Below are 54,329 nucleotides of genomic sequence, written 5' to 3' on the forward strand. Positions count from 1 at the left end.
CTCACCCTGACGCGCGGCATGATCGTGTCCGCCGTGGCCGTGACCACGGTGCATGAACAGGTGCATCAGCGGACAAGCCGCCAGCAGCAGGAAGGGGAGATAGCCGGCAACATGTGCCGTGTGCTCCTTGAGCAGGAAATACGCGGCGACAGCGGCGATGATGAGGAACGCCACGCCGTAGCGCGATCGCCAGAACCGGGGACGATCGCTGGGGGTCTGTGTGTGCTGATGCTGCATGGCATATCTCCACGGAAAAGAGTTGATGGATGGTCAGAGATGCGACTGATAGACCGTGCTACTACCGTTTTTCCCGATCAGCAGCACGTCGTAGGCGTCCTTGCGTCCACCATAGGCCGGACCATCCATGCCGGGCGAACCGACCGGCATGCCCGGCGCCGCGAGGCCGATGGCCTGCGGGGCTTCGCGCAGCAAGCGTTGAATGTCCGAGGCAGGCACATGACCCTCGATGGCATAGCCGCCGATCTGCGCCGTGTGGCACGAACCGTACTTCTGCGGGATGCCCAGCCGCGTGCGCGCTGCCGTGTTCCCGGTGTCAAGAACCTGCACATCGAAGCCTGCGCCTTGCAGGTGTGAGACCCAGTCCTTGCAGCAACCGCAGCTCGGGTCCTTCCACACCTTGGCGATCGGTCGGCTCTGCGCCAGGCTCGGTCCTGCGAGTGCCATCACCAACAAGCCAGCGATCAATGCTTGGCGTCTCGGCACTTTGCCCTGGCTTCTGTCGTAGTGCATGTTCATAGATTGCCTCTCATCAGATGATCAAACCCACAAGGTTCTAGAACCAGAATCGCACGCCAGCCACCCAGCGCGTCTGCTGCGCGCGGCCACCTTCGGCACGCACATAGTCCGCTGTGCGTCCGAAGCTGCCCGCCCGTTCCACGCCGATGTAGGGGGCGAACTGGCGACTGAATTCATAGCGCAGGCGCAAGCCAGCAGACGCTTCGGCCAAGCCCTTGCCGATACCGCGTTCCGGGTCGTCCTTGCCATAGAACTGCAATTCGGCACGAGGCTCCAGAATCAGTCGCTGGGTCAGCAGCAGCTCGTAGCTGCCTTCGACACGCAGCGCCGTACGTCCGCCACTTCCCACGTAGCCCGTCGCCTTCAGCTCGAACCAGTAGGGGGCGAGGCCCTGGATGCCGAAAGCCAACCATTGACGGCTCGGGCCTTTTCCGTTATCCACCCGAACGCCGAGCTGGGTGTCCCAGTACGGTGCGACGGCGTGCCCCCAGAGAAGCTCGGTACGCGATTTTTCGAGCTTTCCTTTGGCGATATCGCCTTCGGCCTTCACGACGGCCTTGTTGTAGGTCGTCCCATACCAAGCCTGGAGGTTGTAGGCCGTGGAATCGTCCCCTTTGCGCGTGAAGCGGCGTTCCAGGGTTTCGCCGCGCAACGAGAAGAACCTGTGTTCGTCGGCCAGCATCAGCCGCGGCACACCGGGTACGGCGTAGTCGCCCGATCCCAATGTCAGGCCATTGGAGTAGCCATGCGGATCGCGGGCGTCAGGAGGCGCCGACCCGCCCTGCATCTGCATGTTGCCGTGATCCATGGCCGGGGCCGCGGTCGAGCCGCTCGCCGACGTCGCGTGACCCGCGTGCGGGTCGGCGGCAGGAGCCACGGTCTGAGTGGATGGCGCGGCCGTTTGAGCGTCGGCCTGGCCGTGCGCTGCATGGTCGTTCTGTGCTTGTGCCTGGGCGGCGACGCTTACCAGGGCCAGAAGCGTCGTGGCCAGTGCGCGAGTGGGGAGTGCTTTGGACATTCTTGGTCTTCCTTGTGCGCTGGGTTCAAGACACCACGACTTCGCGGAACATGCCGGCATCCATGTGGAACATCAGGTGGCAGTGCCACGCCCAGCGGCCGAGCGCGTCGGCTGTCACCAGGAAGCTGATGCGTTGTGCCGGCTGCACCGGCAGGGTGTGGCGGCGCGCAAGGAAGCGACCGTCGGGGCTTTCCAGCTCGCTCCACATGCCGTGCAGGTGCATGGGATGGGTCATCATGGTGTCGTTGTGCAGAATGACCCGCAGCCGCTCGCCGTGTTTGAAGTGCACCGGCGTGGACTTTCCGAACTCCAGCCCGTCCAGGGACCATGCGTAGCGTTCCATGTTGCCCGTGAGGTGCAGTTCGACCTCCCGGCCAGGGCCTCTCTTGTCCAGCGGCCCCGACGGGGTATGCAGATCCGCGAGGGTCAACACTCGCCGACCGTTGTTGCGCAGTCCGATGCCGGGGTCATCGAGGTTGGTGCGCGCCATGTCAACGCGCATGTCCGTGCTGGCACCATACTCGGTGCGAGCGTGGCGAGCAGTAGTGCTGGGCACGGCCAGTCCCCCCGCCGCCGCGGCGTGTTGGCTGTGATCCATCGCCATGCCACCGTGGTTCATGGCGCCGTGATTCATGCCAGCCATCGCCCCATGATCCATCCCGGACATCGAACCCGAGCCCATCCCGGTCATCCCGGTCATGCCCGTCATGCCCGTCATGCCCGTCATCTCCATGGCTTGGCCGGACCCGCCGTGGTCCATGCCCCCCATCATGCTGCCCATCATGTCGTTCATGGTCAGCCATTCGACCGGATCGAGGGCAGGCACGGGAGCTTGAAGACCTTCACGCACGGCCAGCGTGGCCCGCGCGTAGCCTGTCCGGTCCATCGCCTGGGCGAAGATCGTGTAAGCGTCATCCCGTGGCTGGACGATCACATCGACGGTTTCGCCCGGACCGAATCGGAACTCATCGACCGTCACCGGCTCCACGTCAACACCATCGACGTGCACCACCGTGAGTTTCAGTCCGGGAATGCGTACGTCGTAGAAGGTGTTGCCCGCACCGTTGACCATGCGCAGCCGCACGCGCTCACCCGGTCGGAACAGCGCCGTCCAATTGCCGGCGGGGGTGACGCCGTTGGCCAGATAGGTCAGCGTGGCGGCAGACAGATCGGCGAGATCCGTCGGATTCATCCGCATCTCGTTCCACATCTTGCGCTTGTCGATCGCAGCGGCCATGCCGTCGCGCGAGGCGTCCCGGAAGAAGTCGAAGACGGTAGGTTGGTTGTAGTTGTAGTAGCCGCTTTGGGACTTGAGCTTGGTGAACACCCGCATCGGGTCTTCGTCGGTCCAATCCGAGAACAGCAGCACGTGGTCACGGTCGGCGCGGATGGTCTCGGCACCAGCGGGGTCGATGATGATCGCCCCGTACATGCCCGTGAGTTCCTGGAAGCCGGAGTGCGAGTGGTACCAGTAGGAGCCGCTTTGCTGAACCTTGAAGCGGTACGTGAAGGTCTCGCCGGGAGCGATGCCATTGAAGCTGATGCCCGGCACGCCATCCATCTGATACGGCAGGATGATCCCGTGCCAGTGGATGGATGTGGCTTCACGCAGCTTGTTGGTCACACGGATTGTGACGGTGTCACCCTCACGCCAACGCAATGTCGGTGCCGGCAGCGAGCCGTTGATGGTCGTAGCCACGCCTGGCTTGCCCGTGAAGTTCACGGGCGATTCGGCGATCACCAAGTCGAACTCGGTGCCCTTCAGCACAGGGGCGGCACCGCGCGTCGCGGAGCCTTGTTGGGCAAATGCCCTGAGCGCCGGGGTGGACAGCCCGGCCAGGACGCCGCCAGCGGCCAGCCCCTGAACAAAACGCCGACGAGACAGGCCCAGTGGGGGCGCGATTACAAAGGGCGAACGAGGCGGCATGGCCTGAAATCCTCCATAGATAACTTGAAAGTCGTCTTTAGAGCCGCCTTTGGTCTTGGGCGGCACGGTTCGACGCATGGAGGTCATGCTATGGAGTGACCACTTTCGGATGAATGACCCTTGGATTACATTCATGTAATGGTCGCGTCATCTTCGTGGCAGGAAGCGACTATTACATTGCCCCTAAGAAGCAAATGAATGGGGCATCGTGGGCGGCAAAATTCCTTACGCCGCAGCGATTTCATGGGGCATGCGATGAAGCTGTTGGTCGTTGAAGACGAGAACAAGACGGCGGATTACGTCCGCCAAGGTCTCATGGAGGCAGGGTTCGTCGTGGATCTGGCGCGTAACGGATTGGACGGACACCACTTGGCCATGAGCGAGACCTACGATTTGGTGGTCTTGGATGTCATGCTGCCGGATGTCGATGGCTGGCGCATCGTGCGTTCGCTGCGAGATGCTGGCAAACAAGTCCCTGTGCTATTTCTAACCGCACGTGGCAGCGTAGATGACCGCGTCAAGGGGTTGGAACTGGGGGCAGACGACTATCTCGTCAAGCCGTTCGCGTTCTCGGAATTGCTGGCGCGGGTGCGGACGCTGCTGCGACGCGGAAGCGCTCCGAGCCAGCCTGATCGCATCCAAGTTGCCGATTTGGTGCTGGACTTGCCGCGCCGACGTGCAACGCGCGCTGGTCAGCGCATCAATCTCACCAGCAAGGAGTTCGCGTTGCTCGAACTGCTGGCACGCCGACAGGGTGAAGTTCTGCCGCGTTCGTTGATTGCGTCTCAGGTATGGGACATGAATTTCGACAGCGACAGCAACGTCATTGATGTGGCCATCCGTCGTCTGCGCGCAAAGATCGACGATGCGTTCAATCCAAAGCTCATCCACACTGTACGTGGCATGGGATACACGCTCGATGCGCCTGATGATGACCTCGCGCCATAAGCCACGGCGAAGCCGTCCCGCGTCGCTTGCATTGAGGGTCACGGCCCTGGTTGGCATTGCCACTACCTTGGTATTTCTAGCGTTCAACTGGGTTGTCGTTAGATCCCTGGAGCACCACTTTGCCCAACAGGACGCCCATGAACTGGACGCAGTGGTCACGGCCTTGGCAGAGCCGTTGCGACAGATCGCTAATGACATGGACAAAGATGAGTTGCGGCAGCATTTAGCCAATGCAGTGGCAGGACATCATGGGATGACCTATGGTGTCTATGATCGGCCGGGCAATACCATCTATGCCACGCCGGGTCCTGACCTGTCGAAACTTGCCAGCAGCAAAAAGTTGGTCAACCGCATCACCGCCGACGATTTGACGGTGTGGCAAGAGAATCAGAGGTCTTATCGAGGTGTGGCGCTACAACTGCCTGCCGACGATTCGGCGGCACCTGGCTACCGCATCGTCGCTGCCATGGACATCGGCTTTCATCTCGATTTCTTGGCAGAGTTCAAGCGCATGCTCTGGTGGGCGACCTGCCTTGTTCTCTGCATTGCGCTCGGGGTGGCTTGGCTGGCCGTGCAATGGGGCCACCTTCCAATCCGCAAGGTCAACGAGGAGATTCGCACGATCCGCTCTTCAAAGCTAGATGTGAGACTTGATCCTCTGGACGTACCTATAGAACTGGCTGAACTTGTGGTCGCCTTCAACGACATGCTGGCCAGAATCGAGGAAGGGTTTGTCCGCCTGTCGCACTTTTCCGCCGACATTGCGCACGAGTTGCGTACACCCGTTACCAACCTGATTACGCAGTCCCATGTGGCGCTCGGGCAACCCCGCAGTGCAGAGGAATATCGGGAGATCCTCTACTCCAACTTGGAGGAGTTTGATCGCATGAGTCGCATGATCGGCGACATGTTGTTTCTAGCTCAAACGGAAAATGACCCTCGAAATCTCCGCCTCGGCGAAATCGACTTGGCTGAGTTGATCCGAGGTTTGTTTGACTACTTCGAGGCATTAGCTGAAGACCGCAACATCACACTTTACGCAAAGGGTGCTGCCGAACCAATACGGGCGGATCGTGAGATGTTGCTGCGGGCGCTCAACAATCTTCTTTCCAACGCAATCCGTCATACTCCCTATGGGTCGCGTATTACAGTCGCTTTGGCGCAAGATGAGCGATGGACAACGATAAGTGTCGAAAATCCGGGCGAGCGAATTTCGGAGGCTGATCTGCCGAAGTTATTCGATCGCTTTTTCCGAGTAGATCCTGCCCGCCAACGAAAGAACGCAGGTGCAGGGCTAGGGCTGGCCATCGTCAAATCAATTGCCGAAGCTCATGGTGGACATGTGCAGGCAACGTCCAGCGATACAGCGACTAAATTTGATCTAACGCTGCCTCGCATCGCTTAGTTGGCCTCTCGCCATTGCGGGAGAATGCAGATCGTGGATGGGCGCAGTTTCGACTCGTCGGAAGCAGGTTGCTCGTCAGATGATGGACATGCCTTTCTGCCGTCCAATCTCCCATGACACACCACCGCCGCGTACAGTGGCAGCAAGTTGCTGACCTAGCCGTTGCTCGATCACTGGTTTCCACGGCACTAGGCTGAATCCCATGCCGTCATCGAGCATCGCGTAGCGCCCGCTGGCGAGCATGACGCTGCGCCGGTAGATGCCAGCTACCCGTTGCCCGTCGGCCACGGGCCGATGCTCCAGGCCAGTTTCGGCGGATATATCCTTCGCGGCCTGCGCCAGTTCCTGATTGCGCAGCGTGCCCAACAGGTTGCGCGCGAAGATTACGCGCTGCCCACGCCGCTCGGCCAGTCCCTGTTCGGCCAGGAAGTCGGCGCGCTGCTGCATCGCCTGCTTGGCCTCCGCTCCAAAGCCCAGGTCGCACAGACCCGAGCCGCCGCCGATCAACTGCTGGTCGAGCCAGGTAGCCCCGATCGCGCGCGCCTGCCGCTCGATGGACAGGTGCGATTTCACTTCCACGGCCACGCCGCCCAGGCGCTGCGCGTCGTATTGGCGGCCACGCTCGGGCAGATCGTCCGGCACCTTCCATAGCCCGTCGGCCACCCGTTCCACGATACCGGCACGGCGCAGGGCTTCCAGGCGGCGGATGTGGGCCGCCACGACTTCCTGCGGATCTCGGCCGGGCACGGCCTGACCTTGTGCAATGGCGAGGTGATGATCGGCGCGGTAGAGGCCACCGCTCGCCAGCGCGGCGATGTTCTTGTCGGCCGCGCGCACGTCGGCCGCCCCCTTCACCTCCACCACGGCGCCGGTCGGATAGTTCGCCAGCTCGTCGCGAGCATTGAGCGCGACATAGTGAGCCTTGCCGTCCACACCGTCGATGACCAGATAGCCGCGGTCGCGCAGCTCGTCGGCCAGCCCCTTCGCGGCCACGCGGCCGACGATCGTGCGGCCGTCATCACCCGGCTCGAACACCGACAGTTCGCGCGGCGCGCCGCTCATGGCCCGCTGTAGGGTGCGGATGATGTCGCCACGCTCGCCCAGGGCACGCAAGGTCTTCTCCGCATCGGCATGAATGCCCCAGGTGCCGGGCTGCACCTCGTCGGCCAGGCCCAGGCGCTGCAAACGCTGCAGGCGGCCGATCAGCAGCAGGCGCTGGCGTTGCAGCCGCGGTTCGTTGAAGCGTTCGATCTGCACTTGGCCATCGTCGCCGACCTCGCGCTTGAGCGTGCGATCCAGGCTCGTCCACCGTTCCTGCTCCACCTCGCGCCGCAAGGCCTGCTGGATCTCCAGCTCGGTGCGTGGCCCCAGCCATTCGGTCGCCAGCTCGGCCGCGCGATACCGAAAGCCATCGGCGATGTAGTCGCCCGCGATGATGAGGTGTTTGCCGGTGTCGTCGCGCCCGCGCACGATCAGGTGGGTGTGCGGGTTGTCGGTGTTCCAGTGATCGACAGCCACCCATTCCAGCCGCGTGCCCAGGTCGGCTTCCATGCGCCCCATCAGATGCCGCGTGTAGGTGCGCAGGTCTTCGAGCTCGGCGCCATCCTCGGGGGAAACGATGAAGCGGAAATGGTGCCGGTCGTCGGCGCAGCGTTCCTTGAAGGCATCAAGATCGGCTTCATCGGTCTGCGGCCCGTAGGCCCGGCCTGGCTCACCGTCCCGGCCCACGCCATCGCGCTCGATGTAGCGCAGGTGCTTGGCGAGCGACTGCGGGCTGGCCTGGCGCTGGTTGACCAGCAGCGTCTTGATGGTCACGCGCCGCGACATGGGCGTGAGCTTCGCCCCCGCGAAGCGCGCCGCCGTGTGGCCGCGCCCCAGGCGCGAACCGGGCCGCTGGCCGGTGCCCCTCCCGGTGCCGCCAGCCGTCCCAGGACGGCGCACCGAGGACTTGCCGCCGCTGGCCTTGCCTGCCTGCTTGAGCACCTTGGAGACAAAGCCCTGGCCGCGATTCTTCGGGGCGCTGGGGCGGATGCGGAAATCGTCGTCGCGGCGGTCGGTCATGGCTGCGCTCCCTGCAAGCTCCGGCGTGTCCGGTCGTGCAAAGCACGCGGACATGTCTGTATCGGCGCGGGCCACGCGCCCCCAGCGGCACGGCGGCGAAGCCGCGCCGTGCCGCGCCACCCCCACGTGCAGACTGGCTTTGCGGGCCGACAGGTGCCGCCCCCTTTTGTCTTGCCTTCCGCCTTTGCCCCTCGCTGTCGCTCCGGGCGTCGGCGGCCCGGCGGCGCTGCGCTGCTTGCAGCCAGCCCGCCGGCGAACGCGCCAATGGCCGCAGGCCGGGCGCGTTCGAGGCAAGACACCTGCACGCTGGACGGCTGCGCCGGATGTTGCGCGAGGCGCGGCGCGAATGCGCCCGCGCTGCACGCGCGACGACACGGCGGCAGCCACTGGAACGACATGCTCGATGGCACGACGAGAGGCACGGCAACGTGCAGCGAATCGACGGCCATCATGGGCGTGTCTCCAGCCAGACCGGGTGCGCGACGCCGATCACGGCGGATGCGCTGACCGGGCCGAAATAGCGGCTGTCGAACGATGCCGGATTGGTCACGCTCAACAGGAACAGCTCGCCCGGTTCGAGGCGGCGGCAAAGCTGCAAGGATGGCAGCGGCCGGCCCAGCCGGTCGGCAGGCAGCGAGGCGGCCGCAGGCACGCCGTCGATGCGTACCTGCCCGGCGACCATGCAAACGTGTTGCGGCGCGACCGCGCCCACACGTTTGAGCAGCGGAACGCGGGTCGGCAGGTAGCCGCGCTGCGCAGCCAGCATGGCGGCCCTGTCGGGCAGCGGCACCAGCACGATGCTGTCCACGGACAACGGACGTGGCAGCGAGGCGGTGCGCGGGTCGAACGGTTCGATGCGATACCAGCCGACCGCCACGCTGTCGGACGGGTTGTAGGTCAGACGCGGCAGCGGCGACACGAAAGCCGCCCAGGCCAGCGCAGCGAGGCCGACGGCAGCGAAGCCCGCCAGCACGATGCGAACGCGCAGGCGCGAGCGAGGATGCGGCGCGGCTTCGTGCGTGCATGTGGTGTTGGATTGGGTCGTCATGGCAGCGCCTTTCCGGCCAGCCAGGCGGCGTGCCGCTCGGCGGTGTATTCGGGCAGCGCCAGGCGGGCCGCCAGACGGTTGCCCAGCGTGCGCCAGTACGCGGGCGACACGTCGATGGCGGCGATGCCTTGCCCTTCGATGCCGTCGATGCGTTCCAGCACGGCAGGCACCGCGTTTTCGCCTTCGGCGTGCAGCAGCAGGCGTGCGCCCGGCCGCACGCCGGGGATGCGCTGCATGTCGTCCAGCGGCGTGGCGGCTTGCATCACCATGAGTTGCCAGCGGATCGTGCCGTAGTCGTTTGCTTCCCAGCGCACGCGGCAGAACATTGCACGCGGCAGGAACACCGCGCAGCGCCGCCAGCGGTCGAGCCGCAGCGTGCGCGCCGGCTCGCCGAAGCGCAGGTAGAGCTTGAAGCGCGGTTCGATGTAGGCGAGCGATACGCGAGTCAGCGGCACGCTGCCAGCTTGGTCGGCGAGCGTCGAAAGCGAAGGCGGCGGCGCAGCAGCCGGTGCAGCCGTCGCCGCATGAGCGGCAGGCAAGGCGGATCCGTTCATGGCAGGTTCTCCGGGCGCTTGTCGGGAAACTCCCGCTCCAGCAGGCCGCGCAGCAGTTCGGCCACGGTCACGCCCTGGCCGAAGGCGGCGATCTTGATGCGCGCGCGCAGCGCAGGCGTCACGTCGAGCGTCAGGCGTGCGGTGTAGAGGTCGCCTTTGTTGAGTGCATCGGCATCGCCCTGGCGAATCCACGCCTCGGCGTGCGGATTCGCGGGCGGACGTGCGCCGATGCCGACGCGCTTGCTGCGCGGGCTGCTCATGTCGGCCACCGCAGCAGTTCATCGGTGAGCACGGCAATCTCGCGTGCGGCGGCGCTGTCGGGCGCGGTTTCGCGGGCGAGCCGGCCAGCGGCCACGCTGTCGGCGAAGACGATGCGCTGGCGCACTTCGCTGTGCAGCGCCGGCAGCGGCTGTTCGGCCAGCGATTGCCGTGCTTCCCTGCCGATGATGGTGGTACTGACGCGCCGATTGATGACGAAGGCCGCGCGCAGCGCAGGCCGGAACACCTGTGCCTCGCGGATCAGCGCCACCATCTCGGCGCTGGCCCAAAGGTCATACGGGCTGGGCTGCACGGGAATCAGCACGCGCTCGGCCGCCAGCAGCGCGGAACGCGCCAGGGCGGCGATGCGCGGCGGGCCGTCGATGATGATGTGATCGGCGCGGCGGGCCAGCTCCGGCGCTTCCTGATGCAGCGTTTCGCGGGCGAGGCCCACGGCGCTGAACAGCCGTGGCAAGCCCTGCTGGCTTCTGCGCTGCGTCCAGTCCAGCGAAGAACCCTGCGGGTCGGCGTCCAGCAGGATGACGTGCAGCCCGCGCATCGCCAGCTCGCCCGCGATGTGGGTAGCGAGTGTGGTCTTGCCGACGCCGCCTTTCTGGTTGAGAAACGCGAAGATCATGGCGCGGCCCTCCCTGCTGGAAAGCCGGCCTGGCCGTGCCGTTTCGTGGTTGTCCACCGAAACGACGCGTTTCTACTAAAAGTTAGAGATTTATAGTTAGGTAAGTTAGAGGGGTCGCAAACCCGCGCCGTTACTGGCTTTGCGGCGTTTTCGTACTCCTGATAGCACGATAGGCGTACTCCCGATAGCACGATACCCGGCACTCCTGATAGCACGAGGCCGTCCACAGCTTTTCCCGCAGTTATCCCCGTGCCGTGAACGGCACGGGCCGGAAGGTCAGCAGTTCCAGCTTCTCGTCCGGCATCGACTCGATGCCCAGGACGTAGCCGGGCAGCGACTGCCGCGCGACCAGCACGCGCAGGTCGTAGGCGAAGTCCGAGAAGCGCGCCGCGCTGCCGGACTTGCGGTGCAGATGCCGGAAGTCGAATTGCCAGCCGTGTTCCTGCCGCCCGCCGTGCTTGCGCACCAGGCGATACAGCCAGCGTTCGATGCCACCTTTCAAGCGGAAATAGGCCGGGTCGATGGTCAACACCAGGGCGGCATCGAGCACGCCGGCATAGAACCAGTCCGGCAGGATCAGCTCGATGCCCAGCGGCGTGCCGCTGGCGTCGGCCAGCTCGCGCCATTCGTTCACCCACGAAAAGCGGTGCAAGCGCCTCCCGGTGGTTTCGCGGATGGAAGTCGCCACGCTGGTCGATTGCAGCCGGTCGAGCGCGGCTTTCAGGCGCTGGTAGTCGTTCAAGGACGTGCCGCGCCCGATGAAGCGCAGGATTTCGTAGGGCGTGGCGTGTATCCAGCGCGACGGGCGAATGCCTGCGTCGCGCGCCTCCACGATCTGCGAGGCCGCCCAAATCAACACGTCGGCATCCCATATCGTGGCGATGCCGTGCTCGGCCGTGCCTTCCACGCGGATGGTGATGTTCCCGCTGCGGAAGTCGATCGGCGCCGTGCGCCGCGACTTCGCCAGCGAGAAGAACGGAAAGGCCATCAAGTCCTGGCTGTCGCGCGGCGCCATGCCGTCGCCCGGCAGCGCGCGGAACAGGTCGAGCTGTTCCCGCTGCTGCGATCGCTGCCCCGACGGCAGCGATGGGCTGGACATGACGATGGCCACCGGCGAGCCGACGATCAGCGGCCATCACGGTAGTCGCCCGCGTGACGCTCGGCATATTCCGGGTCGGACGTGGCCTCGTAGCTGCGCTGGTCGGCCCAGGCATCGAGGTCGGCCACCGCGTACATGACGCGGCGGCCGAACTTGCGGAACTTCGGGCCGCCGCCGATCACGCGCTGTTTCTCCAGCGTGCGCGGCGACAGACGCAGGTATTCGGCGGCTTCGTCGTTGGTCAGGTAGCGTTGGGGCTGCACGGGCGCAGCGACAGCAGCGGCGGCAGGCCGCAAGGGAGCGGGTCGCATGGGATGTACCTCCATCAAGCCCGGCCACACCACGCGGCCGGATAGAGGCACTTTCAAGAAAGCAAGGCTTCCTGCTCAGGGACGTTTTGCAGGGGATGCAGCGCGTCCCTGTGCAACGGGCGGAAGCTGTGCCAGGCGGCGATAGCCGCCGCGCATCAGCGCATCGCCCCGGTGCACCAGTCGCCGCACGCGGGCGCGCAAGGCGCTATCGGCGTACCAGTCGGCGGCGACAGCATCGACGCCGAACAGCCCTTCGGCCACGTCGCGCAGGGACGCGCCCGCGAGGGTGCCGTCGAGCGCCTGGAGCGTGTTCAACTCCAGCAGCGCAGCGGGTGCCGGCCGCGACCGTGCCGTTCCCGCTGGCGCTGCATCGCCAGCGGCGGCCAGCTTGTCCAGTTCGGCCGCCAGCGCCTGATAGCGTCCGCAGGATGCGGCGCAGGCGCGAATGGCATAGGCGTAAGCCATGCCGTCGGCCAGGCCGGGAGCGATCACCAGCCGCAGGCAGCAGCCCAGCCAGCGTGTCAGCAGCACCAGGCGCTTGCCGTCGTGGATCAGGTGCTTCTGGCCGGGAAGGCACCAGAACGCGAAAGCCACCGCGTCGGGCGGCGGGTCGGCGTCCGGGTAGAGCTGCACTACCGCATCGTGATCGGGGAACCAGGCCGGGTGCGCGTCGCGCGCATCCAGGGCGGGATCTTCCAGCAGGCGCAGTCCCCAGCGCGCGGCGGCCTCTGGCCGGCGGCGGCGGCGCAGCCAGTCGCGGCGGTAGTCGGGGTGGCGACGCAGGTATTCCCACGCCAGCGCGGGGCCGTCGAGGTGCAGCATGTAGAGATACGCGGCGGTCGGATACCAGTGTTCGGCGCTCGGGTCAGCCATGACGCAGCCTCCTGTCATTCAGCAGGAACGTCGCCACGGATTCCGCTGTGCGGGAGCTATCGAGTCGCCATCAAGTCGTCATCGAAATCGGGGTACTCTGTAACTGCGGTGTCAAGACCGATTGGCTCCAGGGCATTGCGGAAATCGTCTGAATGCGACGGTTGCGCGCCACAAAAATGGTGCGCAGCATGGAGCACCGTGCAGCAGCCCGCGCCATAGATCATGACTGTTTGCATCAGAAGCGCACCGCTTCGGTGCAAGAGTGCGGATTCAGACCAATCAGGTCTTGGGTAAGACTGAAATAGTCAGAATGCGCCGTCGTTGGCTGGGACTGCTCAGTCGGTGATCGAACCGTTTTCCTCGGCCAGCCGCAGGTACTCCGACAGCCGCCGCACGGGCTGGAAGTAGCGATCGCGCATCACAGGTTGCTTGTGCGGCCCGACGATGGACGCCAGATCGGACAGCTTCACATGGCCCAGGCCGGGCATGCCTATTCCCAGGTCGATCAGCCCCCATGCCGTATCGCCATCGGCCGGGTCGAGCGCGGCCAGCAGCCAGGTGGCGTGCGCGTCGGGGGTGAACAGTCGCACCGCCGGCATTGGGTCGATGCTTCGGCCAGCGGCGCGTGCCGCGCCGACGGCGAGCAGTTGCGCCCGCTGTTCAGCGGTGACGAGCGGCTGGGTCATGGCCCGAATCCCCACGCATCCGAGGATGCACGGATACGATTTTCCACCGAAGCGCGGAACCGCCGAAGCGGATGCGTGCTTTGGCGGGAAAGCACGAAGGCGCAAGCCATCGAATCCGTACATGCACGGAAACGCGGAAGCGGAATTGCGCAGGCCAGGAAAGACACAGATGCGGTTCCCAGATTCTGTCGGAATCCGCCCACGCGGATTTCTGCAAAGGCACGAATACGGAAATCAACGACACCAAATGCGCACTATAGTTTGTAGCCCTATAGTGCGCAATCGGCTGTCATCTTGGTTTTCTAAGGAAAACCATAGGTGGCGGCGAAAGACTCATTGGCGACAGCAATACGGACGGTCAGGAAAGCGCGCGGCTTGAGCCAGGAAGCGTTCTCCGACGTGTCCAGCCGTACCTACCTGAGTTTGCTGGAGCGCGACCTGAAGAGCCCGACCATGCACAAGCTGACCGAGCTGTGCGAGGTCATGGACGTGCATCCGCTCACGTTGCTGACGCTGGCCTATGCCGGCGACAGCACGCGCAGGGCCGATCAGCTTCTGGCGCAGGTGCGCCAGGAGCTGGAGGCGGTGTTGAAGGAACGCGACACGCCGTAGGCGCGTGCGTGACGTGCTGCGCCAGCAGCACGGCGCCCCGCCGCAATGGACGGGGCGCGGTGGGCGGCCGTCAGGCTGCCTTGGGCTTGCTGCGCGACCAGATCAGGTCGTGCGTGCCGTCCTCGTTCTCGATCAGGCGGGCATAGACCGTCGCCGGGAACGAAGGGTCGTCGATGCTCACGGACAGGTACTCGCGCCCGGCCTCACTGGTCTTCTTCCACGCCGCGCCGATCTCGTGGCCGGCCGCCTGAAGGTGGAAGTCGGGGGCGTTCTCGCTGTCGCCCTTGTCGTTGGGAACCAGCTTGACCTTGACGTTCAGGGTCAGGGTGCGGAGCTGGCCGGTGAAGCCGTCTTTCTCTGCGGTGAAGGTGCCGATGTTAGCCATGATGTTTCTCCTTTCGGGTTGAACAAGGTCGCGCCAGTGCGTCCTTGTTGTGATCCGGCCGGCGGGGGATGGGCTGGCCGCACCGCGCAGCGGTCGCAACACCGTGGAGAACCTGGAAGCGAAAAGAATTTGCCGCGCGAGGAAGCCGCGCAGCGGCGGGGAAATTGTTTTCGCTGGAAGGTTGCGGCCATGAAGCCCAAGGCGTAGCCGTTCCCTCGCCAGGATTCACGACAAGCCAAGGACGCACGGGCCGCCCGCCCCCGAAAGGAGACATGGCCGACTCGGCATCCCCGCGTGACGGCTGCACCGGCTTGCGCCCTGACGCGAACCAGGTCAAAGCCCCGACGACAAGGCCAGAGCGCCCCTGCCGCAGCGCGCGACCACATGCTTGAGGCGTGGTGTGGATGCTCCATAGCGAGGCCGGGTGGCGTGTCGGTGAATCGCCCTTCGTGACGTACAGGCGCGAATCGCCAGCGTCGGGGACGGCACGCTATCGCACAACCTGCCGCAGCAAGCCGGGGCGTAGCCCTACAAGCCCCGCCCATTGCGGCGGGGCGCCATCGAAACCTTGCCCGCGCCAGCGGGCACCGATGGACGTGTCGCGTGCAAGGCACTTGCACGTCCGCCCCGTTGCCGCCTGGACGAAGGCGGCAACGGGGCGATTTTGACTTCGACGTTGGAACCGGGCGCGGCCACCGACGCCCCGGATTTTTGACCACCGGCCCCAAGGCGGAACGGCTTGGGGCCGGTGCTGCTCGTTATTCCTTGGTTTCGACAATCCACCACGCGGCACGCGGCAAGGTGTGGCCGGTAATGGGATGTAGGTCGGTCAGGTCGGCGCGGGCCGTCCAGCCACGCGGCGGACGGTAGCCGCGCACGTCGCCATCGCCGTGCCAGCGGCGGGCGCGTACCGTACCGGGGGCATAGATCGCCGCCATGCGCGGGCGGTCCGTGGTGTTGCGGCTCATGATAGGAATCCTTGGCGTGAAGCGCCCCGGCCGGAACCGGGGCGCTATCTGCGGTGCAGGATCACGCGGCCAGTGCCTCGGCCTGCGGCAGCTCATCCGCCACGGCGGCGACTTCCTCCGGCGCTTCGGCGCCCGCATCCACTGCCACGGCCTGCGCGTCCTGTTGCGGGCTTTCGGTGCGGAAGATGGCGGGCATCCAGCCCGTACCATCGGCCAGCCGTTCCGCTTCGCTGGCAATGTCGGCCTTCTTCAACTTCGCCAGCCGTGCAGCGTGCGACGGTGCGAACTCGCCCACGGCTTCCAGAATCGCGGCCTTCGGCACATGCTGGAAATACCCGTCTGCGGTGGGCTGCCACCATGCGGCCATGTCCAGCCCCACAGCCTGCGCCAGTTCCGCGCCCGGCTGGTGCGCAGTGGCGCGAGGCGTCACCACGTCCACGGTCGCCGCTACGCATACCGCCAGCAGCCGCACCAGTTCGCCTTGCTCCATCGCCAGCAGCGCGACGAACAGTTCGGCGCTGTCCTGCGGCAGCGCTTCGCCCGCGACCTGCTGCAACTCGCGCTGGGCGACGGCGGCGGGCGACTCGGGCCAGTCGGGGGCCATGCCTTCCAGCCGGTCTTGCACTTTCAGGCTCACGCCCAGCGGCAAGTCGTGGCCGTAGTGGTTGTCCTGCAAGACGCTCTGCACCATGCCATGCACCAGCGCGGCCAGCGCGACTTGCGGATGCCGGGCGACTTCGATTTGCAGCGCGGCGGTGCGGTGCGCGCTCAACCGCTGCGCCAGCCGGTCGGACAGGCTCGCGGCCTTGGGCTGCTCGGTGTCCTCGCCTTCGTCGTCGTTCCCGGCCTCGCCTTCCGCGCTGCCGAAACCCTGCCGCAAGCGTTCCAGCGTGCGCAGCGCCTTGGCTTCTGCCTCGCGCAGCAGCCCGCGATGAATCACGGCTTCGCCGCTGCGGTCGAGGGTGACGATGGCGCCGGCCACGGCGCGCACATCCGGGGCGTAGCCCTGCAAGGCTTCCTCCACGGCTTGCAGTTCCCCGGCAACCTGTTCGCGGCGCGGTTCCAGCGCTTCGGTCTTGTCCTCGTCCTCGGCGTCGTAGGCTTCTTCCAGTTCGGTGTCGATCTTGTCGAGGCGGGTTTGCAGCGAGGCGATGCGGCGGGCTTCGCGGGCGCTCGGTTCGCGGCGCTGGCGCGGTGCGTTCTGGAACGCCTGCCGCTCGGCGTAGCTCATGTGCGGCACGGCTTCGACCCACGCCCAACCCTCGGCGCGCACGTCCCCAGCCAGCGCATCCAGCTTGCCGCGCACCAGCGTTTCCAGCAGCGTGGCGTCGGTCAGGTAGGTTCCGGCATCGCCTTCCGCGAACAGGTCGCGGCGGATGCCGCCGCCCGCCGCCGTGTAGGCGTCCAGCCCGGCGAAGCGCACCAGCGGATGCGTGGCGTCGATTTCGCGTTCGGTCAGGCGTTCGCGCAGCGCGGACGCGCCACGCTGCCATTCTGGCGCACCGTAGAACGCGCTTTCCTGCGCGGCGTGGTCGTCGGTGATGGTCAGGGCCATCAACTGTTCCAGGGTGACGGCTCCGGCGCGGTAGTCGGCCAGCAGGCGCGGCGAGACGTTGGCGAGTTTGAGACGGCGCTGCACCACCAGCGGGGTCACGCCGAAGTCGGCGGCAATGTCTTCGATGGGGCGGCCTTCCTTGACCAGTGCGGCGAACGCCTCGAACTGGTCGGCCGGGTGCATCTGCTCGCGCAGCAGGTTTTCCGCGAGGCTGACGGTACGGGCCGAAGCATCGGGCACCAGCAGGCACGCCACTTCGTAGTCGGCAGGGATGCGCTTCTTCTTCGCCAGCAGCTTCAACGCGGTCAGTCGGCGGTCGCCGGCCACCACTTCGTACTGCTCGCCATCGGCGGCGAGGATGACGACGAGATTTTGCAGCAGGCCGATGCGGGCGATGCTCGCGGCCAGTTCGGGAATGGACAGGCGCGGGGTCTTGCGTGCGTTGCGCTTGGAGCGGCGCGGCAGCAACTGCGAGAGTGGAACCAAAATCAGGTTCTTGCTCGGGTCGGCCACTTCCAGCGGCGCGGCAGTTTCGATGGCGCGGGTTTCGGTTTGGGTAACGGCGTTCATGGTGATAACTCCTTGCGGTTAGGGATGCAGCAGCGAGAGAAGCGGCAAGGGCTGCTGCCTGCCCCTGCCGCGTGGGGGTTCAGGCTTTCAACTGGCGCATGCCATCGGCCAGCAGCCAAAGCGCACGGTTGAGGCGGATGTTCTGGTCGATGCCCTGTACCGGGCGGGTTTGCTGGCGGCGTCCGTTGGCGCTGCGCCCGCGCAGGCCGCCTTGGGTCAGGTTCTCTTGCGTGCGGTTGAACACGCTCCACAAGTCCGGGCGGCGGTCATCAAAGCGGCGCGGCATCAGGATTTGCGATTCCGTGATGGGCGCGGGCTTGTCGGGGTCGTCGTACTTGAGGGCCAGCGCGGCGCGGGCGAACACTTCGGATTCGCCATCGTTCAAGGTGATGGCGCGCATGGAATCGCGGGATTCCTGCACGCGGTCGAAGCCGCGCAAGACTTCGTAAGCGCCTTCGATGACGGAACCGGCCACGTCGCCTTTGTGGGGCACGCGCACGTCCGCCACCGTGTCGCCGCAGACAAGGCCATTGCTGCACACGAACCGGAACATTCCGGCCAGCATCTGATAGCTGCTCGTGCCGTCATGCGAGTTCAGCAGCACGATTTCGTTAGCCTCCGCGCCGTTGATCTGGCTGGCGTGGCGCAGGCGCAGCATGTGTTTGGTGTAGTCGCGGCGGTCGTCGTGGCGCACGCGGGTTTGCGCTGCCATGAAGGGTTCAAACCCTTCCTTGCGTAGTTCCGCCAGCACGGCGGCGGTGGGGATATAGGCGTACCGTTCGGAACGGCTTTCGTGCGGCGCGTCCGCGAAGATGGACGGGGCCACACGGCGGATTTGGTCATCGGACAGCGGGTAATCGCTGCGCAGCGACGGGGAACGGGAAGCGAATCGGGATGCGAGTTGCATTGCATTTCTCCTGACGAAAAGGGTTTGCTGTTCAAACCGCACACCGGATTCCTAGATTCGGAGCCCAGCCTTTCGGCTGTTCGGTGCGGTCGGCACGAGGAACCCGGTTGGCCCTGTTGCCACCGTCTTTCCTGAGTTCATCGCCCGCGGCCAAAGGAGCGCGCGGACGGGGGCCGTCAAGGAGACAAGCGCAGGGTTGGTGCGGCCCGCAGGCGCAGCCGAGGACACGGCCCTGCGCGCCTTGACGGCACACGGGAGCGGGCTACGGTCGCGGGTAAGGTGATGAAGTCAGGGGAGACGGCTGGACAAGGCAACGGCCATCCCTTTGTGCTGACCGCACGCAAGCGAAGCGCGCAGGCCCGAAGCTGGAAGCCGGGCCGGAGGCGTCAGGGATGTGGAAGGGGTCGTCTCAGAAAACGGAAAATAAAGCACGCTAAGCGTGCGTGGAGGCTGGCACCCAGCGGTACAGCGTCGGAATGGACACGCCGAGGTTCTTGGCCACGTCCTTGGGCGGCACCCCGCTGGCCAGCAGCTTCTTGGCCGACTCGATCTTGCTGTCGGTCATCTTCGGCTTGCGGCCGCCTTTGCGGCCGAGCTGCTTGGCGACTTCCAGCCCGGCGCGGGTGCGCTCGACGGTCAGCTCGCGCTCCATTTCGGCAAGGCTCGCCATGACGTGGAAGAAGAACCGCCCGGATGGTGTGCCGGTGTCGATGGAGTCGGTGAGGCTCCTGAACTGGACACCGTGCTTGTGCAGATCGCCGACCAGATCGACCAGTTGCTTGACCGACCGGCCCAGCCGGTCGAGCTTCCAGACGACCAAAGTATCGCCTTCGCGCAGCATTTCGAGCGTCTTGGCCAAGCCAGGCCGGTCTGCCCGCGTGCCACTCACCTTGTCCTCGAAGACCTTTTTACATCCGGCCTTGCTCAAGGCTTCGCGTTGCAGCTCCAGGTTCTGATCCTGCGTCGAGACGCGCGCATAGCCAATCAACATGGCTTGTCTCGCGCCCGGTCGATGCGTTCCTGCATCGCCTGCATCACTTCTTCGTGGGTGTACGATCTGGCGTTGGCGTCGGTGGCTTGCCGCAGGGCTTCCTCAACCTCGCGCGTCATCCGCTCGTAATCCTCCGGCCACAGCGCTTGCTCCATGCGCAGCGACGCCTGACCCAGCAGGTGCAGCAGGCTGAACAGCCGCATGTCGTTGGTGGCGACGATGCGCTCCCGAATCTGCTCCTGAATAGCTTCGCTAGCCCGATGCGCTTGTGGTGTGGCAGTCCCCTCGTAGTCAGCGGGGAATTCCGCTTCCTCGGCAATCCTTGCCCAGGCGCTGGCCAGCGCCTCGATGGTTGACGTGCTCATTTCCGCCGCTCCTGTGCTCTTTGGCGAATCAACCGGCCAAGGGGCCTCGACGCGAAAACCAGCAGCATCACGCCTATCGGATACCAGGTCGAGAAGACCACCAAGGCATCGAAGGCTGGCCGTCCGGTGTTGGTAGGCAGTACGGCGGTCACAGCCATCAACCCGCCGACCGTCCAGATGATGCGCCACACGTAGGGCATCACGCGGGGCACGTAGCCGTCATCGAAAGCGGTCTGGTAGTAGCGGCGCAGGCCGCGCTCGGCAAGCGCCTGGCGCTGCCGCTCCGACAGCGCATCCGTCCGGCCATACCAGCGCCGGAATGGTGGACAGCGCAGCAGCAAAGGGGTGAAGAGGATCATCACCGCCACGATCGCGACACCCCACGCCATGACGGCGCCGGCATCGGGCCGCTTGGCGTTCTCGATCACGGGCGCGAAGACGCCCGGAGCACCGATCATCCAGAACAGCGCAATGTGCTGATGGAAGGAGAGCTTCATTTGCTCATCCACTTGCGCAGCAGGCGCTTTTTCAGGGAGGCGCGTTCTTGCGGGTTGCGTCCCTTGTGATTGGCGATGCGATCCGCCGTGGCGGCCTGGCGCTTGACGGGCCAGTAGGAGCGGCCATCCTTGCCCATCGATCAGACGCTGCTGGCCTGGTTTTCCAGCAGGGGCAGATGGGCGCTCAGGGCTTCGGGCGACGCGCTGGTCAGCGCCGTGCGCTCACGGGTGCGCCAGCGCTGATGCCAGAGCTTCTTGTCCTCGCGCTCGCTGCCGCAGGTCGTGTGCCCGACGATGGGTGTTTTGCGGCGGCTGCGGCTCATAACGTAGTGGTCTCCAAGAACATTCAGGACTGATCCCAGGCGTCGATGGTCAAGACCTGATCGGCAGGACAGGCGGCTACGCGGTCGGGAACTGGATGGTGTTCAGTCTCATGCCGACCCCATTCGATTGATCGCGTCGCTTGCGGCACGCTGCGACGCAAGGAGGTTTGCGACCTGGTTTAGCAGCCGTGTCCGCTGCATGTCTGTTACCTATCTCCCCGACCGCTCATTGGACCAACTCCAGAGATTGGGCTCTATCGCTCAGCCAATACGAAACCGGCATTGGCTGATGCCACAACCGAGACGAACACAAATGGCTCGGTACCTGTATTTCGCGCCCCGTGCACTTGGCCCGGTCTTGCCACGGCTATCTCACCTTCCCTGAGGGCACGAACAATCCCATTGCCCTGAAAGTAATCAGCCATTCCCGACAAAACAGTCCACGTGTCTTGGCCGTGAGGATGAATGTGAGCCGCAATTTCCTGCCCGGGATGGACATGCCAAACCACGATAATTGAGTCTCGGGTTTCAAGCACAACGGAACGAATAGGCTCGCCTTCGGACGGCTGAACATACTCGGCTACAGAAAATATTCTCGATTCAACAGTCATCGGAGATCCCTCTTTCACAGTGCCCCCAGACAGGCTGGATATGAGTTCTAACTCGAATTTGAACGGGAGGCTGGTCGTGCGGTCGTGCAGTTGCCGATGAGCGTGTCGGCTGCTGCCTCCTTGCCCACCAGCGAACTCACGTCCGTTGCGGCCATCCAGAAGGTCTTGCCCGAGCGCGGCTCATAGGTCGCGGGATCGAACACGCCAGAGGGGCCGAACATCGGCGGCTTGATTGGTCATGGCTCCATGCCTTTGTCGTTACGGTCTTCATCGTCGGCATCCTGACGCACGGCGGGCAATTGCTGGAGCAACGCCGGCAGCCATTCCTGTACCGTCTCCCACACCACATCGAGGTTGATGTCGAAATAGCCGTGAGCCATGCGATTACGCATATTGCGCATGCTGCGCCACGGCACGTCGGCATGCGCCTGGGTGAACTCGACGTAGCCATCCATCACCTTTGTGGCCGCCTCGCCGATGACGATCAGGCTCATGATGACGGCCTGCTGGGTGCGCTTGTCGGCCAAGAAGTCGTCCTTGGCCATCCCTTCCACGAAGCTGCGCGCATCGGTTGCGGCCTGCTGAATGTGGTCGAGGTAATCGGGCAGGCGGTTCTCGCTCATATCGGTTGCGCCTCCGCGAGCACCTTGGCCCGGAACTTCGGCGGCAGGTCGCCGGGAGTCAGCAGATCGACGTCAACGCCGAGCAGCGATTTCAGTTCTTCTTCCAAATCGCCCAAGTCCAACAACGTGGCACCGGGCAGCGCATCGACCAACAGGTCGAGGTCGCTGCCATCCCGGTCGGTGCCATGCAGCACCGAGCCGAAGACGCGCGGGTTCGCGGCGCGAAAGCGGCCTACCGCTTCACGCACTGCGCTTCGCTTCATGTCAAGCACAACAGACGGTCGCATGGGCATCCTTTCTTATCGAAACTCGTTGAGATGATATGCAATCAAGAATAGAATTTCAAGAACTATTTTCGAGAATCGCAATGCCTTGATTCCCGTGCCGCGCCGGTTGCCTTGGCGGGCTTGTCACAAACCTACGTTTTCAAGAAGAAGGAAACCGCATGCCCCGCCGTTCGATCCTCTCCGCCGCCGAGCGCGAAAGCCTGCTGGCGTTGCCGGACACCAAGGATGAGTTGATCCGTCACTACACGTTCAGCGAAAGCGACCTCTCCATCATCCGGCAGCGGCGCGGCCCGGCCAATCGGCTGGGCTTCGCGGTGCAGCTCTGCTACCTGCGCTTTCCCGGCGTCATCCTTGGCGCTGATGAGCCACCGTTCCCGCCATTGCTGAGACTGGTCGCCAACCAGCTCAAGGTCGGCATCGAAAGCTGGGACGAGTACGGGCAGCGTGAGCAGACCCGACGCGAGCACCTGGTCGAGCTGCAAACGGTGTTCGGCTTCCAGCCGTTCACGATTGGCCACTACCGGCAGGCTGTCCAGTTGCTGACCGAGCTGGCCATGCAAACCGACAAGGGCATCGTGCTGGCCAGAGCCTTGATGGGGACGATAGAGAAAACGGAAAAAATCGTACGTTAAGCGTACGGCCTGTCAGGTTGAGGCCCTAGAGGTTGCCGGCGAGGCGTCAGAAAATGCTGGAATCGGCCCTATCCTGACGCGGCCCAAGGTTCCGGCCTGACGCCTAGTTAGGGCGTACCGATACGGTACAATTAATTTTTGAAATGGCGACAAACGGCTATTTTCTGGCGGTCGTATCACAGACCAATTCGATGCTATATTTACAATTTAACTGGGGGCGCTGGTAAGCGTAATGCAATACTACGCTAAGCGAGGCGAGACGATGATGCACAAGCATGGGATGGGCAGATAGGTTTTTTGAGGCTGTAAAAAAGTTAACACACTCACATGAAGGGGGTGAAATGGATACACGATTATTTGCATTCGTCGGCGGAGACAGCGGTCTTTGGCGGATCGTTGGAACCGAAACCATAGTTGGCAAGTCACTGCCTGAAGCCAAAAGGCTCAACGTAATATCTGCCTCAGAGTTGCAGCCCGAAACCAATGCACCCTGGGTACTTCGCGGAATAACAAGCAATGAACGGTATGTCATGCGCGAAGAGAAGAACGAAATTGTGGTGAAGCAGCAAGGGCTAGCGCGCCCAGAAGCAACTTGCGCTGCGTTGATACCGATCCGAAAAAACGCAGCTTGGTGGGAATTCACGCAAGACGAGCGCCGGAGCGTTTTCGAAAAGTCAAAGCACATCCAAATCGGGCTCAACTACTTGCCTGCAGTAGCGCGCAAGCTCCACCACTGCCGCGACCTCTCTGAAAATGAACCGTTCGATTTTCTCAATTGGTTCGAGTTCGCGCCAACCCATGAGGCTGAGTTCAACGCATTGCTTTCCGAACTGCGTGCAACAGAGGAATGGAAGTACGTTGACAGAGAAGTCGATATCCGTCTCGTGCGAGAGGCGGCGTAGGTCAATCCCCGTCTGACCGCTCAGAGGCGTTAGCGGGCAGCCGGCACTGCATCTATTGATTTTGGATAGCTTGGAACCCGGCATTTCACTTGCAATTAATTCGAGCACGCCGCCATGAAATGCGAGCCGCCGCCGTCGATTGCAAGCTCGTTTGCAGATAGCGTGAGCATCAGCGCGCCGTCAGTTGCAGTTAATTCGAGCCGAAAGCGGCGTCGAATGCGAGCACGCCCGTTTTCAAACGCGAGCCGCTACAACTACCTGGTGCCGCCCGCGAAATTCGCCAGCCTCAAGCAGGCCAGCGAATTGCCGCTGGCCGTGGCCACCGATTGCGACCAGTACCTGCATGACCGGCTGACGCTGCTGGAAACGCAGCTCGCCACCGTCAACCGCATGGCGCTGGCCAACGAGCTGCCGGACGCCATCATCACGGAGTCGGGCCTGAAGATCACGCCGCTCGATGCGGCGGTGCCCGATACCGCACAGGCCCTGATCGACCAGACGGCGATGATCCTACCGCACGTCAAGATCACCGAATTGCTGCTGGAGGTAGACGAATGGACGGGCTTCACCCGGCACTTCGCCCACCTGAAGTCAGGCGACCTGGCCAAGGACAAAAACCTGTTGCTGACCACGATCCTCGCCGACGCGATCAACCTGGGCCTGACCAAGATGGCGGAATCGTGCCCCGGCACGACCTACGCCAAGCTGGCCTGGCTGCAAGCCTGGCACATCCGCGACGAAACCTACGGGGCGGCACTGGCCGAGCTGGTCAACGCGCAGTTCCGACATCCCTTCGCCGAGCATTGGGGCGACGGCACCACGTCATCGTCGGACGGCCAGAACTTCCGCACCGGCAGCAAGGCCGAGAGCACCGGCCACATCAATCCGAAATACGGCAGCAGCCCAGGGCGGACGTTCTACACCCATATCTCCGACCAGTACGCGCCGTTCCACACCAAGGTCGTGAACGTCGGCGTGCGCGACTCGACCTACGTGCTCGACGGCCTGCTGTATCACGAATCCGACCTGCGGATCGAGGAGCACTACACCGACACGGCAGGGTTCACGGACCACGTCTTCGCGTTGATGCACCTGCTGGGCTTCCGCTTCGCCCCGCGCATTCGTGACCTGGGCGACACCAAGCTCTACATCCCGAAGGGCGATGCCACCTACGAGGCGTTGAAACCGATGATCGGCGGCACGCTCAACATCAAGCACGTCCGCGCCCATTGGGATGAAATCCTGCGGATGGCCACCTCGATCAAGCAGGGCACGGCGACGGCCTCGCTGATGCTCAGGAAGCTTGGCAGCTACCCGCGCCAGAACGGCCTGGCCGTCGCCCTGCGTGAGCTGGGACGCATCGAGCGCACACTGTTCATCCTGGACTGGCTGCAAAGCGTCGAGCTGCGCCGCCGCGTGCATGCCGGGCTGAACAAAGGCGAGGCGCGCAACGCGCTGGCCCGCGCCGTGTTCTTCAACCGCCTGGGGGAAATCCGCGACCGCAGCTTCGAGCAGCAGCGCTACCGGGCCAGCGGCCTCAACCTGGTGACGGCGGCCATCGTGCTATGGAACACGGTCTATCTGGAGCGGGCCGCGAACGCCTTGCGTGGCCACGGTCAAGCCGTCGATGACGGCCTGTTGCAGTACCTGTCGCCGCTCGGCTGGGAGCACATCAACCTGACCGGCGATTACCTCTGGCGCAGCAGCGCCAAGATCGGCGCGGGCAAGTTCAGGCCGCTACGGCCGCTGCAACCGGCTTAGCGTGCTTTATTTTCCGTTTTCTGAGACGACCCCTGGAAGGCTGGCGAATGCCAGTCCCGTCAGGGATGAGCGAATAGCGAACCTGGAGCAGCGCGGTCCGCGAAGCGGAGACGCAGGCGCACACTTTCAGCTATCATTTGTAAGGAAATTTACAAGAAAGTATTTCAAGCCAGCGATTAATTACGACTTCAGTTAAATAACTATCGCAATCCTCAATTCGAGATTTGCTTCATCGAAGCACCAACGACAAATGGAGATAAGTCATGGCGAATAAATGCTTTCTGAGCTTTCACTATAAACAGGATAGTTGGCGCGTGTCGCAAGTTCGGCAAATCGGAGCTATCGAAAAACAGCCTCTACTGGATTCGAACAAATGGGAAGAAATCAAGAAAGCAGGCGATGATGCCATCAAAAAATGGATCGCCGACAACATGAAAGGCAAAGAATGCCTTGTCGTACTTGTGGGCGAGAAGACTGCCAGCCGCCGCTGGGTCAAACACGAGATAAAGAAAGCCTGGAAGGACGGGCTGGGTGTACTCGCCATCCATGTCCACAATCTGAAAGACTCAGACGGAAATCAGTCGTCGAAAGGATCTAATCCGTTTACAGGCCTCACCGTTGATGGAGAAGCTGTCACGGGTAAAGTCTACGATCCGCCATACACCACCAGCACCAATGTGTATGACTACATCAAGTCGAATATTGAAACTTGGGTCAGCGACGCTATAAAGGCACGATGAACCGGCAATATCTGAATTGCATCCTGCGAGGTGTCGTTTGCTGTGGAGGATGCGGGTCACCTACATCCAAATTTGCCTGGGTTTAGTGTAATAGATGGAGTCAAAATGCCACGCAGAACATTCTTTTCTTTTCACTATGAGCCTGATGTATGGCGCGCCTGGAATGTCCGCAACAGTTGGGTTGTGAAGGAATCCGATGAGGAAAGCCGGGGCTTCTTTGACAGCAGCGTGTTTGAGGCATCGAAAAAAGAGAGTGACGATGCACTAAAGACTTTTCTCCGCAAGGGGTTGGAGAATACTTCGGTAACTTGTGTCCTTGCTGGAACCCATACATGGTCACGGCGATGGGTGCGCTACGAAATTGCTCGCAGTGTTATCAAGGGAAACGGCTTGCTAACCGTTTTCATTCACGGTGTCCAGAATAAAGACAAAGCGACATCTACAAAGGGTGCTGATCCATTGGCGCAGATGGGACTTTATAGAACCGATCGCGGCATATATCTCGCCGAGTGGAAGGACGGAAAGTGGGTGGCCTACGCAGATTACACGCTTGCGATTCCTGAGGGTGATCTGTGGTTCACAGCACCAAAAACGAATAGCGTAGTCCAACTGTCAAATCACTGCCTGAGTTACGATTTCATAGGCCAGGATGGCAGGAAAAATATTGGCGGATGGATTGAAACTGCTGCGGGAATGGCTGGCCGATGAGCGAGAACTCAAGCATGAGATCACCCTACCAGCTTATCCTGCTGGGTGCGGTCCATGGGCATGACACTCGCCTCCGCCGTAGCGTTGATCTGGCGCTTCAGGGGCTCGGGATTCCGAGCAACGCAATTACGTTTCTCAGCGATGCCAACGCCTCTAACCGCAGCTTAAAATCGCCGGTGATGGCAGTATTTTTCGGCTCGTCGGAAAGCACTGCCGATACCGCACTTGTGACGGAGTTGATTGATGACTCGATCGTTATCGCTCCGGTCGTTTCGGATTTGTCCCAGGTTCATGCAGAAATTCCGCCGCAGCTCAGACATGTCAATGCTATTGTATTGGGCACCAACGATGAAGGCATCACCCGCCTCGTTACGCTAGTCCTTGAGACATTTAGGCTGTTGCGACGTGAGCGACGACTTTTCATCAGTTACAAACGAACAGGGTCTCAGCCGCTGGCCGATCGGTTGTACGATGCGCTCGATGCTCGTGGCTTTGACGTTTTCATCGACGTGAGGTCAGTGCCTCCAGCCGCAGATTTCCAATCACAACTCTGGCACAGGATGTCGGATTCCGATGTCGTGGTGCTGATCGACACACCTGGCTTCAGAGAAGGTCGTTGGACGGCTGAAGAATTGGCGCGCGCAAACGCGACCAATGTGCAAATCTTGCACCTACTATGGCCGGGGCAAAAGGAAGACCCTGCATCGTCCTTCAGCCACTTCATGAAGCTTAGGCGTCGGGACTTCTTTGGATTTATTCCAATGCGGGGGCGTTGGGCCACGAAGGGATTGGTGACGAGAATTTGCGACGAGGTCGAACGGCTACGCGCACCAGCAATTGCCGCCCGCCACCGATATTTGGTCGATAACTTTTGCGACGCCGCCCGCGACGAGGGACTTGATCCAAGTGTTCAGATTGAAGGCTGGATTTCTCTCAAAACCGAGTCCAATCGAACGCTGGCGATCGTACCGGCAGTGGGAATACCAACCGCTGATCGCATCAACGAAGTGTTCGAAGCCATTACCAACCCCACTGTTGAGACGAGAGAAATATGGGTGATTTACGACAATAGAGGTGTACTGAGAACGTGGCTCTCTCACCTAGATTGGCTTGACTCGTATTTGCCGATCCGGGCCGTGCAAATGTCGAAGGCGCCACAACTTCTGAAGGAGCTCACCGCATGATAGATATATTTCTATCTGCCAGCGTGCCTTTGCCTGATCGCAATCGGGTATTTTTCGACACCGCCGATGTTCTTGCTATACGGGAAGCAATCAAGGCTTTGGTTGAAGTAGTGTTGCCGATTGGACGAATCACGTGCGGCGGCCATCCGGCGATAACGCCGCTATTGGCTCTCTTTTCCCGCGAGGCAAACCTTGACCGCAACAGGGTGGCGATTTACCAAAGTAAGCTTTTTGAGGGTCGATTGCCTCCTGAGCTAGCGGAGTTCGTCGACGTGCATATGGTGCCAGCGGTTGATGGCAACAGAGAAGCCAGTTTGACGGCCATGAGGCAAGCAATGATCGAAAGCCGCCGTTTCAGCGCAGCGGTGTTCGTCGGCGGCATGGAGGGGATCTATGAGGAGCATAAATTGTTCGTCGAACACCATCCCAAAGCTACAGTGCTCCCGCTTTCAACAACAGGGGCCGCCGCCAAAATAATTTATCAACAGGGAGAATATGATCCAATTTTTTCACGCGACCGAACCTATTCCAGCTTATTTCGTCGAAAGCTTCTGCCTGTGGATTAGCCGGGAAATTTTGCAGTAACTGCGTTCAGTAAGCTTGATGGAGCGAATAAAAAAATGGGGCCGCCTGTGCAGCCCCCTCGGTTCACAATAGCCCTCGCTCTGCAAATGAAGTTGTTTCCTGCCCGGCCACAACGACGTGATCCAGTGTGCGCACCTCCACCAGCGTCAGAGCCTCTTTCAGTCGCTGCATCAGTGAAAACCTGGCGAGTTGGATAGAAGGGGCGGTATCCGCTCGCTAAAATGCTGGAGCAATTCGTCAGAACAGCGATCCAGTCTTCATTGGATGTCCATACAGTTCAGAGATTTGCCCTTGAAACTGCGTCTGTCCGCCATAGCTCGGATGCCTCACGCAGATAACAGGCACGCTATCCGTGATTCGATGAGCGGCTGCGGCAGCATCGTTGCCGATGGCGACGATGCGCGAGGGACGAAGCAGAACGATGAGCTGTTGTAGTAGCTCTTCGCCGGCTCGCCTTTCACGGGCGTTGTGTTGCCGGTTGGTGAACGGATCCCCTGATTCATGAGGGTGAAGTGGGAAAACATTCCAGAGAAAGATGCGAGCATCAATGTGCTCTAGCATTCCCCATATAACCGCAGCGGTTCGCTCGGCTACGGCATTGCCGACTGTGGGCCGTTCTGGAGCCAGATCGACATTCCAACGTTTGGCATGTTGGCTCATGTGAACATCGTCAGTCAGGGCCAACCCAGTTCGGCGGCCTCCGCGATACCCCAAATCTCGACCGATCCAAATCGCATCTACAGGCTCCTCTGAAGCGCGACGCAATAATGCGGAAAGTGCGGCGGCGCGGCGGCGGGGCGCGTCTCGACGATCATGAACTTCACAGCGATCAGAATAAGGATTGAAGCAGTCCTCAAATTGCAGCGAGGAAACTGATTCAACAAAGGGGTGGATTTTCATTCTTAAGACTCAAGCGGCATATATTGTAGGGTGCGTTCTTTTCGGTTGCCGATGATCCAGCCGCCTTGATTTTTCTTGATTTGACGGAATACGGAATATCCGTCCATGATGGCTTTTTCCCAAAGCTTTAGCGGGCACTTCTCAACCTCATAGCCACTCACAAACTCTTCAATGGTTTTGAGAATCCCAAGGGAAACCTTTTCTTGATTCTCAAAATAGTTTAATTCCTTGGCTCTAGAGAAAATCCATGCCGTAAGCCCTTCCTCAACGACGATTGCCCGGCCGCTGTCTTGCTCTTCATCATATTTGGACTGGCTCTTTCGCTTGTGCTTGATCAATGCCCGTATTACAGGTGACCAATGCAAGATGGCTGCATATGCAAAATGGAAAACATCATGAAATCGGTAGCCATCTCGGTCAGCGATGTTGTCGGTCAGGGGATCACCTATGAATACGCCATTCCATTGGAGATAGCTTTTGCCGCTACCGCGTTGATTGACTCGGATCTTGAACTCTCTAGGGAGCTGCTCTTCTATTCCAAACTCGCTATCGAAATCAAGGCCAATCAGGTCAACCGCCTGTGGCTCCAAGAATGCACCCCTAGCTTTCCGGAGGTTCCCCCGCGCTACGTCCGAGAACGCCAACTCTGCGGCATGGATTGCATCGAGATAGGCTCGCGCGAAGGTGACCACGTCATTGCGCGCAGGCCCACTTCCCAGCAGAGCTGCGGCCGCCTGCCCCAAGCGTACCAAGGTAATGTCCAACGACGCAGGGGCCGCCACAGGCATGGCGATGTAAGCGAATGCACCTTCGGCTATGTCGCTTGCTGCCCCTATGTTCTTGAAGTTCCCGTGATTCGCCGCCTCGGCAAAGATATCTTCAAGTGGAGCTTGCATGCGCCGGCAGATCGCAGCCAAATACCAAAGCGTATCACCGAATTCTTCTTCCGCCGCCCTTCTGAAACCAGGGTACGCAGATTTTTCCCGGACATGTTTTTTGGCAGTAGACATTATTCCACCGACTTCCCCATAAAGCCCTTGAAGGACAGGATTGAAATCGGTTGGACTGAGTACATCCGTAGCTGCAATTTCCGAAGCGTAGTCCGAAAGCAGCAGAGAACCTTCCTTGTGCATCGGTTACCTCCGAAGCGTCAGCCATTCGAATGGAGCGCCCTGATATCCATTCAGCCCAAAGCTACGAACCCATTGCTCTAGGTTCGCAATCAGTTTTGGATCGTCAAAAGTAGTTAGACCTATTCCTGTTTTGCATAGAGACCGGCCTTGCTGGTCTTTTAGCTCTTCCGGGAACTCCGGCCCCTCTCCTCCGAAGTACACGAAGTCATTGCTGATGAGAACCCTGTTTACACCCGTGTCGCGAGTGACGTGATCAGGATTAAGTGAACCATCGGGGCGAGAGTGAAAGGAATCTCGTTGCTGCCAGACGGCCGCTGGTGCGGCTCTGAAGTAGATATTGTCCCCGCAACTTTGCTTCCGACTACCGTTGCGATAGGGCTTTTTAGATTCAAACCGTGGATCTGCCCCATATTCATCAAATGTCATCGTTTCGGTGACTTGCATCGCATAAACCAGATACCCGCCTCGCCGAACACTTCGATCATTGCTGCCACTGCCTACCACCCAATCACCGATGTCAGCGCCCTTGCGGATATTTGGCTTGCAGGTTGCAAGCGTGCAGTATTCGTAAAAGGGATTGGGTGCGAAACCACTGTCGTACCGCACCACGTAGGAGTGGACACGTGCCATCAGCAGGGATGCCTTTTCAGAGGAACCGGATCACAGGCGCCACCGTCGGGTTTTTCCCATGTATCTTTTCCGTTGATCGCATCAATGATTGAGTCACCATTCCAGCCGACCAAGGCATCGGCGTATTCTTTCAGTGCCTCAGGAATGTCGCATTCCTTCTCACCATGCTCCCAGATGCCAACAATACGTTTGCCTTGCTTGGCTGCATATTCGATTTCCCAGGTCACCCAGTCGCTATCTTTCGTCTGGGGTGAGACGTAGCAAATAAATACGCCCGCCCAGTTTATCGCTGGGGCCAGAATCTGCGTCTTGATGTAATGCTCATCCGTGGCGTTGTTGAACTTTCCTGTATGGATGGAGGAGTCCCTTACATCCATCCCTTTCGGAGCCAGCAGATCTTTGAGCTTTTGGAGCCCATGATCGTCCTTATGGACATGGCTGATAAACACGTTCCTTTTCTCTGCCATCTGTCACCTCCATCGACGTTTTGATAGCGTAAAAGATCGTAACTGAAATTAGGTGGTTATGGCAGAAAACGCAGATCAATCAAAGGATCGCCCGGAGCCCCTTGTCGGCGATGATGTTGAGCAGCTTCAGCGCCGGGCCAGCGGGTCGGGTTTCACCTTGCTCCCACTTGCGCACGGTCGAGGCCGAGGTGTGCAGGTGATGCGCGAACACCGGCTGGCTGAATTTCAGCGTCTCCCGTAGGCGCCTAATGTCCTCGGCGCCAAACTCCCGCACTGGCGGCGGGCAGATCGCGTCGAACTCGCGCATCGTCACCTTGCTGATCGCACCCACTTCATGAAGCGTGGCCAGGTCGTCACGCAGGGATTCAATGATCTTGCTCACAATGCACCTCCAATAACACGCCCGACTGCAACGCCTTCGATAACGTTTCCCCGGACAGTTGCAAGAACGCTTTGCCGGCGAATTGCAGCGCCTTCTTCTCGTCCTGCGTGATGTTCGCCTTGTCGTTCTTCGGGAACCCATGCAGGAACACGTAGCGGCTGCCGATCCTGGCCGATACCAGTGTGCGGTAGCCGCCGCTTTTACCACCACCGGGGCGGGCCACCCGCTTCTTGTAGAGGGAGCCGCCCAAGTCCGCGTCGATCAGACCGCTTTCCATCTCCTGAACCGCCTTGCACAACGCGGCATCGGACAGCTTCTCGCCCGACTGCCAGCGTGCAAAGTCCTTGCGCTTGAGGATGACCGTCATTTCGACCTCCAAACTATACCCGAAACGGGCATACTTTTCCAGTCTCCGGTGTAGCACCTAGATAGAAGGGATGGCCCGCCCGATTGTCGTGACGCCGGCACGACAATCGGAGCCGACTGGACGGGATGCCGGCCACCGATCCGCGGGCATCCTTGACCGAAATCAGCAGCGCATAGGCCGACCACGGCAGCGTGAAGACCTTGGCCAGCTCGGCGAGGCCGAATTTCCCAGACACTGTCTCGGAAATTGCGGAACGGGGATAGTCGGCCGCCAAGGCAGCGGGGGGCGCCACCGAAAGCGTCCTCTTGCTCATGCCGTGGCCTCCGCAGGGCGCCGCGCGCCCGTGATGGCCTGCCGCCGACTCGCCACCAGTTCGGCAGCATCCCGCACCGGCTTGTCCTCGGTGTGGACGTAGTGCATGAACATCGCCACGGTCTTGTGGCCCGTCAGCTTCATGCCTACCTTGGTCGGCACTCCCGAATTGGCAATGTCGGTCGTGGAGCGGTGGCGGATGCCGTGCGTGCCGACGTGTGGGACGCCGGCTGCCTTGAGCACCCGGCACCATCCGCCATAGTGCTCGCCAAAGGTCAGGTGCTTGGTCGGGTCGTTGGGCGAAGGCAGGACGTAGGGGCAACCTTCTCGGCGCGGTGCCGTCGAGAACAGTCGATAGGCTTCCGCGCTCATGGGCTTGGAGAGGCCGCCGGTCTTGCTGTCGGGCCAGACCACGCGCCGGTTCTCCAGATCGACCCAATCCCATTCAAGCATGCAGATTTCGGAGCGGCGGCCGGCGAACTCGAATTGCAGGCGAATCGCCAGCGGGATGACGTAGTTCTCCAGTCCTTCCGCCTCCAGCTTCTCCAACTGGCGGAAGATCAGCGCCAGTTCGTCGTCCACGATGAGCCGGGTTTCCTCGCCGGGCGGGTACATCGGGACGTGGCGGCACGGGTTCGTGCCGTCCGGGCGGTAGCCCCACACTTCGGCCAGGTTGAACATCTTGCGCAGCACGCCGAAGGCGTTGTTCGCCTCGGCGGGCTTGTAGGCCAGTTTCTCCATCAGCCCGGCAATGTCGGGCCGCTTCACGTCCTGCACCTTCTTGCGGCCGATCAGCGGGACGATGCAGCGGTCGATGACGGCCTGATAGCCGCGCTGCGTGCTCGGCTTGTTGCGCTTCTTGGAGTAGTCCTCCATGAACTTCTTGCACAGCGCTTCGACCGTGGGCGCCTTGCGCGCCTCGGCCTTGGCGCCGCCGGGGTCGCCGCCTCGGCGAACCTCGGCCAGCCAGTCCTGCGCCATGACGCGGGCCTGCTCCACGGTCAGTTCCCCGAACAGGCCCAGCGAGGGCTTGCGGGGCTGCCCGGAGTTCGTGCGGTACTGGAGCATGAACACCCGACGGCCCTTCGGGGTAATCTTGCAGAGGAAACCCGGCACCACGGTATCCCGTAGTTCGATGTCCTTGGCCTGGGGTTGCGCCGACTCTACGGCGGTCTTGGTGAGCTTGATCTTCGCCATGATGACTCCTTGGAACGACCCGAATTCCAAGAGCCAGATAGGAGCGGCGCGAGGGAAAACCGGGTCAAGTTTCAGAAAGCACCGGCATATGATGGACGCGCGTAAGTCCTTGATAAACCTGCTTCATCGAGCTACGGCGCAGTCCAGCGAAGTACCGGGCTGGAGTCATCGTCAAACAAAAAACCCTTCGGCAAGCCGAAGGGTTTTTTAATGAGCTGACGCTCAGGGCGCGATCAGACCGAGAACGACGAACCGCAACCGCAAGTCGTGCTGGCGTTGGGATTGCGGATGACGAACTGCGAGCCCTCGATGTCTTCCTTGTAGTCGATCTCGGCGCCGACCAGATACTGGAAGCTCATCGGGTCGACCAGCAGCTGCACGCCAGCCTTGTCGAGCACGGTGTCATCTTCGTTGACGACTTCATCGAAGGTGAAGCCGTACTGGAAACCCGAACAGCCGCCGCCTTGCACGAAGACGCGCAGCTTCAGCTCGGGGTTGCCTTCTTCGGCCAGCAGGTCCTTGACCTTGGCGGCCGCCGAGTCGGTAAAGACCAGGGGAGCAGGCGGCGGGGCCTGCAGGTCGACGGTTTCGGTCACTGCATTCATGGTTCACTCCTGGCCGTTGAGGCCGAATTTCGGTGAGCGGCGTCGCCACTCGTATGCTGTCACTATAGCGCAGCCCCGGGCCGGACTCAAAGTTCGAGCTTGACGCTGCGGGTCGCGCGCACCGTATCGCCTTCGAGCACGGTGATGGTCACGCTTTCGGGGACAAAACCCTCGGGCAAGGCCAGCATGCCCTGGCTGCGTTGATACTGGTCGAACTGCAAGGCCAGTCCGGCGGCGACACCATCGGGCGCCGGCGTCGTTTCCGACTTGACCTGCATGGGCGCGAGCTCGACGGTCACGGTCTCGCCCTTGAGCGTGCCGACCGCCTGGAAGCGCAACGCGCCCGAAAACGGTGCGCCACCATTGCGACCACTGCGCATCAGCAGCACCTTGTAGCGCAGGCCCTGCCCGGCGCGCTCGACCTGCGCGCCGCGTATATCGACCGAGCCTTCCGGCCCGGGCGGCAGCAGCTGCTCATAGAACGCCAGTTGGTCGCGCACGCGGCCGACCTCGGCCTGGGCGGCGCGCAACTGCGTTTCCAGCTCCTGCCGCGCGGCCCGCTCGATCACCAGTTCGCCATCGGCCGCGTCCAGCTGACCCTGGGTGAAACGCAGCTGCGTGCGCTGCTGGCGCATCGCCTCTTCCTGCGCGCTGCTCGGCAGGGGATCCGAAGCAGCCGCCGCCACGCTCGCGCGCGCCTGGTGGCGGACGTAGAGACTGGTCCCCGCGACGCCCAGCGCGACGCCTAACGCGAGCGCGATGCCGACGCGCGCCAGTCCGCGAGGACGGCGCGATTGCGAAGCGATGGGAGAATCGTTGGACATGGCACTCGAAAGGGCGGCCAGCCGCCCTTCCGGCAATGCATCAGGGCAGGATCGCGACCTGGTCCAGGCCGGTGGATTCCGCGAAGCCGAACATCAGGTTCATGTTCTGCACGGCCTGGCCGGCGGCGCCCTTGACCAGGTTGTCCTGCACCACCATCACGATCAGCTGGTCGCCATTGCCCGGGCGCGACAGCGCGATGCGCAGGTTGTTGGACGCGCGCACCGAGCGGGTTTCCGGCAGGCTGCCGGCCGGCATCACGTCGACAAAGGCCTCGTCGGCATAACGCTGCTCGAACAGGGCCTGGAAGTCCGTGTCGCGCGCCTCGGGCAGGATGCGGGCGTAGAGGGTGGAGTACATGCCGCGAATCATGGGCACCAGGTGCGGCACGAAGGTCAGGCCGACCTTGCCGCCAGCGATCTTCTCCAGCTGCGAAACGATTTCCGGATGATGGCGGTGGCCCGCCACGCCATAGGCCTTGAAGTTGTCGGAGGCCTCGGAGAACAGCGAGCCCACCTCCGCCTTGCGGCCCGCGCCGGACACGCCCGACTTGCAGTCCGCGATCAGGGTCTGCGCGTCGATCAGCTTCTTGCCGCCTTCCAGCAGCGGAGCCAGGCCCAGCAGCACCGTGGTCGGATAGCAGCCCGGATTGCCGATCACGCGGGCCTTGGAGATGGCTTCACGGTTCAGCTCGACCAGGCCGTACTGGGACTCGGCCAGCACTTCCGGGCAGGTATGGGGAATCTTGTACCAGCGCTCGAACGTGGGGATGTCCTGCAGGCGGAAATCGGCGGCCAGGTCGATCACGCGGGTGCCGGCGGCGATCAGCTCGGGCGCCTGCGCCATGGCCACGCCATGGGGCGTGGCGAAGAACACCACGTCGCAATCGGTCAGCGAGGCCTTTTCGGGCGCGGAGAAAGCGATCTTCACGCGGCCGCGCAGGTTCGGGTACATATCGGCCACCGGCAGCCCGTCTTCCTTGCGGGACGTGATGGCGGTCAATTCCACATTCGGGTGCTGCGACAGCAGGCGCAGCAGCTCGACGCCGGTGTAGCCGGTGCCGCCGACGATGCCAACCTTGATACGGGTGTTCGATGCTTGGGCCATGATGGATATGAACTCTACGTGGAACGAAACGTGATTGTATCGCCCGACAATCGCGGGCAGGCGGAGCGGCGGCCCCAAATGAAAAAAGCCCGCCGTAGCGGGCTTTTTTCTGCAGGCATCAGCGCTTGCTGAACTGCTTGCGACGACGGGCCTTGCGGAAGCCGACCTTCTTGCGTTCGACTTCGCGGGCATCGCGGGTCACGAAACCAGCTTGCGACAGCGCGGGCTTCAGGGTCGCGTCGTAGTCGATCAGGGCACGCGTGATGCCGTGACGGACTGCGCCGGCCTGGCCGGTTTCACCGCCGCCGTGCACGTTGACCTTGATGTCGAACGATTCCAGGTGGCCGGTCAGTTCCAGCGGCTGGCGCACGACCATGCGGCCGGTTTCACGAGCGAAGAACTCGTCGACGGGCTTGCCGTTGACGACGATCTTGCCGGTGCCCTTCTTGATGAAAACGCGAGCCACCGAGGTTTTGCGACGGCCGGTTCCGTAGTTCCAGTTACCGATCATGGCGTTTCCTTAGATATCCAGCGTCTTGGGCTGCTGGGCGGTGTGCGGGTGCTCGGCACCGGCGTACACCTTCAGTTTCTTGATCATCGCGTAGCCCAGCGGACCCTTGGGCAGCATGCCCTTGACAGCCTTCTGGATGGCGCGGCCGGGAAAACGCTCTTGCATTTTCTCGAAGTTCGTTTCGCGGATACCGCCCGGGTACGTGGTGTGGCGGAAGTACTTCTTGTCCTTCGCCTTCGTGCCGGTAACGACGATATCGGAAGCGTTGATGATGACGATGTAATCGCCAGTATCAACGTGCGGCGTGAATTCAGGTTTGTGCTTGCCACGCAGACGACGTGCGACTTCGCTGGCCACACGACCGAGGACTTTGCCCTTGGCGTCGATCACAAACCAGTCACGTTGGACTTCATGCGGCTTGGCCACAAAGGTCTTCATGATGGTTCCTAAGAAGAAAAATGATTCCGCCGGCGGGCGTATCCCTGCCAGCGCTTCCTTCCCCCGACTAGGCCGTGATTCCCGAGAAAACCCTGGAATTTCAAGCCTCTATCAGCGTCCCGCCTAAGCGTTATTACCCGCCCGTGCAATAGCCAAAATGAGGGAAAGCCTGTGATTCTAACACAGCTGCTCAAAAAATGGGCAAGCCAGGAGGCGACGGCCTCCCGCATCCGCCCCCGTCCTCACCGGGACGGCTCGCGGGGGCAGCCAGACGAAAGGGCCTCATATAAAAGGGACAACCTTCGCTGGACGAAATGCCTGCCTGGCGGCGCCTGCCCTGACAGGCGGCAGACGTCCCGCCAGACAGCGGCCGGCGCGCGCAACCTGAACCGCGCGCGCCCCGGCAAGATCCGGTCAGGCGCCCAGATAGGCTTCCAGCACCCGAGGATGGCCCAGCAGCTCGCGGCCGGTGCCGCTCAGCGCCATGGCGCCGTTTTCCAGCACATAGCCGTGCTGGGCGATCTTCAGCGCCTGGCGCACGTTCTGCTCGACCAGGAACAGGGTCAGGCCGTCGGCGTTGATGGCGCGCAGCGAACGGAATATCTCCTGCACCACGATGGGAGCCAGGCCCATCGACGGCTCGTCCAGCAGCAACAGGCGCGGCTTGGCCATCAACGCGCGGCCGATGGCCAGCATCTGCTGCTCGCCGCCGGACAGGTTGCCGGCCATGCCGTTGATCCGCTCCTTCAGGCGCGGGAACAGATTGAAGACATACTCCAGATCCGAGCCCACGTTCTTCAGGCCGCGGCGGTAGGCGCCCAGCTCCAGGTTTTCCAGCACCGTCATGGTGGTGAGGATGGCCCGGCCTTCCGGCACCTGCACGATGCCGCGCGCGACCAGCTGGTGCGGCGGCAGGTTGGTGATGTCCTCGCCCTCGAAGCTGATGCGGCCGCTCGCCTTGGGCAGCAGCCCGGACAGCGCCAGCAGCGTGGTGGACTTGCCGGCGCCGTTGGCGCCGACCAGGGCGGTGATTTCCTTGGCGTTCAGGTCCAGGTCGATGCCGCGGACGGCTTCGATATGGCCGTAGTTGACCTCGAGTCCGCGGACTTCCAGCATTGCGCTCATTTTGCGGCCTCCGCGTGTTCGGCGTCTTCATCGTCTTCGCGGCCCAGGTAGGCCTCGATGACCTGCTCGTTGTTGCGGATCTCTTCAGGCCCGCCGCAGGCGATGATCTTGCCGAAGTTCAGCACCGCGATCTGTTCGCACAGGCCCATGACGAAGCGCATGTCGTGCTCGATCATGAGAATGGTGTAGCCGCGTTCGCGGATCGCCAGGATCTCGCGCATGAGCTCGGCGCGCTCGCCGGTGTTCATGCCCGCGACCGGCTCGTCCAGCAACAGCAGCTTGGGCTCGGTGGCCAGCGCGCGCGCCAGCTCCAGCCGGCGCTGTTCGCCGTAGGACAGATTGTCGGCCAGGTCATTGGCCTTGTGGTCCAGGCGCATCCAGGTCAGCAGCTCGTGGGCGCGTTCGCGGGCCCGCTTCTCGTGCTCGCGGAATCCCGGCAGGCCCAGCAGCAGGCTGGGGAAGCCGTAGTTCATGTGGCGGTAGGCGCCGACCACCACGTTTTCCAGCAGCGTCATCTCCTTGAACAGGCGGATGTTCTGGAACGTGCGGGCGATGCCCATGCGCGTGATCTGGTGCGGCGCGCGCCGCAGCAGGCTGTCGCCGTTGAACGTGATGGCGCCGCCGCTGGGCGGCAGCAGGCCGGTGATCAGGTTGAACACCGTGGTCTTGCCGGCGCCGTTCGGGCCGATCAGGCCGTAGATGCTGCCCTGGGGCACGGACAGATTGACGTCATGCAGCACATGCAGGCCGCCGAAGCTCTTGGAGACGGAGGAAAGCTCAAGCATGGCGCTTGCCTCCCTGACGCATCCAGCGCTTGAAACGCGCCGGATCCCAGATGCCTTGCGGCAGGAACAACACGATCACAACCAGGATCACTCCATTGACGACCAGGCGGAAATCCGCGAAGCCGCGCAGCATCTCGGGCAGCACCGTGATGATGAAGCTGCCCAGCACCGGGCCCGCCAGGCCGCCGATGCCGCCCAGAATCGCCATGGTCAGGATTTCCACGCCACGGTCGAAGCCGTATTCGTTGGGTCCGATGAAAAAGGTCAGGTGAGCGTTCAGCGCGCCCGCCAGGCCGGCGATCATGGCGCCCGCCACGAATGCCAGCATCTTGTTGGCGCGCACGTCGATGCCCATCAGGCCGGCGGCGGTTTCGTCGCCGCGGATGGCGTCGAAGGCGCGGCCGATCTTGGACACGCGCACGCGCCACAGCACGAACAGCACGATGACGACCGCCAGGATCACGTGCCACCACTGGGTCAGCTGCGGGATGCCGTTAAGGCCCAGCGCGCCGCCGGTGATGGACTCGGTGTTCAGCACGGTCACGCGCACCACCTCGCCGAAACCCAGCGTCGCCATGGCCAGGTAGACCCCGGACAAGCGCAGCGTGGGCAGGCCGATCAGCGCCGCCACCAGGGCCGGCGCCAGCATGCCGCCGGCCAGCGCCACGGGGAAGGAGGCGTCGTAGTTCATGGTGAGCAAGGCGGCGGCGTAGGCGCCGATGCCCATGAAGGCCGCATTGGCCATGGCAAGCATGCCGCAGGCCAGCGTCAGCCAGATGGACAGGGCCAGCAGAGCATTGGTGCCCAGCGTCAGCACCAGGTTGCCATAAATGGCCCAGAAATTTTCGAATCCGCTCATCACACTTACGCCTTGCGTTGAACCACTTTGCCGAACAGGCCCTGCGGACGCACCAGCAGGATCAGGAACAGCAGGCCGAATGCCACCGCATCGCGCATGGTGGAGCCGATATAGGCCACCGACAGCACCTCGGCGAAGCCCAGGAACAGGCCGCCCAGCATGGCGCCGCGGATGTCGCCCATGCCGCCCAGGATGATGACCGCGATGCCCTTGTGCAGCATGGGCTGGCCCATGAGCGGGAAGAGCGCGTTCGAGTACAGCCCGATCAGCACGCCGGCCACGCCGCCCAGCGCCGCGGCGGCGAACGAAGTGGTGATGAACAGTTTTTCAACATTGATGCCCAGCAGCCAGGCGGCCTTGGGCGATTCGGCGATGGCGCGCAGCGCGCGGCCGAACTGCGTGCGGCGCATGACGAACATCAGCACGGCCATCAGCGCGAAGGACATGAAGATGATGCCCAGCTCGATCACGGTCAGGTGCAGACCGGCGACCTCGATCACTTCCTCGGGCACGGTGCCGTGCGGGAAGCGCAGGTTGCTGGCGCCGAAAATGCCCTGCGCGGCGTTGTTCAGGATGATGCCCACGCCGATGGTGGCGATCATGGGAATCAGGTGAGGCGCGTTGCGCTTGCGCAGCGGCTTGAGCACCAGGTAGTCGATGATGACGCCGGTCAGGCCCGCGACGACGAAGGCCGCCACCAGTCCCGCCCACAGCGGCAGGGCCAGGTTCTGCACCACGGTCAGCGCCGCGTAGGCCCCCACCATGAAAACCGCGCCATGCGCCAGATTGATGACCCCGAGCACGCCGAAGACCAGCGTGAAGCCCAGCGCGAACAGGGCGTAGACGCAGCCCAGCGACAAGGCGTTGACGAATTGTTGTTCCAACATGATTGGACGTTCCAGATAAAACCGAAAGGACCGCCGCGCCGCGCTGATGGCGCGGGCCTGCGCCCCGCGGATGCGCTTCTGCTTGAAGCGCTCCCGCGACAAGGAAATGCTCCCGCGCCGCTTGCGCCGCGCGGGCCTGCTGCCCCCGGGGGATGTTCTTGTCTTGGGGCGGCCCTGCTATGAAAAGCGCCTGGCGCACGCCCCGTCCAGGCCGCGCGCCAGGCGCATCCCCCATCAGGGGGACGCGTGCCGATTACTTCTCGATGACGTACTTGCCGTCCTTGGTCACGCTGACGATCGGCGCCTGGTCGGCGTCGTAGCCGGCGGGCTTGCCGGCGCGGTCGTTGGCCTGGCGGAACTTGAAGGCGCCGGTGGCGCCGGTCCACTGCACCGACGGCAGCGCGTCGCGCAGTGCCGTGCGGTCCTTGGGCAGGTCGCCGCTGATCTTGGTGTTCTTCAGGGCCTGGGCGACGATGTACATGGCGTCGTACGACTGGGCCGCGAACTGGTCGGGCGCGCCGTTGAACTTGGCCTTGTAGGCGTCGATGAACTTCACGTTCTCGGCCGACTTGTTCTCGATGGACCAGGGGCTGCCGATCCACAGGTTGTTCGACGCGCCGCCGGGAGCCAGGTCGAAGATCTTGACCGAGTTCATGCCGTTGCCGCCGATGACCGGCAGGTTGATGCCGAGCTGGCGGGCCTGCACCATGATCGGGGCGCCTTCGGCCAGCAGGGCCGACAGCACGATGGCGTCGGGGTTGGTGCCCTTGATCTTGGTCAGCTGGGCCTTGAAGTCCACGTCGCCCTTGGCGAAGGTCTCGGTCGTGGTGACCGGGATCTTCTGGTCTTCCAGGGCCTTCTTGAAGTTGTCGTAGCCGCTCTTGGTGAAGACGTCGTCGTTGCCGTAGAGCACCGCCACGTTCTTCAGGCCGGTCTTGGCCTTGACGGTGGAGATGGTGGCCGGCAGCACGTCGGCTTCGGTGACCGAGTTGCGGAACACGTAGTTGCCGATGGAGGTGATGCCGTCGGCGGTGTTGGAGGTGCCGAAGACGACCGTCTTGGCGGCCTGGGCGATTGGGTCGGCGGCCTGGGCCGAATTCGACAGCGTCGGGCCGAAGACCATCAGGACGTTGTCCTTGAAGATCAGCTTCTTGAAGACGTTGATGGCTTCTTCCTTCTTGCCCTGTTCGTCCTCGATCACCAGCACGACCTTGTTGCCGTTGATGCCGCCGGCGGCGTTGATTTCATCGGCAGCCAGCTGGAAGCCGTTGCGGATCGACGCGCCGTACTGGGCGGCGCCGCCCGACAGGGCCTCGGCCACGCCCAGCTTGAGGTCGGCCGCGTGGGCAGCCGGAACGACACCGGCCGCGATCAGCGCGGCCAGCAGCTTCTTGGTCTTCGATTGCATGGTTGATACCACCCTAAAGTCTGTCTCGGAATGTTTGGTAATCCGGGTCGGCCAGGCCTGCCGGATTGACGGCGGTTGCCGCTCGAAGGCGGCGCGTTCGCGCGTCAAGACCCGGCATATTACTCCTTTTGTATCAGGCCGAAACTTGAATGCCGTTCAACAAAAGGCGCCAAACCGCCCGATTTCTAGTCAAAAACCAGGGGAAATCAGTGAAAACCCCACTCCTTGCCGAATGCCATTCGGCATCGGCCTCCTGCTCAGCTCCTGGCCGACAGCGCCACGCCCAGGTACTGGCCGTAGGCGCCCTCGGTCAGGCGGAACCAGGGCATCTCGCTGTCGCGAAAACCCATATAGCTGCTGTGCAGCGCCTTGAAGGCCGGGTCCTTGTCGCCCAGTTCCTTGTAGAGCTGCTGCGTGGCCTCGAAGGCCGCGTCCATGATCGAGCGGGAAAAGGCGCGCAACTGCGCGCCATTGGCCGTCAACTGCGCCAGGGCGCCGGGATTGCGCGCGTCATAGCGGGCCGAGGCGGCGGCGTGCGCGGCACGGGCGGCGGCCTCGACCACCGATTGGTAGTTCTTGGGCAGCTTGCTCCAGGCCTCGTCATTGATATAGAGCGACAGCTGGCCGCTGCCCGCCCACCAGCCCGGCCCGTAATAGAACTTGGCGAACTTGTTCAGCCCTAGCTTGCTGTCATCGTAGGCGCCCGAGCCGGCCACGGCCTCCAGGCCGTCCTTCTCGGCCGCCTGCGCCAGCTCGGCCAGCGCCGCCTGTTGCGGCGCCACGCCCAGGCGGGCCAGCACGTCGGCGGCCAGGCCGTCCACGCGCATCTTCAGGCCCTTCAGGTCGCCCACGCGCTTGACCTCTTTCCTGAACCAGCCGCCCATCTGGCCGCCGGTATTGCCCAGCGGGAAGTTGACGGCCTTCAGGGGCTTGAACAGCTCGCGGGTCAGGCGCAGGCCCTCGCCTTCCATCATCCAGGCGTCCATCTGGCGCGCGGTCAGGCCGAAAGGCATGCCGGCATCGAAGCAAAAGGCGGGATTGCGCGCGTGCAGCAGCGCGGAAGAGGCGTGGGCGCATTCGACCTTGCCGGCGCCGACCGCGTCGACCAGCTCGGCCGCGGGCGCGACCTCGCCCTCGGGCAGGTGGCGGATGCTGAACTTGCCGCCGGTGGATTCGGAAACGAACTTGCAGAAGGTCTCGCCCGCGCCGAAGCGCAGGTCCAGGGCGCTGGGGAAACCGGAGGCCAGGCGCCACTTCAACGACGGCGAATCCTGGGCATATGCCGGCGCGGCGATGGCCGCGCCCGTTGCCACGGCGCCGAGCCCCGCCTGTTTCAAGAATGAACGTCGTTGCATCTCTTGCTCCTTCTTTACAGCAACACCAGGGACTTCCAGCAATACCCGCCGGATATTACACGCTGGCGGGGTCAGGGATTGCTAGAGGAATTCCCGAGCAGGTAAGGGATTGCAAAGGCGGGATTGCAAAGACGCGACGGCGCGGGCGGCCGGGCAAGGCGGCGTTGGCCGGGGCCGCGCCCCGGCCAACGGGATCAGACGCCGGCGATGGCCATCTGCTCGATCAGGATCGAGCCCGTGGTCTTGGTGCCGCGCGAGATGACGTCGGCGCCCACCGCCACGATCTGGCGGAACATGTCGTTCAGGTTGCCGGCGATGGTCACTTCCTGCACGGCGTGCTGGATCTTGCCGTTCTCGACCCAATAGCCGAACGCGCCGCGCGAATAGTCGCCGGAGACGTAGTTCACGCCCTGCCCGATCAGCTCGGTGACCAGGAAGCCCGTGCCCATCTTGCGCAGCATGGCTTCGAAATCGTCGCCGGCCTGGGTCTGGGTGGAACTGAAGGTCAGGTTGTGCGAGCCGCCGGCGTTGCCGGTGGTGGTCATGCCGAGCTTGCGGGCGGTGTACGAGGACAGGAAATAGCCTTCCAGCACGCCGGCCGTCACCACGCTGCGCTTGCGCGTGCGCACGCCTTCGTCGTCGAACGGCGAGCTGCCCATGGCGCCACGCACGTGCGGATCCTCGGTCAGGTTGATGTGCGACGGGAAGATCGGCTTGCCCAGGGCGTCGAGCAGGAAGCTGGCCTTGCGGTACAGCGCGCCACCGTTGGCCGCCTGCGTCAGGGCGCCGACCAGGCCCAGGGCCAGCGGCGCCTCGAACAGCACCGGGAACTTGCCGGTGCGGATGCGGCGCGCCGACAGGCGCGACAGCGTGCGCTCGGCGGCATAGCGACCCACGGCCTCGGGCGAGGCCAGGCTGGCCGGATCGCGCTCGGACGTGTACCAGTAATCGCGCTGCATGCCGTTGCCGCGGCCGGCGATCGGCGCCACCGACAGGCTGTGGCGCGAATAGGCGTAGCCACCCAGGAAGCCACGGGTATTGCCCATGACGAACTGGCCTTCGTAGGTGCCCACCGAGGCGCCATCGGTATTGGTGATGCGGGAATCGACCTCGCGGGCGGCGCGCTCGGCGCGCAGGGCCAGCTCGGCCGCCTCTTCGGTGGACACCGGCCAGGCGTGGTGCAGGTCCAGGTCGGGGAATTCGGTGGCCAGCTGATCGGCGTCGGGCAGGCCGGCCGCCGGGTCGGCGGCGGTATGGCGGGCAATGTGCCAGGCCGCTTCCACGGTCTGGCGCAGCGCCGCCTCGGAAAAATCGGAGGTCGAGGCCGAGCCTCGGCTCTGGCCGGCGTAGACCGTCAGGTCCAGCGAGCGGTCGCGGGTCTGCTCGACGGTTTCGATATCGTTCTTGCGCACGGAGACCGACAGCCCCAGGCTCTCGGAGACTTCAGCCGCCGCGTCCGAGGCGCCGATCTGGCGCGCGTAGGCGAGGGTTTGCTCGACGAGTTCGGAAAAACGCGCGTGATTTGCCGCCAGCGGCAGGGATGAGGAGGGTTTGACCATTGCTGTCCAATTTGCAGAGACGGTTATCATAGCCAAGTCTGTCATTGCGCAGTTTTCCATGAATTCCCATCCCGAAGAAGAATCCGTCGACGAAGGCTACGACGAGAACGGCTACGACCGTCCCAGCAAATCCCAGGTCAAGCGCGAGATGCACGCGCTGCTGGACCTGGGCAAGCAGCTGATCGCCCTGTCGCCCGAACGCCTGAAACAGCTGCCGCTGGCGGAACGCCTGTACGAAGCCATCCGCATGGCCCAGCGCACCACCAGCCGCGAGGGCCTGCGCCGCCAGACCCATTTCGTGGGCAAATTGATGCGCGACGCCCCCGCCGAGGAAATCCGCGCCCAGCTCGACGTCTGGGAAAACGGCTCGCGCGAGGAAACCGCCGCCATGCACCGGCTGGAGACCCTGCGCGACCGCCTGCTCGACGACGACGAGGCCCTAACCCGCCTGCTGGAGAACAATCCGCAGGCCGACGTGCAGCACCTGCGCGCCGTGATCCGGGCCGCGCGCAAGGAAAAACAGGCCAACGCCGCCCTGCTGCAAGGCCAGGAGCCGCAAAAGAAGCAGTACCGGGCGCTGTTCCAGGCGCTCAAGGCCCTCATTCACTGATTCCATCCATGACCGCCACGACCGACCTGCTCGACTGCATCGAGATCGAAACCGCCCCCAATCCCACGCACGCCGTGATCTGGCTGCACGGGCTGGGCGCCGACGGCAACGACTTCGCGCCCATCGTGCCGGAGCTGGACCTGCCGGCGGGCAGCAAGGTGCGCTTCGTGTTCCCGAACGCGCCGGTGCAGCCGGTGACCATCAACAATGGCATGGCCATGCGTTCCTGGTACGACATCCTGGTGATGGACCTGGTGCGCGTCGAGGACGGCGCCGGCATCCGCCGCTCGGAAGCCGAGATCCACAAGCTGATCGCGCGCGAGAACGCCCGCGGCATCCCCACGTCCAACATCGTGCTGGCCGGCTTCTCGCAAGGCTGCGCCATGACGCTGCACACCGGCCTGCGCCTGCCCGAGAAGCTGGCCGGCATGATGGGCCTGTCGGGCTACCTGCCGCTGCTGGACACGGCCGAGGCCGAGCGCCACGGCGCCAATGCGCGCACTCCGATCTTCCTGGCCCACGGCACTTTCGATCCGGTCGTGCCGCTGGCGCGCGCCAAGGCCACGCTGGCCGAGCTGCAGCGCCTGGGCTGCGACGTGCGCTGGCACACCTATGGCATGCCGCATTCCGTGTGCGCCGAGGAAGTGGCCGACATCTCGCGCTTCCTGCGCGAAGTGCTGAGCTGAGCAAGTCAACGACCGCCCCCCCGGATACGCCACCTGCAGCATAAATAGCAGGCGCTACCCCATCGGGGCCGCACGGAGCCGGCTTCGCCGGTCCGTAGCGGCGCCCCCGTGGGGGGGAAGCGCGCAGCGCTTCGGGGGGGACTAAACCTCTAGCCAGACCCGCCGCATGGTCGGGTCTTCCGGGTCGGGATCATTGGTGAAACCCAGGCTGGTCATCAGCGCCAGCATGGGCCGGTTGGTCGACAGCACCAGCCCGTCGATGTATTCCAGCCCCTGCTCGCGCGCCGCGTCGATCAGCGCCGACATCAGCTGACGCCCCAGGCCGCGGCGCTGCCAGTCGTCGCCGATCACCAGCGCGTACTCGGCGCCGCGCCCGTCCGGGTTGCGCAGATAGTGCGCGAAGCCCACCAGCACCTCTCTCGGATGGCCGCGATTGGCGGGATTGGGCACCAGCGTGGCGGCGACCAGCGCCAGCTCGCGGTGATAGTCCACCTGGGTATAGCGCGACACCATGCGCGGCGTCAGCTCGCGCATCATCGACACGAAACGCATGTAGCGCGAGCGCTCGGACAGGCCACGGATGAACTCCTGCAACGACTCGGCGTCCTCGGGACGGATCGGCCGCAGCACCCACGGGATGCCGTCGTTGAAGCGTCGCACCTGCACCAGCCGCGCCGGATACGGGTGGATCGCCATGTGCGGGTAGCCGGCGGTCTGCGGCATGGCGCAGCCGGGCGTCTCGGTCAGCGTCATGCGCAGTCCGCCCGCGCGCAGCTGGGTTTCGCCCGCGTAGAGCGGATCGATGTCGAGCGATTCGATGTCCGGCAATTCCGAGACCAGTTCGGACACCTGCACCAGCGCCTGCTGCAGCGCCTCGGCCGCCAGATGGCCGACGCGCGGCGCCAGCACGCGGCGCCATAGCCGGCTGCGCTCGATCAGCTGGCGCGCCAGGAAGCCGTTGAGCGGCGGCAGGTCCATGCCACGATCGGACTGCGACAGGAAGGCGTCCGGGCCGCCCGCGCCAAAGCGGATCACGGGGCCGAATTGCGGATCGCGACGCACGCGCACCGCCATGGGACGCGACTCGGGTTCGGCCGAGGCCACCTCCAGCGGCGCATCGCGCAAGGGCACGTAGAACAGCGCCAGCAGGGAGCGGATCTCGGACGTGTTCAGCTCGCGCCGGCATTCGGCGCGCACCCGCGCCAGCAGGTCCCGGGCCGCGACCAGGTCGGGAACATGGCTGGCGGGCTCGGGCGGCTGGGTCTGCAACAGCAGCTGCTGGTTGTAGTGATGCGTGGCCAGCACGCCGAAGGCGTCAGCGGCGGATTCTGGCGTGCGAAACGCCGAAGTGCCGGCATCGTCCAGCATGCGCCGCAGCGGCCGCATGCCGGCGTCGCCCATGAAACAGGTCACCACGGGCTTCCTGGCCCTGGGCGCGACCTGGGCCAGCTCGCGCGCCACGGCCGGCATGTCGGCCAGCGCGTCTGGCGCCAGCAGCACCAGCACGCCGTCCACGCCGGCATCGTCCAGCACGGCGTCGAGGATCGCGCGGATGCGCTCGGGCGTCAGCGGCACATAGGTGATGACGGGATTGGCGATGGCCGCGTCCGGCTCCAGCATGGCCGCCAGCGCCCGCTGTGTCGCGGGCGTCAGCTCGGCCTTGAGCACGGCGGCGTCGGGGCCGATCAGGTCCAGGGCCAGCTGCGGCGGTCCGTTGCCGTTGGAGATCAGCGCCACGCGCCGCCCCTTCGGCCGCCGGGTATAGCCCAGCACCTTGACCGCCGAGAACAGCTGCACGAAGTAGCGCACCCGCACCGCGCCGGCGCGCCGCAGCGCGGCGTCGAACACCGCATCGCTGCTGTCGGCGCCGTGCTGGCCGGCCTTGAGCACGATGACCGGCTTCACGCTGGCGGCGGCGCGCAGCACGCTCATGAACTCGCGCGCCGGCCCGACGTCCTCCAGATAGAGCACGATGCTGTCGGTGCGCGGGTCGCTGGCCAGGTAGTCCAGCACCTTGGACAGGCCGACCACGGCCTCGTCGCCCAGCGAGACGGCGACGGAAAAGCCGATGTGCACGTCCTCGGCCCAGTCCATGACCGCCGCCATGATGGAGCGCGACTGGGCCAGCAGGGCCACCCGGCCCGGGCGCGCCAGCACCGGGTGCTGGCTGAGGTTCAGGCCGGCGTGCGGGCGCTGCGCGCCGAAGGAGCGCGGCCCCAGCAGCTCGCAGCGGTTTTCCTCGGCCCAGGCGCGGCACAGCGCCAGCGTGCCGCGCGGATACGGATCGGGCAGTTCGTGCGGCAGCAGGATGACGGAGCGGGGCGACAGCGCCGCCAGCCGGCGCAGCGTTTCCGGCAGCACTGCCGGCGACACGCAGACCAGGGCCAGGTCGGGACGCTCGCCCGGCGCCAGGCCGTTCAGGCTGGCGGGCAGCTCGGGCGCCTCGCCCACGGCGCAATCGACCACCGTGCAGCGGGCCTTGAGCGCCGGCGACAGGGATCCCGCCGCCGGCAGGGGCCGGTCGGCCACGATCACCAGCGAACCGGGTTCGAACATCGGGGCCAGGGCGTGTCGCAGCATGGGGTGGCGGGCGCGATTCGGGCGCTAATCTAAAATAGCGTCCATCGTAACAAGACCAGCCCGCCGCATGTTTGATGTGGCCCCTGCCGGACGCCGCTTTGTGGCGTCGCCGCCATCACCGCTACGCTTCCTATGACCGCCAACGCTTCCTCCCCCATCCGCACCCGCTTCGCGCCCTCGCCCACCGGCTTCCTGCACCTGGGCGGCGCGCGCACCGCGCTGTTCTCGTGGGCCTTCGCCCGCCACCACCAGGGCACCTTCGTGCTGCGCATCGAGGACACCGATGTCGAGCGCTCCACGCCCGAGGCGGTGCAGGCGATCCTGGACAGCATGGACTGGCTTGGCATGCAGCCCGACGAAGGCCCGTTCTACCAGATGCAGCGCATGGACCGCTACCGTGAAGTGGTCGCGCAGATGCTGGCCGCCGGCACCGCCTACCATTGCTACAGCTCGCCCGAGGAAGTGGAAGCCATGCGCGAGGCCGCCCGCGCCCGTGGCGACAAGCCGCGCTACGACGGCACCTGGCGTCCCGAGCCGGGCAAGACCCTGCCGCCGGTGCCCGCCGGCCGCCAGCCCGTGGTCCGCTTCAAGAACCCGCAGGACGGCGCCACCTCGTGGAACGACATGGTCAAGGGCGTGATCAGCTTCGACAATACCGAGCTGGACGACCTGATCATCGCCCGTCCCGACGGCACGCCCACCTATAACTTCTGCGTGGTGGTGGATGACTGGGACATGGGCATCACCCACGTGCTGCGCGGCGACGACCACGTCAACAACACTCCGCGCCAGATCAATATCCTGCGCGCGCTGGGCGCCGCGCTGCCCGAATACGGCCACGTGCCCATGATCCTGGGACCGGACGGCGAGAAGCTGTCCAAGCGCCACGGCGCGGTCAACGTCATGGAATACGACAACGAGGGCTACCTGCCCGAGGCCATGATCAACTACCTGGCCCGCCTGGGCTGGAGCCACGGCGACGACGAACTGTTCAGCCGCGAGCAGCTGGTGAGCTGGTTCGACACCCGCCACCTGTCCAAGTCCGCCTCGCAGTGGGACCCGAAGAAGCTGAACTGGGTCAACGCCCGCTACATCAAGCAGATGGACGACGCCGAGCTGGCCGAGCGCGTCGCCCCGCGCGTGGCCAAGCGCGGCGGCCACCCGGAAAAGACCAACCTGCCCGGCATCATGGGCCTGCTTAAGGACCGCGCCGAAACGCTGGAACAGCTCGCCGACGGCGCCATGCTGTTCTGCGGCGAATTCAAGCCGGCCCCCGCCGAGCTGGCCGAACAGCACCTGACGCCGGCCGCGCGCGAGGCGCTGGCGGACTTCGCACAACGCGCCCAGGGCACCGAATGGACCCGCGAGGCGCTGTCCGCGCTGATCAAGGCCGTGCTGGCCGACCGTGGCCTGAAGATGCCGCAGCTGGCCATTCCGCTGCGCGTGGCGGTGGTGGGCCAGACGCAGACGCCGGCGGTGGACGCCGTGCTGGCGCTGCTGGGCAAGGAAACGGTGCTGGCGCGCCTGGCCTCGGTCTGAGGCGCGCGCCCGGCCATGCAACTGTCCCTGGACGACCTGACCAATCTGGCGTCACAACGCCCGATCGGCGGCCGCCATCCCTGGGACAGCAACGACGAAGCCCAGGTCGATGGTTTCTACCGGCGCGTCTGCGCCGAACTGGAGCGGACGCTGCCCGCGGCCTCGCGTATCGCCTGGGGACACTATGGATCGGGCTACGCGTCCTTCGTCGACGCCTGGTTCTACCGCGAGGAGCGTGATTTCAAGACGGGCAAGGGCGACCAGCATATCGGCCTGGTGATCCTGCTGTGCCGGCTGGCGCCCTGCTTCGTCTTCATGCAGGGCGAGAAATGGCGCCATGCCACGGGCGGCAGCAGCTACCTGCCCGCGCTGGACATGGTCGACCGGCTGGACTCGCCGGCGGTCGCGGCCCTGGCCGAGCGCGCCCAGCCCGTGCTGGAGCGACACGGATTGGCGCGCGCCAGGCGTGCCGAACTGGAAGCGCCGCTGCCGCCGGATCTGAGCATCCCCACGATACTGTCCGATCCGCCCTACGCCGTGTTCGACGCCTTGTTCCACTGGGAAGACTGAAACGCGCGGCCAGCAGGCCGCGCTTGGGCGCGCCCGCCGCCTCAGGCCGTGGCCGGCGCCGCGCGGCGCTTGAGAGCCCAGGCGAAGCCCGCGCCCAGCACGGGCAGCATCACGGCCGAACCGCCGAACAGCGCGGCCGCCCCGATCTCGTCCACCACCGCGCCGGCCAGCGCCACGCCGGCGGCCTGCCCCATGAACAGGCAGGACGCGAACCAGGCCACTGCCGTGCCGCGCGCGGACGGCACCATCTGGGTGGCATTGGTCTGCAAGGTAGCGTGCAGCAGGTAATAGCCGAAGCCCGCCAGCACGCTCGCCGGCAGGCTCCACACCCAGGCCGGCCCCAGCAGATAGGACAGGAAGGCCACGCCCAGCACCAGCCCGCCCGCCACCGCCAGTCCGCGCTCGCCGAGCCGCTTGAGGATGCGACCGGCCACCACGGTGTATAGCAATCCGCCCACCGCATAGACCGCCACCAGCGCGCCGGCGGCGGTCAGCGAAATATCGAAGCGCTCGTGCAGATAGGACGGAGCGAAGGCCAGCGCACCGAACACCAGCAGCCCCTCGATGAATACGGTCGCCAGCACCACGCGCGGCCAGGGCGCGCCCAGCACCAGCCGCGCCTGCGCGACAAAGCCCTGGCGCGCGCCGGCGGCCAGGCCCACGCCCAGGCCGGCCGCCTGCTGGCGCCGGACTTCCTGGCGCAACAACAGGCCGACGATCAGATAGCCGCAAACCAGCGCCGCGAAGGCCCAGCGCCAGCCCACCGTGTCCGCGAACAGGCCGCCGGCGAGCTGGCCGGCGGACATGCCGAGGATGGTGCCGGTCAGGAAACGCGCCAGCGTGGCCTGCCGGCGCTCATAGGGAACGGTGTCGCCGATCCAGGCCATGGACAGCGGCACGATGCCGGCCCCGGCCGCGCCCGACAGGGCCCGGCACAGCACCAGCACATCGAGCGACTGGGCCATGACGGCGCCCGCGCTGCCCAGCGCGCAGGCGAAGGTGGCGACGCTGACCACGCGGTACTTGCCATAGCGGTCGCCCACGGGACCGAAGAACATCTGCAGCACGCCATAGGCCACGGCGAAGGCCGTGACGGCGCGCGCGGCCTGCCCGGTGGTGGTGCCGAACTCCGCCGCGAGCTGCGGCAGCATGGGATCACAGATGCGGAAGGCGCTGGCGCTGACGAAGGCAGCCAGGGCGAGCAGCGCGATGGCGCGCGCTTCGGAGGACAGGGCGGGCATGATGGCCGGGACGTGGTGGCAGGCGAAACCCGCACCTTACCGCAGCCCGCCGCGGCCGACCCGGCCGCCGGGCGAAATGTCCGCCCGGCGCAACGCTCAATACGGCAGGCGGTAGCCCTGCGGCATGCGGCGGGCGGTCACGACCTGCCCGCCGGACTTCAGCTCGCGCAACGTCAGCTTGGCCTGTTCGACCTTCTCGACGCGGTAGCGGTTCAGGTAGATGGGATCGTCGAAGTCCACGATCTCGCCGTTCGAGACGGTGGTGCGCATGGTGTAGACGCCGTCGGCCACGGTCCAACAGCCGCTCTCGCGCAAGGCCGGACGCGTCTTGCGGCCGATCTTGAGCTGGGTCTCGTATGCCATGGTGCCGTCGGCGCGCAGCACGGTCAGCGACTGGAAGTCGCCGCTCACGCCACGCGGCTTGGAACTCGAATACCAGGTGCCGACCATCGGATCACCGCTCTTGACGGGCACGCAGGCCGGCGGCTTGGGCGGTCCCTCGGGCTTGGCCTCCGTGATGGCGGCGGGCTTCCTGGCGGCGCAGCCGGCCAGGATCAGGGCGACGCCAAACGCGCCGGCCATACGCAAATACAGACTGCTCATGAATTCCTCAACACGTCCGCCGACGCGCCGCGCCGATCCCCCGGCGCGCCCCTCGCGCGACAAACATCAGGCACTCTAAAGAGGGCAAGATGAAGAATCAACGACGATTGCTGCGACCGCGCGCGCCTAGTGCAATTGCGCAACAGTCGAGCTGGCGCGGCGCCAGTTTTAGCGCTGGAACCCGCAAAAATGCGTTGGTTTCAAGCGACACGGCCTCGGGGCGCGCACGATGTCGACGCGCTGCATGCGCCGCCCTGCCACGTCGCGGTGCTCTTTATATAGAGCGGAAGAGCGCCGCGACATCCACGCCTCACAACGGCAGGCGCTGCTCGTGCTTGATCTCGCGCAGCGCCACGATGGTGCGGGTCTGGCGGATGCCCGGCATGTTGAACAGGAAGCGGTGCAGGAAGCGGTCGTAGGCTTCGGGGCTTTCCACCAGTATCTTCAACAGGAAATCCGAGTCGCCCGTGACCGCATAACATTCAAGGATCTCGGGCGCGTCGCGCACCGAGCGCTCGAAGTTCTCGACCGTGTTGGCGGAATGCCGCTCCAGGCTGATCTGCGCGAACATGCAACCCAATCCGACCTTGGCCCGGTCCACCTGCGCGCTGTAGCCCTGGATCACGCCGCTGGCTTCCAGCGCCTTGACCCGCCGCCACACCGGAGCGGCCGACAGGCCGACCTTGTCCGACAGCTGCTGCGCCGAGGCCCGGCCGTCCTCCTGCAGGGCCTTGAGGATGTTGATGTCGGTCTTGTCCATATGGGCTTGTCTCCTGTTTTGATCTGATTATCGGTAAAACGAAATATTCATTGCGAATTATAGGGATAGCACGATCCGATAACGCAATAAACCCGATGCTCCGC

The 54,329-nt window shown here is 63.9% G+C and carries 58 protein-coding genes and 3 pseudogenes; 12 read left to right on the forward strand and 49 right to left on the reverse strand.

The window, feature by feature from the left end; translation table 11 throughout:
* The 4 genes from ACEU5R_RS12375 to ACEU5R_RS12390 form a co-directional block, all read right to left on the reverse strand.
* Positions 1 to 237: DUF2933 domain-containing protein (locus ACEU5R_RS12375; RefSeq protein ID WP_320516654.1), on the reverse strand; the 237-nt coding region annotated here is incomplete at its 3' end.
* Between the two features lie 33 nt (positions 238 to 270).
* The gene (locus tag ACEU5R_RS12380) at positions 271 to 756 is read right to left on the reverse strand and encodes a DUF411 domain-containing protein (RefSeq protein WP_006226241.1); all 486 of its coding nucleotides are present in this window, start codon (positions 754 to 756) and stop codon (positions 271 to 273) included.
* 37 nt (positions 757 to 793) lie between these two features.
* Positions 794 to 1,774, reverse strand: a complete 981-nt coding sequence (locus ACEU5R_RS12385; RefSeq protein WP_012202381.1) for a copper resistance protein B — start codon at positions 1,772 to 1,774, stop codon at positions 794 to 796.
* A 25-nt stretch (positions 1,775 to 1,799) separates the two neighbouring features.
* Positions 1,800 to 3,701, reverse strand: coding sequence for a copper resistance system multicopper oxidase (locus ACEU5R_RS12390; protein ID WP_077021920.1), 1,902 nt, complete (start codon positions 3,699 to 3,701; stop codon positions 1,800 to 1,802).
* A gap of 255 nt (positions 3,702 to 3,956) precedes the next feature.
* Here ACEU5R_RS12390 and ACEU5R_RS12395 point away from each other — a divergent pair, with 255 nt between their 5' ends.
* Together ACEU5R_RS12395 and ACEU5R_RS12400 are read left to right on the forward strand one after the other, a co-directional pair.
* The gene (locus tag ACEU5R_RS12395; RefSeq protein WP_012202383.1) at positions 3,957 to 4,649 is read left to right on the forward strand and encodes a heavy metal response regulator transcription factor; all 693 of its coding nucleotides are present in this window, start codon (positions 3,957 to 3,959) and stop codon (positions 4,647 to 4,649) included.
* Positions 4,621 to 6,054 carry a heavy metal sensor histidine kinase gene (locus tag ACEU5R_RS12400; RefSeq protein ID WP_012202384.1) on the forward strand — a complete coding sequence of 478 codons (1,434 nt, stop codon included), beginning with the start codon at positions 4,621 to 4,623 and terminating at the stop codon, positions 6,052 to 6,054. Before ACEU5R_RS12395 ends, ACEU5R_RS12400 begins: the two co-directional genes overlap by 29 nt.
* Positions 6,055 to 6,129: 75 nt before the next feature.
* Here the strand turns inward: ACEU5R_RS12400 and ACEU5R_RS12405 are convergent, their stop codons facing one another.
* The 9 genes from ACEU5R_RS12405 to ACEU5R_RS12445 all read right to left on the reverse strand — a co-directional run bounded on the left by ACEU5R_RS12405 (position 6,130) and on the right by ACEU5R_RS12445 (position 13,581).
* Positions 6,130 to 8,115: a relaxase/mobilization nuclease and DUF3363 domain-containing protein gene (locus ACEU5R_RS12405; RefSeq protein WP_049098529.1), complete on the reverse strand. Its 1,986-nt coding sequence runs from the start codon at positions 8,113 to 8,115 to the stop codon at positions 6,130 to 6,132.
* Between the two features lie 448 nt (positions 8,116 to 8,563).
* The gene (locus ACEU5R_RS12410) at positions 8,564 to 9,163 is read right to left on the reverse strand and encodes a S26 family signal peptidase (RefSeq protein ID WP_028240158.1); all 600 of its coding nucleotides are present in this window, start codon (positions 9,161 to 9,163) and stop codon (positions 8,564 to 8,566) included.
* Positions 9,160 to 9,717, reverse strand: coding sequence for a DUF2840 domain-containing protein (locus ACEU5R_RS12415; protein ID WP_015476696.1), 558 nt, complete (start codon positions 9,715 to 9,717; stop codon positions 9,160 to 9,162). Before ACEU5R_RS12415 ends, ACEU5R_RS12410 begins: the two co-directional genes overlap by 4 nt.
* Positions 9,714 to 9,977: a hypothetical protein gene (locus ACEU5R_RS12420; RefSeq protein ID WP_023094609.1), complete on the reverse strand. Its 264-nt coding sequence runs from the start codon at positions 9,975 to 9,977 to the stop codon at positions 9,714 to 9,716. Before ACEU5R_RS12420 ends, ACEU5R_RS12415 begins: the two co-directional genes overlap by 4 nt.
* Entirely contained in the window at positions 9,974 to 10,612 is a 639-nt protein-coding gene (gene parA / locus ACEU5R_RS12425; RefSeq protein ID WP_015476698.1) for a ParA family partition ATPase, read from the reverse strand. Before parA ends, ACEU5R_RS12420 begins: the two co-directional genes overlap by 4 nt.
* A gap of 241 nt (positions 10,613 to 10,853) precedes the next feature.
* Entirely contained in the window at positions 10,854 to 11,711 is an 858-nt protein-coding gene (locus ACEU5R_RS12430; RefSeq protein ID WP_156867395.1) for a replication initiator protein A, read from the reverse strand.
* A 26-nt stretch (positions 11,712 to 11,737) separates the two neighbouring features.
* Entirely contained in the window at positions 11,738 to 12,022 is a 285-nt protein-coding gene (locus ACEU5R_RS12435) for an AlpA family transcriptional regulator (protein WP_026069907.1), read from the reverse strand.
* A gap of 75 nt (positions 12,023 to 12,097) precedes the next feature.
* On the reverse strand, positions 12,098 to 12,895 hold the full coding sequence (locus tag ACEU5R_RS12440) for a DUF2285 domain-containing protein (protein ID WP_028240160.1): 798 nt from the start codon (positions 12,893 to 12,895) through the stop codon (positions 12,098 to 12,100).
* A gap of 335 nt (positions 12,896 to 13,230) precedes the next feature.
* Positions 13,231 to 13,581, reverse strand: a complete 351-nt coding sequence (locus tag ACEU5R_RS12445; protein WP_015476702.1) for a DUF2958 domain-containing protein — start codon at positions 13,579 to 13,581, stop codon at positions 13,231 to 13,233.
* Positions 13,582 to 13,899: 318 nt separating this feature from the next.
* Here ACEU5R_RS12445 and ACEU5R_RS12450 point away from each other — a divergent pair, with 318 nt between their 5' ends.
* Positions 13,900 to 14,193, forward strand: coding sequence for a helix-turn-helix domain-containing protein (locus ACEU5R_RS12450; RefSeq protein ID WP_015476703.1), 294 nt, complete (start codon positions 13,900 to 13,902; stop codon positions 14,191 to 14,193).
* 70 nt (positions 14,194 to 14,263) lie between these two features.
* Here the strand turns inward: ACEU5R_RS12450 and ACEU5R_RS12455 are convergent, their stop codons facing one another.
* From ACEU5R_RS12455 to ACEU5R_RS12505, 11 genes and pseudogenes are all read right to left on the reverse strand, one after another.
* Positions 14,264 to 14,578: a DUF736 domain-containing protein gene (locus tag ACEU5R_RS12455; protein WP_014646114.1), complete on the reverse strand. Its 315-nt coding sequence runs from the start codon at positions 14,576 to 14,578 to the stop codon at positions 14,264 to 14,266.
* A 758-nt stretch (positions 14,579 to 15,336) separates the two neighbouring features.
* Positions 15,337 to 15,546: a hypothetical protein gene (locus tag ACEU5R_RS12460; protein ID WP_028240162.1), complete on the reverse strand. Its 210-nt coding sequence runs from the start codon at positions 15,544 to 15,546 to the stop codon at positions 15,337 to 15,339.
* Positions 15,547 to 15,607: 61 nt separating this feature from the next.
* Complete coding sequence (locus ACEU5R_RS12465; RefSeq protein WP_028240163.1) at positions 15,608 to 17,671, reverse strand: ParB/RepB/Spo0J family partition protein; 2,064 nt, start codon at positions 17,669 to 17,671, stop codon at positions 15,608 to 15,610.
* Between the two features lie 79 nt (positions 17,672 to 17,750).
* On the reverse strand, positions 17,751 to 18,578 hold the full coding sequence (locus ACEU5R_RS12470; RefSeq protein ID WP_028240164.1) for a DUF932 domain-containing protein: 828 nt from the start codon (positions 18,576 to 18,578) through the stop codon (positions 17,751 to 17,753).
* A 433-nt stretch (positions 18,579 to 19,011) separates the two neighbouring features.
* Complete coding sequence (locus tag ACEU5R_RS12475) at positions 19,012 to 19,569, reverse strand: recombinase family protein (protein ID WP_003100847.1); 558 nt, start codon at positions 19,567 to 19,569, stop codon at positions 19,012 to 19,014.
* Positions 19,563 to 19,934 carry a hypothetical protein gene (locus ACEU5R_RS12480; RefSeq protein WP_003100853.1) on the reverse strand — a complete coding sequence of 124 codons (372 nt, stop codon included), beginning with the start codon at positions 19,932 to 19,934 and terminating at the stop codon, positions 19,563 to 19,565. Before ACEU5R_RS12480 ends, ACEU5R_RS12475 begins: the two co-directional genes overlap by 7 nt.
* Entirely contained in the window at positions 19,931 to 20,431 is a 501-nt protein-coding gene (locus ACEU5R_RS12485; protein ID WP_003100856.1) for a hypothetical protein, read from the reverse strand. Before ACEU5R_RS12485 ends, ACEU5R_RS12480 begins: the two co-directional genes overlap by 4 nt.
* Positions 20,428 to 20,754, reverse strand: a pseudogene (locus ACEU5R_RS12490) (hypothetical protein). The gene ACEU5R_RS12485 and the pseudogene ACEU5R_RS12490 overlap by 4 nt, the downstream one beginning before the upstream one ends.
* A gap of 254 nt (positions 20,755 to 21,008) precedes the next feature.
* Positions 21,009 to 21,365 (reverse strand): cupin domain-containing protein, encoded by a 357-nt coding sequence (locus ACEU5R_RS12495; protein ID WP_003465043.1) that lies wholly within the window; start codon positions 21,363 to 21,365, stop codon positions 21,009 to 21,011.
* A gap of 236 nt (positions 21,366 to 21,601) precedes the next feature.
* Positions 21,602 to 21,988 carry a DUF86 domain-containing protein gene (locus tag ACEU5R_RS12500; RefSeq protein WP_003100872.1) on the reverse strand — a complete coding sequence of 129 codons (387 nt, stop codon included), beginning with the start codon at positions 21,986 to 21,988 and terminating at the stop codon, positions 21,602 to 21,604.
* Positions 21,985 to 22,275: a nucleotidyltransferase family protein gene (locus ACEU5R_RS12505; protein WP_001247892.1), complete on the reverse strand. Its 291-nt coding sequence runs from the start codon at positions 22,273 to 22,275 to the stop codon at positions 21,985 to 21,987. Before ACEU5R_RS12505 ends, ACEU5R_RS12500 begins: the two co-directional genes overlap by 4 nt.
* Before the next feature lie 158 nt (positions 22,276 to 22,433).
* Between ACEU5R_RS12505 and ACEU5R_RS12510 the strand changes: the two are divergent.
* The 5 genes and pseudogenes from ACEU5R_RS12510 (at position 22,434) to ACEU5R_RS12530 (ending at position 28,768) form a co-directional block, all read left to right on the forward strand.
* Positions 22,434 to 25,570 (forward strand): annotated as a pseudogene (locus ACEU5R_RS12510) (Tn3 family transposase).
* Between the two features lie 263 nt (positions 25,571 to 25,833).
* Positions 25,834 to 26,310 carry a TIR domain-containing protein gene (locus ACEU5R_RS12515; protein ID WP_033041353.1) on the forward strand — a complete coding sequence of 159 codons (477 nt, stop codon included), beginning with the start codon at positions 25,834 to 25,836 and terminating at the stop codon, positions 26,308 to 26,310.
* Positions 26,311 to 26,415: 105 nt separating this feature from the next.
* On the forward strand, positions 26,416 to 27,018 hold the full coding sequence (locus ACEU5R_RS12520; protein ID WP_033041352.1) for a TIR domain-containing protein: 603 nt from the start codon (positions 26,416 to 26,418) through the stop codon (positions 27,016 to 27,018).
* A 14-nt stretch (positions 27,019 to 27,032) separates the two neighbouring features.
* Entirely contained in the window at positions 27,033 to 28,202 is a 1,170-nt protein-coding gene (locus tag ACEU5R_RS12525) for a toll/interleukin-1 receptor domain-containing protein (RefSeq protein ID WP_158407679.1), read from the forward strand.
* Positions 28,199 to 28,768, forward strand: a complete 570-nt coding sequence (locus ACEU5R_RS12530) for a hypothetical protein (RefSeq protein WP_033041349.1) — start codon at positions 28,199 to 28,201, stop codon at positions 28,766 to 28,768. Before ACEU5R_RS12525 ends, ACEU5R_RS12530 begins: the two co-directional genes overlap by 4 nt.
* 82 nt (positions 28,769 to 28,850) lie before the next feature.
* On the opposite strand, the pseudogene ACEU5R_RS12535 reads toward ACEU5R_RS12530, so the two are convergent.
* The 21 genes and pseudogenes from ACEU5R_RS12535 to pmbA all read right to left on the reverse strand — a co-directional run.
* Positions 28,851 to 28,964, reverse strand: a pseudogene (locus tag ACEU5R_RS12535) (JAB domain-containing protein); the annotation flags it as partial.
* A 60-nt stretch (positions 28,965 to 29,024) separates the two neighbouring features.
* Positions 29,025 to 29,687 carry a uracil-DNA glycosylase gene (locus tag ACEU5R_RS12540; protein ID WP_071534888.1) on the reverse strand — a complete coding sequence of 221 codons (663 nt, stop codon included), beginning with the start codon at positions 29,685 to 29,687 and terminating at the stop codon, positions 29,025 to 29,027.
* Between the two features lie 2 nt (positions 29,688 to 29,689).
* A complete protein-coding gene (locus ACEU5R_RS12545; protein ID WP_282983250.1) occupies positions 29,690 to 30,820 on the reverse strand; it encodes a nucleoside triphosphate pyrophosphohydrolase family protein in 1,131 nt (376 codons plus the stop codon).
* A 3-nt stretch (positions 30,821 to 30,823) separates the two neighbouring features.
* Positions 30,824 to 31,450 carry a hypothetical protein gene (locus tag ACEU5R_RS12550; RefSeq protein WP_033045760.1) on the reverse strand — a complete coding sequence of 209 codons (627 nt, stop codon included), beginning with the start codon at positions 31,448 to 31,450 and terminating at the stop codon, positions 30,824 to 30,826.
* Positions 31,450 to 31,917, reverse strand: a complete 468-nt coding sequence (locus ACEU5R_RS12555; RefSeq protein ID WP_028240167.1) for a TIR domain-containing protein — start codon at positions 31,915 to 31,917, stop codon at positions 31,450 to 31,452. The genes ACEU5R_RS12550 and ACEU5R_RS12555 overlap by 1 nt, the downstream gene beginning before the upstream one ends.
* A gap of 79 nt (positions 31,918 to 31,996) precedes the next feature.
* Positions 31,997 to 32,299 carry a DNA-binding transcriptional regulator gene (locus tag ACEU5R_RS12560; protein WP_028240168.1) on the reverse strand — a complete coding sequence of 101 codons (303 nt, stop codon included), beginning with the start codon at positions 32,297 to 32,299 and terminating at the stop codon, positions 31,997 to 31,999.
* Complete coding sequence (locus ACEU5R_RS12565) at positions 32,283 to 32,666, reverse strand: type II toxin-antitoxin system RelE/ParE family toxin (RefSeq protein WP_028240169.1); 384 nt, start codon at positions 32,664 to 32,666, stop codon at positions 32,283 to 32,285. Before ACEU5R_RS12565 ends, ACEU5R_RS12560 begins: the two co-directional genes overlap by 17 nt.
* 13 nt (positions 32,667 to 32,679) lie before the next feature.
* Positions 32,680 to 32,979: a hypothetical protein gene (locus tag ACEU5R_RS12570; protein WP_033045758.1), complete on the reverse strand. Its 300-nt coding sequence runs from the start codon at positions 32,977 to 32,979 to the stop codon at positions 32,680 to 32,682.
* Positions 32,976 to 34,175 (reverse strand): site-specific integrase, encoded by a 1,200-nt coding sequence (locus tag ACEU5R_RS12575; protein ID WP_028240170.1) that lies wholly within the window; start codon positions 34,173 to 34,175, stop codon positions 32,976 to 32,978. Before ACEU5R_RS12575 ends, ACEU5R_RS12570 begins: the two co-directional genes overlap by 4 nt.
* A gap of 233 nt (positions 34,176 to 34,408) precedes the next feature.
* Positions 34,409 to 34,780 carry an iron-sulfur cluster insertion protein ErpA gene (gene erpA, locus ACEU5R_RS12580; protein WP_103272375.1) on the reverse strand — a complete coding sequence of 124 codons (372 nt, stop codon included), beginning with the start codon at positions 34,778 to 34,780 and terminating at the stop codon, positions 34,409 to 34,411.
* A gap of 86 nt (positions 34,781 to 34,866) precedes the next feature.
* Complete coding sequence (locus ACEU5R_RS12585; protein WP_392410430.1) at positions 34,867 to 35,604, reverse strand: DUF6776 family protein; 738 nt, start codon at positions 35,602 to 35,604, stop codon at positions 34,867 to 34,869.
* A gap of 40 nt (positions 35,605 to 35,644) precedes the next feature.
* The gene (gene argC / locus ACEU5R_RS12590; protein WP_103272374.1) at positions 35,645 to 36,709 is read right to left on the reverse strand and encodes an N-acetyl-gamma-glutamyl-phosphate reductase; all 1,065 of its coding nucleotides are present in this window, start codon (positions 36,707 to 36,709) and stop codon (positions 35,645 to 35,647) included.
* 118 nt (positions 36,710 to 36,827) lie between these two features.
* The gene (gene rpsI / locus ACEU5R_RS12595) at positions 36,828 to 37,220 is read right to left on the reverse strand and encodes a 30S ribosomal protein S9 (protein WP_006388641.1); all 393 of its coding nucleotides are present in this window, start codon (positions 37,218 to 37,220) and stop codon (positions 36,828 to 36,830) included.
* A gap of 9 nt (positions 37,221 to 37,229) precedes the next feature.
* Positions 37,230 to 37,658, reverse strand: a complete 429-nt coding sequence (rplM, locus tag ACEU5R_RS12600; protein ID WP_006217309.1) for a 50S ribosomal protein L13 — start codon at positions 37,656 to 37,658, stop codon at positions 37,230 to 37,232.
* A gap of 414 nt (positions 37,659 to 38,072) precedes the next feature.
* Positions 38,073 to 38,783, reverse strand: a complete 711-nt coding sequence (locus ACEU5R_RS12605) for an ABC transporter ATP-binding protein (RefSeq protein WP_103272373.1) — start codon at positions 38,781 to 38,783, stop codon at positions 38,073 to 38,075.
* Positions 38,780 to 39,568 (reverse strand): ABC transporter ATP-binding protein, encoded by a 789-nt coding sequence (locus ACEU5R_RS12610; protein ID WP_103272372.1) that lies wholly within the window; start codon positions 39,566 to 39,568, stop codon positions 38,780 to 38,782. Before ACEU5R_RS12610 ends, ACEU5R_RS12605 begins: the two co-directional genes overlap by 4 nt.
* Positions 39,561 to 40,427 carry a branched-chain amino acid ABC transporter permease gene (locus ACEU5R_RS12615; protein ID WP_103272371.1) on the reverse strand — a complete coding sequence of 289 codons (867 nt, stop codon included), beginning with the start codon at positions 40,425 to 40,427 and terminating at the stop codon, positions 39,561 to 39,563. The genes ACEU5R_RS12610 and ACEU5R_RS12615 overlap by 8 nt, the downstream gene beginning before the upstream one ends.
* Before the next feature lie 5 nt (positions 40,428 to 40,432).
* Positions 40,433 to 41,314: a branched-chain amino acid ABC transporter permease gene (locus ACEU5R_RS12620; RefSeq protein ID WP_103276307.1), complete on the reverse strand. Its 882-nt coding sequence runs from the start codon at positions 41,312 to 41,314 to the stop codon at positions 40,433 to 40,435.
* Positions 41,315 to 41,567: 253 nt separating this feature from the next.
* Entirely contained in the window at positions 41,568 to 42,722 is a 1,155-nt protein-coding gene (locus tag ACEU5R_RS12625; protein WP_103272370.1) for an ABC transporter substrate-binding protein, read from the reverse strand.
* A 257-nt stretch (positions 42,723 to 42,979) separates the two neighbouring features.
* Positions 42,980 to 44,077, reverse strand: a complete 1,098-nt coding sequence (locus ACEU5R_RS12630) for an ABC transporter substrate-binding protein (protein WP_103272369.1) — start codon at positions 44,075 to 44,077, stop codon at positions 42,980 to 42,982.
* Positions 44,078 to 44,271: 194 nt separating this feature from the next.
* Complete coding sequence (pmbA, locus tag ACEU5R_RS12635) at positions 44,272 to 45,636, reverse strand: metalloprotease PmbA (RefSeq protein WP_392410431.1); 1,365 nt, start codon at positions 45,634 to 45,636, stop codon at positions 44,272 to 44,274.
* Positions 45,637 to 45,694: 58 nt separating this feature from the next.
* Here pmbA and yjgA point away from each other — a divergent pair, with 58 nt between their 5' ends.
* Positions 45,695 to 46,246 (forward strand): ribosome biogenesis factor YjgA, encoded by a 552-nt coding sequence (yjgA, locus tag ACEU5R_RS12640; RefSeq protein WP_103272367.1) that lies wholly within the window; start codon positions 45,695 to 45,697, stop codon positions 46,244 to 46,246.
* An 8-nt stretch (positions 46,247 to 46,254) separates the two neighbouring features.
* Positions 46,255 to 46,932: an alpha/beta hydrolase gene (locus ACEU5R_RS12645; RefSeq protein WP_103272366.1), complete on the forward strand. Its 678-nt coding sequence runs from the start codon at positions 46,255 to 46,257 to the stop codon at positions 46,930 to 46,932.
* Positions 46,933 to 47,073: 141 nt separating this feature from the next.
* Here the strand turns inward: ACEU5R_RS12645 and ACEU5R_RS12650 are convergent, their stop codons facing one another.
* Positions 47,074 to 49,512: a GNAT family N-acetyltransferase gene (locus ACEU5R_RS12650; RefSeq protein ID WP_392410432.1), complete on the reverse strand. Its 2,439-nt coding sequence runs from the start codon at positions 49,510 to 49,512 to the stop codon at positions 47,074 to 47,076.
* 132 nt (positions 49,513 to 49,644) lie between these two features.
* Here ACEU5R_RS12650 and gltX point away from each other — a divergent pair, with 132 nt between their 5' ends.
* Together gltX and ACEU5R_RS12660 are read left to right on the forward strand one after the other, a co-directional pair.
* A complete protein-coding gene (gene gltX / locus ACEU5R_RS12655; protein WP_392410433.1) occupies positions 49,645 to 51,051 on the forward strand; it encodes a glutamate--tRNA ligase in 1,407 nt (468 codons plus the stop codon).
* 15 nt (positions 51,052 to 51,066) lie between these two features.
* A complete protein-coding gene (locus ACEU5R_RS12660; RefSeq protein ID WP_392410434.1) occupies positions 51,067 to 51,621 on the forward strand; it encodes a hypothetical protein in 555 nt (184 codons plus the stop codon).
* Positions 51,622 to 51,662: 41 nt separating this feature from the next.
* On the opposite strand, the gene ACEU5R_RS12665 is transcribed toward ACEU5R_RS12660, so the two are convergent.
* The 3 genes from ACEU5R_RS12665 to ACEU5R_RS12675 form a co-directional block, all read right to left on the reverse strand.
* On the reverse strand, positions 51,663 to 52,862 hold the full coding sequence (locus tag ACEU5R_RS12665) for an MFS transporter (RefSeq protein ID WP_392410435.1): 1,200 nt from the start codon (positions 52,860 to 52,862) through the stop codon (positions 51,663 to 51,665).
* 96 nt (positions 52,863 to 52,958) lie between these two features.
* Positions 52,959 to 53,465, reverse strand: a complete 507-nt coding sequence (locus ACEU5R_RS12670; RefSeq protein WP_103272361.1) for a hypothetical protein — start codon at positions 53,463 to 53,465, stop codon at positions 52,959 to 52,961.
* Between the two features lie 310 nt (positions 53,466 to 53,775).
* Entirely contained in the window at positions 53,776 to 54,225 is a 450-nt protein-coding gene (locus ACEU5R_RS12675) for an Lrp/AsnC family transcriptional regulator (protein WP_103272360.1), read from the reverse strand.
* Between the last annotated feature and the right edge of the window lie 104 nt (positions 54,226 to 54,329).

Source organism: Achromobacter sp. 413638, assembly GCF_043119405.1.
GTDB lineage: Bacteria > Pseudomonadota > Gammaproteobacteria > Burkholderiales > Burkholderiaceae_B > Achromobacter.

Coding starts and splice junctions, on each gene's coding strand:
- ACEU5R_RS12480 (WP_003100853.1), bottom strand. CDS start 19,934: ATGAGCACGTCAACCATCGAGGCGCTGGCCAGCGCCTGGGCAAGGATT.
- ACEU5R_RS12390 (WP_077021920.1), bottom strand. CDS start 3,701: ATGCCGCCTCGTTCGCCCTTTGTAATCGCGCCCCCACTGGGCCTGTCT.
- ACEU5R_RS12435 (WP_026069907.1), bottom strand. CDS start 12,022: ATGCGACCCGCTCCCTTGCGGCCTGCCGCCGCTGCTGTCGCTGCGCCC.
- ACEU5R_RS12675 (WP_103272360.1), bottom strand. CDS start 54,225: ATGGACAAGACCGACATCAACATCCTCAAGGCCCTGCAGGAGGACGGC.
- ACEU5R_RS12455 (WP_014646114.1), bottom strand. CDS start 14,578: ATGGCTAACATCGGCACCTTCACCGCAGAGAAAGACGGCTTCACCGGC.
- ACEU5R_RS12520 (WP_033041352.1), top strand. CDS start 26,416: ATGCCACGCAGAACATTCTTTTCTTTTCACTATGAGCCTGATGTATGG.
- ACEU5R_RS12605 (WP_103272373.1), bottom strand. CDS start 38,783: ATGAGCGCAATGCTGGAAGTCCGCGGACTCGAGGTCAACTACGGCCAT.
- ACEU5R_RS12625 (WP_103272370.1), bottom strand. CDS start 42,722: ATGCAATCGAAGACCAAGAAGCTGCTGGCCGCGCTGATCGCGGCCGGT.
- gltX (WP_392410433.1), top strand. CDS start 49,645: ATGACCGCCAACGCTTCCTCCCCCATCCGCACCCGCTTCGCGCCCTCG.
- ACEU5R_RS12670 (WP_103272361.1), bottom strand. CDS start 53,465: ATGAGCAGTCTGTATTTGCGTATGGCCGGCGCGTTTGGCGTCGCCCTG.
- ACEU5R_RS12385 (WP_012202381.1), bottom strand. CDS start 1,774: ATGTCCAAAGCACTCCCCACTCGCGCACTGGCCACGACGCTTCTGGCC.
- ACEU5R_RS12440 (WP_028240160.1), bottom strand. CDS start 12,895: ATGGCTGACCCGAGCGCCGAACACTGGTATCCGACCGCCGCGTATCTC.
- ACEU5R_RS12505 (WP_001247892.1), bottom strand. CDS start 22,275: ATGCGACCGTCTGTTGTGCTTGACATGAAGCGAAGCGCAGTGCGTGAA.
- ACEU5R_RS12470 (WP_028240164.1), bottom strand. CDS start 18,578: ATGCAACTCGCATCCCGATTCGCTTCCCGTTCCCCGTCGCTGCGCAGC.
- ACEU5R_RS12575 (WP_028240170.1), bottom strand. CDS start 34,175: ATGGCGAAGATCAAGCTCACCAAGACCGCCGTAGAGTCGGCGCAACCC.
- ACEU5R_RS12465 (WP_028240163.1), bottom strand. CDS start 17,671: ATGAACGCCGTTACCCAAACCGAAACCCGCGCCATCGAAACTGCCGCG.
- ACEU5R_RS12540 (WP_071534888.1), bottom strand. CDS start 29,687: ATGAAAATCCACCCCTTTGTTGAATCAGTTTCCTCGCTGCAATTTGAG.
- ACEU5R_RS12620 (WP_103276307.1), bottom strand. CDS start 41,314: ATGTTGGAACAACAATTCGTCAACGCCTTGTCGCTGGGCTGCGTCTAC.
- ACEU5R_RS12415 (WP_015476696.1), bottom strand. CDS start 9,717: ATGAACGGATCCGCCTTGCCTGCCGCTCATGCGGCGACGGCTGCACCG.
- ACEU5R_RS12495 (WP_003465043.1), bottom strand. CDS start 21,365: ATGACTGTTGAATCGAGAATATTTTCTGTAGCCGAGTATGTTCAGCCG.
- rplM (WP_006217309.1), bottom strand. CDS start 37,658: ATGAAGACCTTTGTGGCCAAGCCGCATGAAGTCCAACGTGACTGGTTT.
- ACEU5R_RS12410 (WP_028240158.1), bottom strand. CDS start 9,163: ATGACGACCCAATCCAACACCACATGCACGCACGAAGCCGCGCCGCAT.
- ACEU5R_RS12650 (WP_392410432.1), bottom strand. CDS start 49,512: ATGCTGCGACACGCCCTGGCCCCGATGTTCGAACCCGGTTCGCTGGTG.
- ACEU5R_RS12660 (WP_392410434.1), top strand. CDS start 51,067: ATGCAACTGTCCCTGGACGACCTGACCAATCTGGCGTCACAACGCCCG.
- ACEU5R_RS12525 (WP_158407679.1), top strand. CDS start 27,033: ATGAGATCACCCTACCAGCTTATCCTGCTGGGTGCGGTCCATGGGCAT.
- ACEU5R_RS12430 (WP_156867395.1), bottom strand. CDS start 11,711: ATGTCCAGCCCATCGCTGCCGTCGGGGCAGCGATCGCAGCAGCGGGAA.
- ACEU5R_RS12610 (WP_103272372.1), bottom strand. CDS start 39,568: ATGCTTGAGCTTTCCTCCGTCTCCAAGAGCTTCGGCGGCCTGCATGTG.
- pmbA (WP_392410431.1), bottom strand. CDS start 45,636: ATGGTCAAACCCTCCTCATCCCTGCCGCTGGCGGCAAATCACGCGCGT.
- yjgA (WP_103272367.1), top strand. CDS start 45,695: ATGAATTCCCATCCCGAAGAAGAATCCGTCGACGAAGGCTACGACGAG.
- ACEU5R_RS12395 (WP_012202383.1), top strand. CDS start 3,957: ATGAAGCTGTTGGTCGTTGAAGACGAGAACAAGACGGCGGATTACGTC.
- ACEU5R_RS12645 (WP_103272366.1), top strand. CDS start 46,255: ATGACCGCCACGACCGACCTGCTCGACTGCATCGAGATCGAAACCGCC.
- ACEU5R_RS12380 (WP_006226241.1), bottom strand. CDS start 756: ATGAACATGCACTACGACAGAAGCCAGGGCAAAGTGCCGAGACGCCAA.
- ACEU5R_RS12615 (WP_103272371.1), bottom strand. CDS start 40,427: ATGAGCGGATTCGAAAATTTCTGGGCCATTTATGGCAACCTGGTGCTG.
- erpA (WP_103272375.1), bottom strand. CDS start 34,780: ATGAATGCAGTGACCGAAACCGTCGACCTGCAGGCCCCGCCGCCTGCT.
- rpsI (WP_006388641.1), bottom strand. CDS start 37,220: ATGATCGGTAACTGGAACTACGGAACCGGCCGTCGCAAAACCTCGGTG.
- ACEU5R_RS12565 (WP_028240169.1), bottom strand. CDS start 32,666: ATGACGGTCATCCTCAAGCGCAAGGACTTTGCACGCTGGCAGTCGGGC.
- ACEU5R_RS12555 (WP_028240167.1), bottom strand. CDS start 31,917: ATGGCAGAGAAAAGGAACGTGTTTATCAGCCATGTCCATAAGGACGAT.
- ACEU5R_RS12420 (WP_023094609.1), bottom strand. CDS start 9,977: ATGAGCAGCCCGCGCAGCAAGCGCGTCGGCATCGGCGCACGTCCGCCC.
- ACEU5R_RS12400 (WP_012202384.1), top strand. CDS start 4,621: ATGCGCCTGATGATGACCTCGCGCCATAAGCCACGGCGAAGCCGTCCC.
- ACEU5R_RS12445 (WP_015476702.1), bottom strand. CDS start 13,581: ATGACCCAGCCGCTCGTCACCGCTGAACAGCGGGCGCAACTGCTCGCC.
- ACEU5R_RS12550 (WP_033045760.1), bottom strand. CDS start 31,450: ATGGCACGTGTCCACTCCTACGTGGTGCGGTACGACAGTGGTTTCGCA.
- ACEU5R_RS12570 (WP_033045758.1), bottom strand. CDS start 32,979: ATGAGCAAGAGGACGCTTTCGGTGGCGCCCCCCGCTGCCTTGGCGGCC.
- ACEU5R_RS12475 (WP_003100847.1), bottom strand. CDS start 19,569: ATGTTGATTGGCTATGCGCGCGTCTCGACGCAGGATCAGAACCTGGAG.
- argC (WP_103272374.1), bottom strand. CDS start 36,709: ATGGCCCAAGCATCGAACACCCGTATCAAGGTTGGCATCGTCGGCGGC.
- ACEU5R_RS12585 (WP_392410430.1), bottom strand. CDS start 35,604: ATGTCCAACGATTCTCCCATCGCTTCGCAATCGCGCCGTCCTCGCGGA.
- ACEU5R_RS12665 (WP_392410435.1), bottom strand. CDS start 52,862: ATGCCCGCCCTGTCCTCCGAAGCGCGCGCCATCGCGCTGCTCGCCCTG.
- ACEU5R_RS12500 (WP_003100872.1), bottom strand. CDS start 21,988: ATGAGCGAGAACCGCCTGCCCGATTACCTCGACCACATTCAGCAGGCC.
- ACEU5R_RS12405 (WP_049098529.1), bottom strand. CDS start 8,115: ATGACCGACCGCCGCGACGACGATTTCCGCATCCGCCCCAGCGCCCCG.
- ACEU5R_RS12630 (WP_103272369.1), bottom strand. CDS start 44,077: ATGCAACGACGTTCATTCTTGAAACAGGCGGGGCTCGGCGCCGTGGCA.
- ACEU5R_RS12530 (WP_033041349.1), top strand. CDS start 28,199: ATGATAGATATATTTCTATCTGCCAGCGTGCCTTTGCCTGATCGCAAT.
- ACEU5R_RS12545 (WP_282983250.1), bottom strand. CDS start 30,820: ATGCACAAGGAAGGTTCTCTGCTGCTTTCGGACTACGCTTCGGAAATT.
- ACEU5R_RS12460 (WP_028240162.1), bottom strand. CDS start 15,546: ATGAGCCGCAACACCACGGACCGCCCGCGCATGGCGGCGATCTATGCC.
- parA (WP_015476698.1), bottom strand. CDS start 10,612: ATGATCTTCGCGTTTCTCAACCAGAAAGGCGGCGTCGGCAAGACCACA.
- ACEU5R_RS12485 (WP_003100856.1), bottom strand. CDS start 20,431: ATGAAGCTCTCCTTCCATCAGCACATTGCGCTGTTCTGGATGATCGGT.
- ACEU5R_RS12515 (WP_033041353.1), top strand. CDS start 25,834: ATGGCGAATAAATGCTTTCTGAGCTTTCACTATAAACAGGATAGTTGG.